This window comes from Thauera sp., from assembly GCF_035444905.1.
Classification (GTDB): Bacteria; Pseudomonadota; Gammaproteobacteria; order Burkholderiales; family Rhodocyclaceae; genus Thauera.
In genome coordinates this window covers 1-55,642 of record NZ_DAOMPS010000031.1, presented here as the reverse complement: position 1 = coordinate 55,642, position 55,642 = coordinate 1, and the positions used below count along the sequence as shown (strand labels likewise).

The 55,642-nt window shown below is 67.6% G+C and carries 49 protein-coding genes and 1 pseudogene; 25 read left to right on the top strand and 25 right to left on the bottom strand.

The window, feature by feature from the left end; all coding sequences use genetic code 11:
- Positions 1–182: 182 nt before the first annotated feature.
- The 5 genes from PLC66_RS14140 (at position 183) to rplS (ending at position 4,164) form a co-directional block, all read left to right on the top strand.
- Complete coding sequence (locus PLC66_RS14140) at positions 183–1,883, top strand: L-lactate permease (protein WP_324541493.1); 1,701 nt, start codon at positions 183–185, stop codon at positions 1,881–1,883.
- Between the two features lie 147 nt (positions 1,884–2,030).
- Positions 2,031–2,282: a 30S ribosomal protein S16 gene (rpsP, locus tag PLC66_RS14135; RefSeq protein WP_002923624.1), complete on the top strand. Its 252-nt coding sequence runs from the start codon at positions 2,031–2,033 to the stop codon at positions 2,280–2,282.
- A gap of 31 nt (positions 2,283–2,313) precedes the next feature.
- Entirely contained in the window at positions 2,314–2,832 is a 519-nt protein-coding gene (rimM, locus tag PLC66_RS14130; RefSeq protein WP_324541489.1) for a ribosome maturation factor RimM, read from the top strand.
- A 29-nt stretch (positions 2,833–2,861) separates the two neighbouring features.
- Entirely contained in the window at positions 2,862–3,665 is an 804-nt protein-coding gene (trmD, locus tag PLC66_RS14125; RefSeq protein ID WP_324541496.1) for a tRNA (guanosine(37)-N1)-methyltransferase TrmD, read from the top strand.
- A gap of 97 nt (positions 3,666–3,762) precedes the next feature.
- Complete coding sequence (gene rplS / locus PLC66_RS14120; protein WP_324541487.1) at positions 3,763–4,164, top strand: 50S ribosomal protein L19; 402 nt, start codon at positions 3,763–3,765, stop codon at positions 4,162–4,164.
- A gap of 76 nt (positions 4,165–4,240) precedes the next feature.
- Here the strand turns inward: rplS and lptG are convergent, their stop codons facing one another.
- Together lptG and lptF are read right to left on the bottom strand one after the other, a co-directional pair.
- Positions 4,241–5,317 carry an LPS export ABC transporter permease LptG gene (lptG, locus tag PLC66_RS14115; protein WP_324541485.1) on the bottom strand — a complete coding sequence of 359 codons (1,077 nt, stop codon included), beginning with the start codon at positions 5,315–5,317 and terminating at the stop codon, positions 4,241–4,243.
- Positions 5,314–6,396 (bottom strand): LPS export ABC transporter permease LptF, encoded by a 1,083-nt coding sequence (gene lptF / locus PLC66_RS14110; RefSeq protein ID WP_324541483.1) that lies wholly within the window; start codon positions 6,394–6,396, stop codon positions 5,314–5,316. The genes lptG and lptF overlap by 4 nt, the downstream gene beginning before the upstream one ends.
- 155 nt (positions 6,397–6,551) lie before the next feature.
- Here lptF and PLC66_RS14105 point away from each other — a divergent pair, with 155 nt between their 5' ends.
- From PLC66_RS14105 to PLC66_RS14095, 3 genes are read left to right on the top strand one after another with little or no spacing between them, the layout of a single operon-like run.
- Positions 6,552–8,057 carry a leucyl aminopeptidase gene (locus PLC66_RS14105; protein WP_324541481.1) on the top strand — a complete coding sequence of 502 codons (1,506 nt, stop codon included), beginning with the start codon at positions 6,552–6,554 and terminating at the stop codon, positions 8,055–8,057.
- A gap of 22 nt (positions 8,058–8,079) precedes the next feature.
- On the top strand, positions 8,080–8,520 hold the full coding sequence (locus PLC66_RS14100; RefSeq protein WP_324541479.1) for a DNA polymerase III subunit chi: 441 nt from the start codon (positions 8,080–8,082) through the stop codon (positions 8,518–8,520).
- 10 nt (positions 8,521–8,530) lie between these two features.
- The gene (locus PLC66_RS14095) at positions 8,531–9,121 is read left to right on the top strand and encodes a hypothetical protein (protein ID WP_324541477.1); all 591 of its coding nucleotides are present in this window, start codon (positions 8,531–8,533) and stop codon (positions 9,119–9,121) included.
- Between the two features lie 31 nt (positions 9,122–9,152).
- Here the strand turns inward: PLC66_RS14095 and PLC66_RS14090 are convergent, their stop codons facing one another.
- The 3 genes from PLC66_RS14090 to dctP all read right to left on the bottom strand — a co-directional run bounded on the left by PLC66_RS14090 (position 9,153) and on the right by dctP (position 12,484).
- The gene (locus PLC66_RS14090; protein ID WP_324541475.1) at positions 9,153–10,685 is read right to left on the bottom strand and encodes a TRAP transporter large permease; all 1,533 of its coding nucleotides are present in this window, start codon (positions 10,683–10,685) and stop codon (positions 9,153–9,155) included.
- A 1-nt stretch (position 10,686) separates the two neighbouring features.
- Positions 10,687–11,328 (bottom strand): TRAP transporter small permease subunit, encoded by a 642-nt coding sequence (locus PLC66_RS14085; protein ID WP_324541473.1) that lies wholly within the window; start codon positions 11,326–11,328, stop codon positions 10,687–10,689.
- Positions 11,329–11,389: 61 nt separating this feature from the next.
- Entirely contained in the window at positions 11,390–12,484 is a 1,095-nt protein-coding gene (gene dctP / locus PLC66_RS14080) for a TRAP transporter substrate-binding protein DctP (protein ID WP_324541470.1), read from the bottom strand.
- 311 nt (positions 12,485–12,795) lie between these two features.
- Here dctP and PLC66_RS14075 point away from each other — a divergent pair, with 311 nt between their 5' ends.
- Both PLC66_RS14075 and PLC66_RS14070 read left to right on the top strand, forming a co-directional pair.
- Positions 12,796–13,725 carry a LysR family transcriptional regulator gene (locus PLC66_RS14075; RefSeq protein WP_324541468.1) on the top strand — a complete coding sequence of 310 codons (930 nt, stop codon included), beginning with the start codon at positions 12,796–12,798 and terminating at the stop codon, positions 13,723–13,725.
- Positions 13,726–13,811: 86 nt separating this feature from the next.
- The gene (locus PLC66_RS14070; protein ID WP_324541466.1) at positions 13,812–16,901 is read left to right on the top strand and encodes a valine--tRNA ligase; all 3,090 of its coding nucleotides are present in this window, start codon (positions 13,812–13,814) and stop codon (positions 16,899–16,901) included.
- Between the two features lie 94 nt (positions 16,902–16,995).
- On the opposite strand, the gene PLC66_RS14065 is transcribed toward PLC66_RS14070, so the two are convergent.
- Positions 16,996–17,226, bottom strand: a complete 231-nt coding sequence (locus tag PLC66_RS14065; RefSeq protein WP_324541464.1) for a sulfurtransferase TusA family protein — start codon at positions 17,224–17,226, stop codon at positions 16,996–16,998.
- A 141-nt stretch (positions 17,227–17,367) separates the two neighbouring features.
- Positions 17,368–18,807, bottom strand: a complete 1,440-nt coding sequence (locus PLC66_RS14060) for a M48 family metalloprotease (RefSeq protein ID WP_324541462.1) — start codon at positions 18,805–18,807, stop codon at positions 17,368–17,370.
- A gap of 124 nt (positions 18,808–18,931) precedes the next feature.
- Between PLC66_RS14060 and moaC the strand changes: the two genes are divergently transcribed.
- Positions 18,932–19,420 (top strand): cyclic pyranopterin monophosphate synthase MoaC, encoded by a 489-nt coding sequence (gene moaC, locus PLC66_RS14055; RefSeq protein ID WP_324541460.1) that lies wholly within the window; start codon positions 18,932–18,934, stop codon positions 19,418–19,420.
- A 123-nt stretch (positions 19,421–19,543) separates the two neighbouring features.
- Here the strand turns inward: moaC and PLC66_RS14050 are convergent, their stop codons facing one another.
- Positions 19,544–20,440, bottom strand: coding sequence for a LysR family transcriptional regulator (locus PLC66_RS14050; RefSeq protein ID WP_324541458.1), 897 nt, complete (start codon positions 20,438–20,440; stop codon positions 19,544–19,546).
- 174 nt (positions 20,441–20,614) lie between these two features.
- Here PLC66_RS14050 and PLC66_RS14045 point away from each other — a divergent pair, with 174 nt between their 5' ends.
- The 3 genes and pseudogenes from PLC66_RS14045 to PLC66_RS14035 all read left to right on the top strand — a co-directional run.
- The gene (locus PLC66_RS14045; RefSeq protein WP_324541456.1) at positions 20,615–22,039 is read left to right on the top strand and encodes an MFS transporter; all 1,425 of its coding nucleotides are present in this window, start codon (positions 20,615–20,617) and stop codon (positions 22,037–22,039) included.
- A 117-nt stretch (positions 22,040–22,156) separates the two neighbouring features.
- A complete protein-coding gene (locus PLC66_RS14040) occupies positions 22,157–22,354 on the top strand; it encodes a hypothetical protein (protein WP_324541454.1) in 198 nt (65 codons plus the stop codon).
- Positions 22,351–22,680 (top strand): annotated as a pseudogene (locus tag PLC66_RS14035) (YnfA family protein); the annotation flags it as partial. The gene PLC66_RS14040 and the pseudogene PLC66_RS14035, both read left to right, overlap by 4 nt.
- Before the next feature lie 105 nt (positions 22,681–22,785).
- On the opposite strand, the gene putA reads toward PLC66_RS14035, so the two are convergent.
- Both putA and putP read right to left on the bottom strand, forming a co-directional pair.
- A complete protein-coding gene (putA, locus tag PLC66_RS14030; RefSeq protein ID WP_324541453.1) occupies positions 22,786–26,451 on the bottom strand; it encodes a bifunctional proline dehydrogenase/L-glutamate gamma-semialdehyde dehydrogenase PutA in 3,666 nt (1,221 codons plus the stop codon).
- A 134-nt stretch (positions 26,452–26,585) separates the two neighbouring features.
- Positions 26,586–28,076: a sodium/proline symporter PutP gene (putP, locus tag PLC66_RS14025; protein WP_324541451.1), complete on the bottom strand. Its 1,491-nt coding sequence runs from the start codon at positions 28,074–28,076 to the stop codon at positions 26,586–26,588.
- Positions 28,077–28,256: 180 nt separating this feature from the next.
- Here putP and PLC66_RS14020 point away from each other — a divergent pair, with 180 nt between their 5' ends.
- Positions 28,257–28,790 (top strand): chromate transporter, encoded by a 534-nt coding sequence (locus PLC66_RS14020; protein ID WP_503012215.1) that lies wholly within the window; start codon positions 28,257–28,259, stop codon positions 28,788–28,790.
- Positions 28,791–28,875: 85 nt separating this feature from the next.
- Here the strand turns inward: PLC66_RS14020 and PLC66_RS14015 are convergent, their stop codons facing one another.
- From PLC66_RS14015 to PLC66_RS13980, 8 genes are all read right to left on the bottom strand, one after another.
- Positions 28,876–29,610 (bottom strand): ABC transporter ATP-binding protein, encoded by a 735-nt coding sequence (locus tag PLC66_RS14015; protein ID WP_324541449.1) that lies wholly within the window; start codon positions 29,608–29,610, stop codon positions 28,876–28,878.
- 8 nt (positions 29,611–29,618) lie between these two features.
- Positions 29,619–30,323, bottom strand: a complete 705-nt coding sequence (locus PLC66_RS14010) for an ABC transporter permease (protein WP_324541447.1) — start codon at positions 30,321–30,323, stop codon at positions 29,619–29,621.
- 100 nt (positions 30,324–30,423) lie between these two features.
- A complete protein-coding gene (locus PLC66_RS14005; protein ID WP_324541445.1) occupies positions 30,424–30,732 on the bottom strand; it encodes a hypothetical protein in 309 nt (102 codons plus the stop codon).
- Between the two features lie 3 nt (positions 30,733–30,735).
- A complete protein-coding gene (gene thiS / locus PLC66_RS14000) occupies positions 30,736–30,993 on the bottom strand; it encodes a sulfur carrier protein ThiS (RefSeq protein ID WP_324541443.1) in 258 nt (85 codons plus the stop codon).
- A gap of 21 nt (positions 30,994–31,014) precedes the next feature.
- A complete protein-coding gene (locus tag PLC66_RS13995; protein WP_324541441.1) occupies positions 31,015–32,307 on the bottom strand; it encodes an NAD(P)/FAD-dependent oxidoreductase in 1,293 nt (430 codons plus the stop codon).
- Positions 32,308–32,366: 59 nt separating this feature from the next.
- The gene (locus PLC66_RS13990; RefSeq protein WP_324541439.1) at positions 32,367–34,214 is read right to left on the bottom strand and encodes an aldehyde ferredoxin oxidoreductase family protein; all 1,848 of its coding nucleotides are present in this window, start codon (positions 34,212–34,214) and stop codon (positions 32,367–32,369) included.
- Positions 34,215–34,226: 12 nt separating this feature from the next.
- Positions 34,227–34,706: a 4Fe-4S dicluster domain-containing protein gene (locus tag PLC66_RS13985; RefSeq protein WP_324541437.1), complete on the bottom strand. Its 480-nt coding sequence runs from the start codon at positions 34,704–34,706 to the stop codon at positions 34,227–34,229.
- Between the two features lie 67 nt (positions 34,707–34,773).
- Positions 34,774–36,864, bottom strand: a complete 2,091-nt coding sequence (locus tag PLC66_RS13980) for a sigma-54-dependent Fis family transcriptional regulator (protein ID WP_324541435.1) — start codon at positions 36,862–36,864, stop codon at positions 34,774–34,776.
- 299 nt (positions 36,865–37,163) lie between these two features.
- On the opposite strand from PLC66_RS13980, the gene pedF reads away from it, so the two are divergent.
- On the top strand, positions 37,164–37,613 hold the full coding sequence (gene pedF, locus PLC66_RS13975) for a cytochrome c-550 PedF (RefSeq protein ID WP_324541433.1): 450 nt from the start codon (positions 37,164–37,166) through the stop codon (positions 37,611–37,613).
- Positions 37,600–38,451, top strand: a complete 852-nt coding sequence (locus PLC66_RS13970; protein WP_324541431.1) for a substrate-binding periplasmic protein — start codon at positions 37,600–37,602, stop codon at positions 38,449–38,451. Before pedF ends, PLC66_RS13970 begins: the two co-directional genes overlap by 14 nt.
- A 75-nt stretch (positions 38,452–38,526) precedes the next feature.
- Here the strand turns inward: PLC66_RS13970 and PLC66_RS13965 are convergent, their stop codons facing one another.
- Both PLC66_RS13965 and PLC66_RS13960 read right to left on the bottom strand, forming a co-directional pair.
- Entirely contained in the window at positions 38,527–39,384 is an 858-nt protein-coding gene (locus tag PLC66_RS13965; RefSeq protein ID WP_503012214.1) for a cache domain-containing protein, read from the bottom strand.
- 172 nt (positions 39,385–39,556) lie between these two features.
- A complete protein-coding gene (locus PLC66_RS13960; RefSeq protein ID WP_324541429.1) occupies positions 39,557–41,353 on the bottom strand; it encodes a methanol/ethanol family PQQ-dependent dehydrogenase in 1,797 nt (598 codons plus the stop codon).
- A 358-nt stretch (positions 41,354–41,711) separates the two neighbouring features.
- On the opposite strand from PLC66_RS13960, the gene PLC66_RS13955 reads away from it, so the two are divergent.
- Complete coding sequence (locus PLC66_RS13955) at positions 41,712–42,509, top strand: quinoprotein dehydrogenase-associated SoxYZ-like carrier (protein ID WP_324541427.1); 798 nt, start codon at positions 41,712–41,714, stop codon at positions 42,507–42,509.
- Entirely contained in the window at positions 42,506–43,459 is a 954-nt protein-coding gene (locus tag PLC66_RS13950; protein ID WP_324541425.1) for a quinoprotein relay system zinc metallohydrolase 1, read from the top strand. Before PLC66_RS13955 ends, PLC66_RS13950 begins: the two co-directional genes overlap by 4 nt.
- A gap of 9 nt (positions 43,460–43,468) precedes the next feature.
- On the opposite strand, the gene PLC66_RS13945 is transcribed toward PLC66_RS13950, so the two are convergent.
- Positions 43,469–43,927, bottom strand: a complete 459-nt coding sequence (locus PLC66_RS13945) for a tetratricopeptide repeat protein (RefSeq protein ID WP_324541423.1) — start codon at positions 43,925–43,927, stop codon at positions 43,469–43,471.
- 67 nt (positions 43,928–43,994) lie between these two features.
- On the opposite strand from PLC66_RS13945, the gene PLC66_RS13940 reads away from it, so the two are divergent.
- Complete coding sequence (locus tag PLC66_RS13940; protein WP_324541421.1) at positions 43,995–44,519, top strand: DUF302 domain-containing protein; 525 nt, start codon at positions 43,995–43,997, stop codon at positions 44,517–44,519.
- A gap of 58 nt (positions 44,520–44,577) precedes the next feature.
- Here PLC66_RS13940 and PLC66_RS13935 read toward each other — a convergent pair whose 3' ends face one another.
- The 3 genes from PLC66_RS13935 to PLC66_RS13925 are packed head-to-tail and all read right to left on the bottom strand — an operon-like array spanning position 44,578 to position 48,123.
- A complete protein-coding gene (locus PLC66_RS13935) occupies positions 44,578–45,780 on the bottom strand; it encodes a 3-oxoadipyl-CoA thiolase (protein ID WP_324541419.1) in 1,203 nt (400 codons plus the stop codon).
- 50 nt (positions 45,781–45,830) lie between these two features.
- Complete coding sequence (locus PLC66_RS13930) at positions 45,831–47,351, bottom strand: 3-hydroxyacyl-CoA dehydrogenase (RefSeq protein ID WP_324541417.1); 1,521 nt, start codon at positions 47,349–47,351, stop codon at positions 45,831–45,833.
- A 1-nt stretch (position 47,352) separates the two neighbouring features.
- On the bottom strand, positions 47,353–48,123 hold the full coding sequence (locus PLC66_RS13925) for an enoyl-CoA hydratase (RefSeq protein ID WP_324541415.1): 771 nt from the start codon (positions 48,121–48,123) through the stop codon (positions 47,353–47,355).
- Positions 48,124–48,383: 260 nt separating this feature from the next.
- Here PLC66_RS13925 and PLC66_RS13920 point away from each other — a divergent pair, with 260 nt between their 5' ends.
- The 5 genes from PLC66_RS13920 to PLC66_RS13900 all read left to right on the top strand — a co-directional run bounded on the left by PLC66_RS13920 (position 48,384) and on the right by PLC66_RS13900 (position 54,531).
- On the top strand, positions 48,384–48,830 hold the full coding sequence (locus PLC66_RS13920; RefSeq protein ID WP_324541413.1) for an acyl-CoA thioesterase: 447 nt from the start codon (positions 48,384–48,386) through the stop codon (positions 48,828–48,830).
- 131 nt (positions 48,831–48,961) lie between these two features.
- Positions 48,962–49,432 carry a MarR family winged helix-turn-helix transcriptional regulator gene (locus PLC66_RS13915; protein WP_324541411.1) on the top strand — a complete coding sequence of 157 codons (471 nt, stop codon included), beginning with the start codon at positions 48,962–48,964 and terminating at the stop codon, positions 49,430–49,432.
- 339 nt (positions 49,433–49,771) lie between these two features.
- Positions 49,772–51,406 carry a cyclohexanecarboxylate-CoA ligase gene (gene aliA, locus PLC66_RS13910; RefSeq protein ID WP_324541409.1) on the top strand — a complete coding sequence of 545 codons (1,635 nt, stop codon included), beginning with the start codon at positions 49,772–49,774 and terminating at the stop codon, positions 51,404–51,406.
- 88 nt (positions 51,407–51,494) lie between these two features.
- Complete coding sequence (locus tag PLC66_RS13905) at positions 51,495–53,132, top strand: electron transfer flavoprotein-ubiquinone oxidoreductase (RefSeq protein ID WP_324541407.1); 1,638 nt, start codon at positions 51,495–51,497, stop codon at positions 53,130–53,132.
- 70 nt (positions 53,133–53,202) lie between these two features.
- Positions 53,203–54,531: an NAD(P)/FAD-dependent oxidoreductase gene (locus PLC66_RS13900; protein WP_324541405.1), complete on the top strand. Its 1,329-nt coding sequence runs from the start codon at positions 53,203–53,205 to the stop codon at positions 54,529–54,531.
- Positions 54,532–54,710: 179 nt separating this feature from the next.
- Here the strand turns inward: PLC66_RS13900 and PLC66_RS13895 are convergent, their stop codons facing one another.
- Entirely contained in the window at positions 54,711–55,640 is a 930-nt protein-coding gene (locus tag PLC66_RS13895) for an electron transfer flavoprotein subunit alpha/FixB family protein (RefSeq protein WP_324541403.1), read from the bottom strand.
- Positions 55,641–55,642: the final 2 nt, after the last annotated feature.

The window sequence follows — 55,642 nt, the reverse complement described above, 5'->3', positions numbered from 1 at the left end:
CGAGCCACTGCTGCACCGCTATCGCCAGCAGTTCAAGGCCCAGTTCGGCGGCTGAGGCCGTCGCACGGCGTGGCGGAAGGGGGACAGCCCTCCCGCACGCCTCCCCTTTTCATTCGCGTTCCTACGACCGCCCGTAACCCCCCGCCTCATCCAAAACGAAGAACACAAGGAGACTTTTCCCAATGAATCAAACCACGCTCTCACTGCTGGCATTCCTGCCACTGGTGCTCGCCGGCGTGCTGCTGATCGGCTTTCGCTGGCCGGCGCGGCACGCCATGCCCATGGTGTATGTGATCACCGCCTTGATCGGCCTCTTCGCCTGGGACATGAGTTTCAACCGGGTGCTGGCCTCGACCCTGCAGGGCCTGATCCTGACGGTGTCGATCCTGTGGATCATCTTCGGCGCCATCCTGCTGCTCAACACCCTCAAGCACTCGGGTGGCATCGCCGCCATTCGCCGCGGCTTCTCCAACATCAGCCCCGACCGCCGCGTGCAGGCGCTGATCGTGGCCTGGCTGTTCGGCTGCTTCATCGAGGGCGCATCGGGCTTCGGCACGCCGGCCGCGGTGGCCGCACCGCTGCTGGTCGCGCTCGGCTTTCCGGCGCTGGCCGCGGTCGTGCTGGGCATGATGGTGCAGTCAACCCCGGTGTCCTTCGGCGCGGTCGGCACGCCGATCATCGTCGGCGTCGGCGCCGGCCTGGATCGCAGCGGCATCACCGCCCAGCTGGCGGCGCTCGGCAGCGACTGGGACAGCTTCTTCATGCTGATCACCGGCCGCGTCGCCATCGTGCACGCCCTCGTCGGCATCTTCATGCCGCTGATCATGGTGATGGTCATGACGCGCTTCTTCGGCCGCAACAAGTCCTGGACCGAAGGCCTGGCGGTGGCACCGTTCGCGATCTTCACCGCGGTCAGCTTCGGCCTGCCCTACATGCTCGCCGGCGTCTTCCTCGGCCCCGAGTTCCCGTCGATGATCGGCGCCATGGTTGGCCTGGCCATCGTCGTGCCGGCGGCCAAGCGCGGTTTCCTGCTGCCCAAGGAGAACTGGGACTTCGCACCGCCCAAGGAATGGCCTTCCGAGTGGATGGGCAAGTTCGAGATGAAGCTCGACCAGATTGCGGGCAAGACCCCGATCTCCACACCGATGGCCTGGGCGCCCTACCTGCTGCTGGCCGCGGTGCTGGTGGCCACCCGCGTCATCCCCGAGCTCAAGGCCTTCCTGCTGAGCATCAAATTCGGCTGGGTCGACATCCTCGGCGAGAAGGGCATCAGCGGCAACATCGAGCCGCTCTACCTGCCCGGCGGCATCCTGGTGTTCGTCGTGCTGCTGACCTTCTTCCTGCATCGCATGCACGGCCGTGAGCTGGTGAAGGCGGTGGGCGAGTCGAGCAAGACCCTGCTCGGCGCCGGCTTCGTGCTCATCTTCACGATCCCGATGGTGCGTATCCTCATCAACTCGGGCGTCAATGCCTCTGGCCTGGCCTCGATGCCGGTGGCGATGGCGCAACTGGTGGCCGACAGCGTCGGCGGCGTGTATCCCTTCTTCGCCCCCTGGGTGGGTGCGCTCGGGGCCTATATCGCCGGCTCCAACACGGTGTCCAACCTGATGCTGTCGCAGTTCCAGTTCAACACCGCCGGCCTGCTCGGCGTGTCGGGGGCGATGATGGTGGCGCTGCAGTCGGTCGGCGCGGCCGCGGGCAACATGATCGCCATCCACAACGTGGTCGCCGCCTCGGCCACCGTGGGCCTGCTCGGCCGCGAAGGCACGACCTTGCGCAAGACCATCCTGCCCACGCTGTACTACCTGATCGCCGCCGGCACCCTGGGCACGATCGCGATCTACGTGCTGGGGGTCACCGACCCGATCCACGCCGCACGCTGATCCGCAGCGCCACAGCACGCCCGGCGTGGGGCAGGCAGCAGCCCGCCCCACGCCGGCACACCGATGAATCGCCGACGAGACCTTGCTCGCCAGCGGTCCATGCCTTATACTCCGACGTTTTTCGCATCTACCGATCAGGAAAATCAGATGGTCGTCATTCGCCTTGCCCGTGGTGGCGCCAAAAAGCGCCCGTTCTTCAACATGGTTGTCGCCGATTCCCGCAATCGTCGTGACGGTCGCTTCATCGAGCGCGTGGGCTACTACAACCCGATCGCCTCGGGCGCCGAAAAGGGCCTCGTGGTCAACACCGAGCGCCTGGCCTACTGGGAGCAGAACGGCGCCCAGTTGTCGCCGACGGTTGCCCGCCTGGTCAAGCAGGCCGCCAAGGCTGCAGCCTGATCAGCGTCTGTCTGCTGCGGCGGAAAGAGGCATGATCGTACTGGGGCGCATCGTCGCCCCTTTTGGCGTTCAGGGCTGGGTCAAGATTCACCCCTTCGGTGACGACCCGGCTTCCTGGCGCAAGATGTCGCACTGGTGGCTCAGCCGCGACGACACGGCGCCGGACGCGCAGTGGAAGCAATACACGCTCAACGCGTGCCGCGTGCACGGCAAGGGGCTGGTCGCCGCACTGGCGGAAGTCCCCGACCGCAGCGCGGCAGAAGCCATCGACGGCTACTACATTGCCGCGCCGCGCGAGGCCCTGCCCGCCACCGCGGAAGGCGAGTACTACTGGGGCGACCTGGTGGGCCTGGCTGTCGACAACGAAGCCGGCGAGGCGCTGGGAACGGTCAGAGGACTGCTGTCGACCGGCGCGCACGACGTGCTGCAGGTGCAGGACGGCGAAGGTGAGGACGCGACCGAGCGACTGATCCCCTTCGTCGCCGCCTACGTCCTCGATGTCGACCTCGCCGCCCGGCGCATCCGGGTGAGCTGGGAAAAAGATTGGTAGACGGCGGAGCGCAGCAGGCGATGCCGCCCATGGGGCTGTCGGCGGGACTGCGTCGCTATGACGTGATCACGCTGTTCCCGGAGATGTTCGCCGCCCTCACCGCGAGCGGCATCACGCGGCGGGCGAAGGAGCGCGGGCTGTACGAACTGGGGTTTCACAACCCCCGTGACTTCACCCACGATCCGCACCGCACGGTCGATGACCGCCCCTATGGGGGTGGACCGGGCATGGTGATGCTGGCCGAACCGCTGGCACAGGCGATCGCCACGGCACGCAGCGCGCAGCGGAGCGCGCACGGCAGCGCCGGCCGCGTGATCTACCTGTCGCCGCAAGGCCGCAGGCTGGATCAGACGGTGGTGATGGAACTTGCTGCCGAGCCCGGCCTGGTGCTGTTGTGCGGCCGCTACGAAGGCGTCGATCAGCGCCTGATCGACCGCGAGGTCGATGAAGAACTCTCGCTCGGCGACTTCGTGCTGTCGGGCGGGGAATTGCCGGCGATGGTGCTGCTCGACGCGATCGTGCGGCAACTGCCCGGCGCATTGAATACCGCCGGTTCGGCGCAGGAGGACTCCTTCGTCGACGGCCTGCTGGACTGTCCGCACTACACGCGGCCAGAGCTTTACGAGGACGAACGCGTGCCCGAGGTCCTATTGTCAGGCAACCATGCGGCGATCCGCCGCTGGCGGCTCAAGCAGTCGCTGGGCCGCACCTGGCTGCGCCGGCCAGACCTGCTGGCGGCGCGGACATTGAGCAAGACCGAATTGAAACTGCTTGAGGAATTCAGGCAGGAGCAAGCCGGGGCTGAGGACGTGCTGCACACGCAGCGCGCCTGAAGGCCCGATTACAAACGGCAGGCATCAGGTTGCGACCTGCTCTGCTGCCAGGCCGATGCACCCAGGCAGAGGCCGATAACATCGACGGAGTTTTGCAATGAACCTGCTTCAGCAACTCGAACAGGAAGAGATGGCCCGCGTTTCCGAGGGCAAGACCATCCCCGAATTCGGTCCCGGCGACACCGTGATCGTCCAGGTGAAGGTCAAGGAAGGCACTCGCGAGCGTCTTCAGGCCTACGAAGGCGTGGTCATCGCCAAGCGCAACCGGGGTCTGAACTCCTCCTTCATCGTCCGCAAGATCTCCTCCGGCGAAGGCGTCGAGCGTACGTTCCAGACCTACTCGCCGCTGGTGGCCGGCGTCGAAGTGAAGCGCCGCGGCGATGTCCGTCGCGCCAAGCTCTACTACCTGCGCCAGCGTTCGGGCAAGTCGGCACGTATCAAGGAAAAGCTGGACTACAAGGCCGCCGCTGCCAAGCGCGCTGCCCAGCAGCAAGGCTGATTGCCGGGTCCCGGCAAGACAGCAACAAAAAACGGGCTTCGGCCCGTTTTTTTGTGCCCGCCCCACCGCCGCCGCGTCAGCGGCGCTCGACGTAATGCAGCATCCACGCTGCCGCGCCCAGGAAGATCAGGCTGGGCGTCAGCGCCGCCATGATCGGCGGCCAGGCGTTGATCATGCCCAGGTTGGAAAACAGGCCGTTGAGCAGATGGAAGCCGACGCCCAGCATCACGCCCATGAAGATGCGCGCACTGGCCCCGCCCATGCGGTCATGGATGAAGCCGAAGGGCATCGCCAGCGCCATCATCACCAGCGCCGCGAACGGATAGACCACCTTCTTCCAGAGCGCGATCTCGAAGCGGTCGGCGTTCTGGTTATTGTCCCGCAGGTGGCTGATATAGGACCACAGCTTGCCGAAGGGCATGTGCTCGGGCGCCACCATCAGCACGCTCAGCACCTCCGGCGTGAGGTCGGAGCGCCAGCCGATCTCGGGCAGCTTCTCGACCTCGGTGCGCTCACCCAGGAAGTTCGTGCGCGACACCTCGAGCAGCTTCCATTCACCCGAGCCGTCGTACACCCCGCGCTTGGCCTCGCTGATCGACAGCAATTCGTAGTCCTCGCCGAAGGCATACACGCGTGCGTTGCGCATCGTGCGATCCGGCATCAGGGTGCGCACGTTGATGACGAGGCGGCCATCCTTCACCCACAGCCCCGAGCGCAACTGCTGCGACACGGTCGCCTTGGTGGCGGTGAGCTTCCATTCCTGCGCGGCGTTCTCGGCCGGTGGCGCGATGTACTCGCCGATGGCGAAGGTAAGCACGACGAAGACGGCACCGATGATGCCGAGCATGCGCACCAGCGTGAGGTTCGACATGCCGGCCGCCCGCATCACGGTGATCTCGGAATGGCGCGCCAGCGTCGCCAGCGCATACAGCGTGCCGATCAGCACCGCGATCGGCATCAGCTCATAGACCCGCGCCGGCAGCGTCAGCAACACGAACACCAGCGCCTGGTAGAGGGTATAGCCGCCCTTGCCCACGTCCTCGAGTTCGTTGATGAAGTCGAAGAAGGCGAACAGGCCGAGGAAAGCCACCAGCACGAGGGCCGTGGCGCCGAAGATCTCGCGCGCAAGGTAGCGCAGCAGCACGGCGCTCATGTCCGCCTCCGCCAGAACGGCGAGATCGCCAGACGCTTGTAGAACATCAACGCCAGCAGGCCCAGCACCACCAGGTGCGGCAGCAGCAGGCCGGTGGCAAAGCCGATGCGCCCTTGCGCCACCCAGGACTGGAAGACCGAGATCGCGTTGCTGTAGAACAGATACACCAGCAGCGCCACCAGCATGTTGTTGGCCCGTCCGGCGCGCGGATTGACGAAGGACAGCGGAATCGCCAGCAAGGCCAGCAACAGCGCCACCAGCGGTGCGCCGACGCGCCCGAGCAGTTCGCCCAGCGCCGGCTTCTCGGGCGCCGCCAGCAGCGCCGCCGTCGGCAGCGCGCGGATCCGCGACGGCGCGCCCACGGCCCTGGCCTGCTCGACCAGCACCTCGTAGCGCTCGAACTCCATCACCCGATACTGCGGCGTGCCGGGCTGGCCATCGTAGCGTCGCCCCTTCTCGAGCACGACGAAGCGGCGGCCTTCCTCGTCGCTGCGCAGGTAGCCCTCCGCCGACACGATGACCACCAGGCCGCCGTCGCGCGTCTGTTCGCTGACGAAGACGTTGCGCACGCGACCGTCCTCGCCCGCACCCACCTCGACGAAGAACACCCGCTGCGCGCCCGACGATTCGCGGAACACCCCGGGCGCCACCCGGTGGGTATCGTCGCGGCTGTCGAGCAACTGGCGATATTCTGCGCTCTTGAGCTGGGACCAGGGCGCCAGGTACAGCGAGCCGGCGCCGATCACCACCACCAGCGGCACGGCGAACATCAGTACCGGGGCAATCCAGGCCGTGAGCGGCACGCCCGAGGCAAACCACACCACCATCTCGCTGTCGCGGTAGCTGCGCGACAGCGATACCAGGATGGCGATGAAGAGGGTCAGCGTCAGCACCGTGGGCAACTGCGCGAGCGCGCCAAAGCCGATCAGCGCGGCGACCGCATCGGCCGGCACACGCCCGCCCGCCGCCTGCCCGAGCAGGCGGATGAGCACGGTGGAGATCAGGATCGCAAACAACGCCACGAACACCGCGGCCGCCGTCTGGGCGAATTCCCGTTGCAGGGCGCGCCGGAAGATCATCGGGCGAATCTTATGAAACCGAGTTATGAAGGCGAAGGAGAAGCCCGGAATGCATCCGCAGCCGATGTCGTCGGGAAGCGATTTTGACGCCCCGCTCGCGTACGGGCCATAATCGCTGGCAATCCGAACCAAGCGTTTCTTAAAGGAAAAAGCGGATGGAATTTACCATAAAGACCGGCAGCCCGGCGAAGCTCAAGACCGGCCTGCTGGTGCTCGGCGCCTTTGCCGGCGGCAAGCTGCCGGCGCTCACCGCCGCCGTCGATGGCGCCGCCGAAGGCCGCATCGCAGGCCTGATCAAGCGCGGCGATCTCGACGACAAGGCCGGCTCGACCCTGCTCATGCCCGAGCTCGCCGGCACCCAGGCCGAGCGCGTGCTGCTCGTCAGCCTGGGCAAGGAAGACGAGTTCGGCGACAAGGCCTATCGTGACGCGCTCGCCGCGGCGGCCAAGGCGCTCGCCGCCAGCGCCGCCAAGGACGCGGTGCTGACCCTGGCCGACGTCGAGCTCGCGCACCGCAGCCAGACCTGGCGCCTGCAGCAGGCCGCCCGCCTCCTCGCCGACGGCGCCTACCGCTTCGACGCCCTCAAGTCCGACAAGGACAAGAAGGACAAGAAACACCGCGGCGGGAAGAAGCTGGCCCTGCTCGTCAGCACCGAGCTCAGCGCCGAACTCGACACCGCCGTGCTGCGCGGCCACGCCATCGCCACCGGCATGGCGCTGGCCAAGGACCTCGGCAACCTGCCCGGCAACATCTGCACCCCCACCCACCTCGCCGACACCGCCCAGGCGCTGGGCAAGCAGTACAAGTTCGACGTCGAGGTGCTCGAGCGCGCCGACATGGAAAAGCTCGGCATGGGCTCCCTGCTGTCGGTGGCGCGCGGCTCGCACCAGCCGCCCAAGTTCATCGTCATGGAATACAAGGGCGGCAAGGCGAAGGCCAAGCCGATCGTGCTGGTCGGCAAGGGCATCACCTTCGACACCGGCGGCATCTCGCTCAAGCCCGCCGCCGAGATGGACGAGATGAAGTACGACATGTGCGGCGCCGCCAGCGTGCTCGGCACCTTCAAGGCGATCGCGCAGATGGGCCTGCCGATCAACGTCGTCGGCCTCATCCCCACCACCGAGAACATGCCCGGCGGCGCAGCCACCAAGCCCGGCGACGTGGTCACCTCGATGTCGGGCCAGACCATCGAGGTGCTCAACACCGACGCCGAGGGCCGTCTGATCCTGTGCGACGCGCTGACCTATGCCGAGCGCTTCAAGCCCGAGTGCGTGATCGACATCGCCACCCTGACCGGCGCCTGCGTGGTCGCGCTCGGCAAGATCCCCAGCGGCCTGCTCGCCAATGACGACGAGCTCGCCGCCGAGCTCCTCAGGCGCGGCACCGAATCCGGCGACCGCGCCTGGCAGTTGCCGCTGTGGGAGGAGTACCAGGAGCTGCTCAAGAGCAACTTCGCCGACATGGGCAACATCGGCGGCCGCTACGCCGGCACCATCACCGCGGCCTGCTTCCTGTCGCGCTTCACCAAGGCCTACAAGTGGGCGCACCTCGACATCGCCGGCACGGCCTGGGTGTCGGGCGACGCCAAGGGCGCCACCGGCCGCCCGGTGCCGCTGCTGTCCGAGTTCCTGATCGGCCGCACGCAAGCCAGCGCGAGCTGAGCGGCCCCTTGCCGCAGCCTGCATGAACACCCGCGTCCATTTCTATCACAACACGCCCGACCGCCTCGCCCTCGCCGGCGAGCTGGTCGGGCGGGCGCTCGAACGCGGGCGCAAGGCCGCGGTGCGGCTGCCGGACGCCGCCAGCCTGAAGCGCTTCGACCAGTTGTTGTGGACCGGGGAGGCCCTGTCCTTCCTGCCCCACGTGCCGATCGACTCCCCGCTCGCGGCCGAGACGCCGGTCGTGCTCGGCGCCGCTGGCGCCGACGAGGCCTGGCCGCATGCCGACATGCTGTTCAACCTCGCCGACGACGTCCCGCCGGGTTTCGATCGTTTTCGTCTGCTGGTCGAGATCGTCGGCCAGGCCGAGGCCGACAGGTTGCCCGCACGGGGGCGCTGGAGCACTTACAAGCAGCACGGTTGCGAGCTAAAGGCCTTCGACGCCGAGCTGAGGGTCGCCCTGTGAGGCCGCAGGCATGAGAGAGTGGCCCGCCTTGCCGCCCGACGACGAGCTCGCGCGCGCCGACGACCTGCTCAACCAGGCCGACGCATTGCTGCGCCGCCACCACATCAGCGACGAGCCCGCACCCGCCCGCACCGATGACTGGGCCCCGGGCACCGAGCTCGATGACGACGATCTGCCCATCCTCACCGAAGTGGTCGACGACTTCGAGCTGCCGCATCCGCTGCCGCCGACGCCAGCCCGTGCGCCGACCGGCTTCGAGCGCCCGCCGGTGCCGGAAGCGGCCGCCGCCGCCGCCGCGGCGGCGCTGTCCGTTTCGACCACACCCAGCCCCGCCGCGCTGCAGGATGCGCTGTCGGCGAAGCTGGCCGAGCGCCTCGTCGAACTCGACACCGAGATCGCGCGTGAAATCGGCAACTGGATCGCGATGGAGATGCCACAGATCCTGGCGCGCGAGCTCGACCAGCTCGCTGCCCGCGTGCAGGCCGAGATGCAGGCCCACCTGCGTGCCACCCTGCTGCCCGAGCTGTCGGCCCGCGTCGGCAGCCTGCTGGACCACAAGGCCGCCCCGCACGCCGGGCCGGACCGGCCTTCGGGGGGCTGACCGGCCGGCCTTCGGACAAACCTCGCGAGCCCTACTTGCCGTACATCAGCCCCGGCAGCCAGGTCGCGATCGCCGGGAACACCACCACCAGCCCCAGGGCCAGCACCTGAATGGCGAGGAACACCAGCGACGAGCGGAAGATCGTCGCCATGCTGATCGAGGCCGGCGCCACGCCGCGGATGTAGAACAGCGCATAGCCGAAGGGCGGGCTGAGGAAGCTCATCTGCATGTTCACCAGATACAGGACGCCGAACCACACCAGCACCTGGTCGGGGCTCGGCCCGGGCAGGCCGAACAGGCCGTCGAAGGTGAGCTGCTTGATGATGGGCACGAAGATCGGCACCGCCAGCAGCAGGATGCCCACCCAGTCGAGGAACATGCCCAGAATCACCAGCAGCACCATCATCAGCAGCAGGATGCCGTAGGGCGACAGGCCGGTGCCGAGCAGGGTGTCGGTGATGAAGGTCTGGCCGCCCTTGAGGATGTAGAGGCCGACGAAGATCGACGCCCCGAAGATGATCCACAGCACCATCGCGGTCGCCTTCACCGTCGACAGGCTGGCGCCGAACAAGCCCTCCAGCGTCAACCGCCGATGCAGCACGGCGACGATCATGGCGCCGAAGGAGCCCAGGCCGGCGGCCTCCACCGGCGTGGCAATGCCGGTGAACAGCAGCCCGAGCACGGTGACGACGAGCGCGATCGGCGCGATCAGCCCGCGCAGCAGCCTGATCTTGGCAGCCACGCCGATGCGCTCGGCCACCGGCACTGCCGGCCCCACCGCCGGGTTCAGGTAGGCGCGCAGCAGCACATAGGCGATGTACAGGCCCGACAGCATCAGGCCCGGCATCACGCTGCCGGCGTAGAGCTCGCCCACCGACTGCTGGGCCACCACCGCGTACAGGATGGCGAGGATCGACGGCGGGATCAGCACGCCGAGCGCGCCGCCCGCCATGATCGAACCGAGCGCGATCTGTTCGTCGTAGCGGCGCTTGAGCATTGCCGGCAGCGCGATGATGCCCATGGTGACGATCGCCGCGCCGACCACGCCGACCATCGCCGCCAGGATCGTCGACGCGAGGATGGTCGCCACCGCCAGCCCGCCGCGCAGGCCGCCCATCCACTGGTACACCGCGTCGAACATCTCCTCGATCAACCCCGCGCGCTCGAGCATGGTGGCCATGAAGATGAACAGCGGGACCGCCGCCAGGTCGGGGTTGGTCATCATCGGGAAGATGCGGCTCGGCACCATGTTGAGCATGGCCGCATCCCCCACCAGGTAGAGGAAGACCACGCCCAGGCCACCGGCGACGAAGGCCAGCGGCAGGCCCGCCATCAGCAGCACGAACAGCGAGCCGAACATGATCCAGGTCAGCGGGCCCATGTCGACGTTGCCGAGCACGCCCTGCAGGCGGAACAGGAAGTAGTCCTCGCCCCAGGGGTCGTAGAAGGCGATGTTGACCGCCTCCACCGCCATCACCACGGCGAGCAGCAGGGCGAGCCCGTAGACGATGTAGCGATAGGCGGGGCTCCCTCCCCTGGCCTGGTCAGCAACGGTGCTCTGCATCTCAGTGGTGCTCCTGACAGGCGCGCTCGAAGCGGCGGATGTCCTTGATCAGATGGGAAATGCCGGCCAGCAGGATGAGCACCGCGCCCAGCACCAGGGTCGCCTTGACCGGCCAGTACTGCACCTGCCAGGTCTCCAGCGAGCGCTCACCCATGTTGTAGCTGTCGCTGAAGAAGCGCCAGCCGGTGGAGATCATCACCAGCACGAAGGCAAAGAAGAACACCGAGGTGATCACATCGATCGCCCCGCGCGCGCGCTGGGACAGCTTGGTGTAGATCACGTCGACGCGGACGTGCGAGCCATGCAGCAGGCCGTAGGCGCCGGCGATCACGTACTGCATGCCGAACAGCAGATAGCTGCTCTCGTGCACCCAGATCGTGGGCTGGTTGAAGGCGTAGCGCATGACCACCTCATAGGTGTAGGCCAGCACCGCATTGACGCTCCACAGCGCCACGAACATGCCGGTGCGATCGCTCAGCCAGTCGACCGCGCGCTCGAAGGCGCTCGCCCCCTCCTCGTGCTTGACCGCCGGCAGCACGCCCTTTGCGCGCGCAGCGACGATCAGCAGCAGCGGCATCACCGCCAGCCAGCCCCAGTAAGCCCAGTGGGGCATGACGAAACCGAATCCCTTGAGCTCGTACATCCTGTCCCGCTCCGCAAATGAAGCGGGTCGGCCCCGCAGGCCGACCCGACACGCCGTCAGATCAGAGCGACTGCCCCTTGAGATCGTCGTCGGTCACATAGCCGAGCAGGTCGTTCTTCATGAACTCGAGCTGCATCCTGAACACGCGCCCGGCGTCCGCATCCTTCTTCGCCCAGTTGAACCAGATCGGGATCGCCGCCTTGCGGAATTTCTCGATGTCGTCCGGCCCCATGCGCGACACCTCGCAGCCCGCCTCGCGGAACTTGGTCATCGCCGCCATGTTCGCCTTCTGGATCTCCACGAAGTGCGTCACCGAGTAGGTGCGGACCTGGTCCTCGACCAGTTGCTGCATCTTCGGGTTCAGGCGACGCCAGGCGCCCATGTTGATGGTGAGATCCATCAGGTCGACCGGCTGATACACGCTCATCGTGCCCGGCGGCCCGAACAGGATGTACTTGGTCACCTGATGGAAGCCGAGGTCGTAGTTCACTGCCGGGCCGACGTAATCGGCGGCGTCGATCGTGCCCTTTTCCAGCGCCGGGAAGATGTCCGAACCGGGCAGCGCCACGGTCGAGCAGCCGAATGCCTGGAAGACTTCCGCCACCATGCCGCCCGGCAGGCGGATCTTCTTGCCCTTGAGGTCATCGACCGAGCGGATCGGCACCTTGGAGTGGATGATGTTGGCGTCGTGGTGGATGGGGCCGACGAAGTACAGGCCCTGCTTGGCGTAGATCTCGCGCGCCATCTCGAGCATGCCCAGGCCGTAGTACATCGTGTCCCACTGCGCCGGCTGGTCCGGCCCCATCGGATACGAGGACAGGAACACGGTGGCCGGAATCTTGCCCGCCCAGTAAAGGGTGAAGGGGTTCATGCCCTGCAGCACGCCGCTGCGCACCGCATCGAACAGCGAGTTGTTGTCGGCCGCGACGGCCTTTGCCGGGAAGGGCTGGATCGTAAGCTCGCCGCCCGACTTCTCCTTGAAGCCGTTGCACCAGGCCTCGAACAGGCGGTAGCCGGTGGTCCCCGCATCCCACACCGACTGCACCTTCCAGGTCGTGCCCGCCTGGGCCTGCGCGTTGCCGATGAAAGGGGCGCTCACCAGCGCGCCGGCCGCGGTGGTCTTGAGCATGTCGCGTCGCGTGAATGTCTTGCTCATGGTGTCTCCTTCCCTCTTCGTGGTGAATGTCGTGCAAGCGTCACTTATTCCTGCAGCGCAGCAATCAAGCTGCTGGACCTCCCCGCCACAAAGCCGCCGCCTGCGCTCGAAGTGACTCCGAAAGATGCCTAGGGAATTCCCCAACATCGCCAGGACGCGCCATGTACGGGAAAACCCGCAGGACTACAGCCCCTATCAGGCAGTGGCGTCAGCGCATCTTGCCCCCATTCAAATGGCCCGCAAACCCTGCATAAGGAATATCGCTTATGCTTCACCGGAATTAATAATCCGGCATCTGCCGCGCCCATGCCATGGACAAACTGACCGGCCTGCAACTGTTCATCCGCCTCGTCGAGAGCGGCAACTTCTCGCGCACCGCACGCGACATGAAACTGTCGCAACCGACGGTGACCAAGCACATCGCCGCGCTCGAATCGCGCCTCGGCGTGCGCCTGCTCAACCGCAACACGCGCGGCATGCGGCTGACCGAGGCCGGCGCGCTGTATTACGAGCGCTGCAAGATCATCGAGCGCGAGCTTGAGGCCGCCGACCGCCTGGTCACCAACCTGGGCGAGGACATCTCCGGCCCCTTGCGCATCGCCTGCCCGGCCGGCCTCGGCCGCCACGTCATCCTGCCGCTGGCGCGCGAGTTCATGGCGCGCAACCCGGGTGTGCGCTTCGACCTGCAGCTCGACGACCACACCCTCAACCTGCTCGAGCATGGCATCGACGTCGCCGTGCGCATGGGGCGCCTGGCCGACTCCGCGCTCGGCAGCCGCCAGCTCGGCCGCAACCCCTGGGTGACGGTGGCGAGCCCGAGCTATCTCGAGCGCCAGGGCATGCCCGTCAGCCCGGACGAGCTCGCCACCCATGACTGCCTGGTGTACAGCAGCGTTCAGGGCGACCAGCGCTGGCACTACCGCGCCGCCGACGACAGCGCGGTGGCGGTCGCGGTCAGCGGCCCGCTGCGCACCAACGACATCGACTCCATCCTTGCCGCCACGCTCGCCGGCATGGGCATCGCCGCCCTCCCCGCCTACCTCGCCCGGCCCGCCATCGTGCGCGAGGCGCTGGTCCCGCTGCTGCCCCACCACACGCTGCCCGGGCAGCAGATGCACGCCGTCTATCCCTCGCCGCGCCTGGTGCCGACCAAGGTGCTGGCCTGGATCGAGTTCCTGCAGAGCCAGTTCGGCGATCCGCACTGGGTCGCGCGCGACTGGGCGCTGGCGACTCCGCGCTGAGCGCCTCGCGCATCCCGCGAGCGCACACGGGCCGCGCCGACGCATCCGCTATAATCCGCCCTTTGCCTTCACGCGCTAAAGACACCATGGAACTGGCCAAGAGCTTCGAGCCCGCCGACATCGAACGTCGCTGGTACCCGGAATGGGAATCCCGCGGCAATTTCGACGCCGGACTCGACACGTCGAACCCCAACGCCTTCTGCATCCTGCTGCCGCCGCCCAACGTCACCGGCACGCTGCACATGGGGCACGGCTTCAACCAGACGATCATGGATGCGCTCACGCGCTACCACCGCATGCGCGGCGACAACACGCTGTGGCAGCCGGGCACCGACCACGCCGGCATCGCCACCCAGATCGTCGTCGAACGCCAGCTCGACGCCCAGGGCGTTTCGCGCCACGACCTCGGCCGCGAGAAGTTCCTGGAAAAGGTGTGGGAGTGGAAGGAGTACTCGGGCGGCACCATCACCCGCCAGATGCGTCGGCTCGGCACCAGCCCTGACTGGAAGCGCGAGCGCTTCACGATGGACGAGGGCCTGTCCAAGGTCGTCACCGAGACCTTCGTGCGCCTTTACAACGAGGGCCTGATCTACCGCGGCAAGCGCCTGGTGAACTGGGACCCGAAGCTCGGCACCGCGGTGTCCGACCTCGAGGTGGTGTCCGAGGAAGAGGACGGCAAGCTCTACCACATCCTCTACCCCTTCTCCGACGGCCCGGTCGGCGAGCTGCGCGGCCTGACGGTGGCCACCACCCGCCCCGAGACCCTGCTCGGCGACGTCGCGGTGATGGTGCACCCGGAGGACGAGCGCTACGCTCACCTCATCGGCAAGACGGTCGAGCTGCCGCTGACCGGCCGCCACATCCCGATCATCGCCGACGACTATGTCGATCGCGAGTTCGGCACCGGCTGCGTCAAGGTCACGCCGGCGCACGACTTCAACGACTACGCGGTGGGCGGACGGCACAACATGCCTTGCATACGCATCTTGGCGTTGGACGGGACCATCATTTCCCCCACCACCGTCAGATCTGCTAAGGAGATTTTCTGGAACTACGATGCGTACGACGAAGAGGAGCGTCCTATCCACGCAGTCCTCTACGACTTGATGGCGGAGTGCTCAAAGGCTTCTTCAATTGATGAGGCCGTATCTCTGGTAATTCCGCCTAATTACCAGGGGCTCGACCGTTTTGATGGACGCAACGCGATCGTTGCAGATCTGGAAACCGCCGGCCTGCTGGTGGAAGTCAAGGCGCACAAGCTACAGGTGCCGCGCGGCGACCGCACCGGCGTGGTGATCGAGCCGATGCTCACCGACCAGTGGTTCGTCGCGATGTCGAAGCCGGGCGCGGATGGCAAGTCGATCACGCAGAAGGCGCTCGAGGTCGTCGCCTCGGGCGAGATCAAGTTCTACCCCGAGAACTGGGTCAATACCTACAACCAGTGGCTCAACAACATCCAGGACTGGTGCATCTCGCGCCAGCTGTGGTGGGGCCACCGCATCCCGGCCTGGTATGACGACGAAGGCCGCATCTACGTCGCCCAGAGCGAGGAAGTGGCCATCGCCCACTGGAAGGCCGACCTCGAAGCCGAGATCGCCGGCCTGCAGGCCGAGGTCCAGGCCCGCCAGAGCCAGGGCCAGACCGCCGAGGACTACCCGGAGCTCGCCGAGCGCCTTTCCGTGCTGCACGCCCGCCACGACGCCGGCCACCTGCGCCAGGAAGACGACGTCCTCGACACCTGGTACTCGTCCGCGCTGTGGCCCTTCTCGACGCTGGACTGGACCGCCGAGTGGCCCGAGAAGAGCAACGACGCGCTCGACCTTTACCTGCCCTCGACCGTGCTCGTCACCGGCTTCGACATCATCTTCTTCTGGGTCGCGCGCATGGTCATGATGACCAAGCACATCACCGGCAAGATCCCGTTCAAGCACGTGTATGTGCACGGCCTGATCCGCGATGCGGAAGGCCAGAAGATGTCGAAATCCAAGGGCAACGTGCTTGACCCGATCGACCTCATCGACGGCATCGCCCTCGACAAGCTGGTCAAGAAGCGCACCTACGGCCTGATGAACCCGAAGCAGGCGCAGAGCATCGAGAAGAAGACACGCAAGGAATTCCCCGACGGCATCCCCGCCTTCGGCACCGACGCGCTGCGCTTCACCTTCGCCAGCCTGGCCAGCCCGGGCCGCGACATCAAGTTCGACCTCGCGCGCTGCGAGGGCTATCGCAACTTCTGCAACAAGCTGTGGAACGCCACCCGCTTCGTGCTGATGAACACCGAGGGCCAGGACTGCGGCCTGGGCGATCACGGCGCCGACCAGTGCGTGCCCGGCGGCTATCTCGACTTCTCCTTCGCCGACCGCTGGATCGTCTCCCGCCTGCAGCGCACCGAGGCCGAAGTCGCGACCCAGTTCGAGGCCTACCGCTTCGACCTCGTCGCGCGCGCGGTGTATGAGTTCGTGTGGGACGAGTACTGCGACTGGTACCTCGAGCTCGCCAAGGTCCAGATCCAGACCGGCACGCCTGAGCAACAACGCGCCACCCGCCGCACCCTGCTGCGCGTGCTGGAGACCGTGCTGCGCCTGGCCCACCCGCTGATCCCCTTCATCACCGAGGAGCTGTGGCAGACGGTGGCGCCGCTCGCCGGGCGCAAGGACGGCGACAGCATCATGCGCGTGCGCTACCCGCAGGCCGACCTGGGCCGCATCGACGAGGCCGCCGAGGCCAGGGTCGCCGAACTCAAGGCGATGATCTACGCCTGCCGCAACCTGCGCGGCGAGATGAACATCTCCCCTGCCCAGCGCCTGCCGCTGATGGCGGCGGGCGACAAGGCCGCGCTGGCGGTGTATGCGCCCTACCTCGCCGGCCTGGCCAAGTTGTCGGAGGTGCAGGTGGTCGACGAGATCGGCGCCAAGGAGCTCGCGCCGGTCGCAGTGGCCGGCGAAACCCGCCTGATGCTGAAGGTGGAGATCGACGTCGCCGCCGAGCGCGAGCGCCTGAAGAAGGAGATCGCCCGCCTCGAAGGCGAGATCGCCAAGGCCGAGGGCAAGCTCGGCAACGCCAGCTTCGTCGACCGCGCCCCGGCCGCGGTCGTGGCGCAGGAGCGCGAGCGCCTGGCAGGCTTCAAGGCCACGCTCGACAAGCTCAAGCCGCAGCTGACCAAGCTGGGCGGCTGAAGCCCGGCGCGCAAGACGCCGGCAAGACCAACAAAAAACGGGCCGCGGCCCGTTTTTTGTTGGTGGCGCGGCGATCGCGCCGGCTTGTCGCGTCTTACTTGCGCTTGAGGAAGAACTCGAACGCCTTGTCCGCGGTCTCGGCCTGGCCCACCAGCTCGTTGCCGGTCTGCCGCGCGAAAGCCTGGAAATCCTTGACCGAGCCAGGATCGGTGGCGAGCACGCGCACGACCTGACCGGACTGCATCTCGGCGAGCATCTTCTTCGCACGCAGGATCGGCAGGGGACAGTTCAGCCCACGAGCATCCACTTCCTTGTCGAAATTCATCCTTTGTCCTCTGTCCAGGGTTCTGTTCGGGCCCATGATTCTAATGGATGCCGCCATACGCCGAAAGGCGCGCACCGCCCTTGCCGGGCAGCGCTGGCGGCCAGGCACAGCACGGCAGACCCCTCAGGGCAGCCGCCACGCTCAGCGCTCGCGCCGCTCCTCGAGCAGGCGCTGCTGCAGCTCGCGCAGCCGCGCATCCACGGCCGACAGCTCGTAGAAATCGCCGTCGCCCGCCCGCCGCGCGATCTCGAGCTGCTCGATCGCCGCCGGCAGGCTGCCGCGCAACACGTAGACCTCGGCCTGGGCCCGATGCTGCGCGGTGCGCCGGCCCAGCTCGGCATTGGCGCGCGACAGCAGCTGCCACAGGCGCGGGTCGGCGCTGCGGGTGTCGATCATGCGCCGCACCCCCGTCGCCGCCTGCTCGGCCTGACCGCCCTGGATGCGCGCCTCGGCGAGCAGGTAGACCAGGCTACGATGAGCGGGAAACTGCTGCTGAGCGGCCTCGAGCGTGCGGATCGCAGCCGGCGCCTGCCTGCGCGCCAGGCTGATCTCGGCCGCGAGCGACGCCAGCCAGGGCGAAGGCGCCGCGCGCGCGCGCAAGGCCTCGATCTGCCGCGCCGCCTCGTCGGCCCGCCCCGCACGCAGCAAGGCCCGCGCCAGGCCGTAGGCGACGGCCTCGTCCTGCGGACTGCGGGCGAGCAGGTCCTCCATGTCGCGCACCGCATCCGCCGGCTGGCCGGCGTTGGCCCGCAGCTTGGCTCGCACGTAGCCGAAATCGGCCGAATCCAGCACCTGGCGATAAGGCATCGCGGCAACACGGTTCTCCATGTCGGCGATGCGCTCGGTGGTCAGCGGGTGCGTGCGCAGATAGGCCGGCGCGTTGTTCTCGTACATGCGCGTGGCCCGCTGCAGGCGCTCGAAGAAGCTCGGCATGCCGCGCACGTCCAGTCCGGCGCCATGCAGGGTATCGAGGCCCACACGGTCGGCCTCGCGCTCGAAGGCGCGGGTGTAGCCGAGCTGCGACTGGATCGCGCCCGCCTGGCCGGCGGCGATCGCCGCCTGGCTCACGTCCGAGTTGCTGCGCGCCGCCAGCACCGCCACCAGCAGCGAGGCCACCATCAGCATCGCCGACTGGCTCTGCTTGCCGACGATCTGCGCGATGTGTCGCTGGGTGACGTGCGCGATCTCGTGCCCCAGCACCGACGCGAATTCGGACTCGGTCTGTGCCGCCAGCAGCAGGCCGGTGTGCACGCCGATGTAGCCGCCCGGCAGCGCGAAGGCGTTGAGCGTGGGGTCGCGCACGACGAAGAAGTCGAAATCCTGCGTCGGGTTGTTGCTGGCCGCCGCCAGCCGGTGACCGAGGCGATTGACGTATTCCTCGACCTCGGGGTCGTCGAGATAGGCGGCATCGCGCCAGCGGATCTGGCTGATGATCTGCTCGCCGATACGGCGCTCGGCAGCGGGCGAAAGCTCGGACGCCGCGACGTCGCCCAGATCCGGCAGATCGTAGGCAAGAACAGGCAAGGGCGCTGGCAGGGCCAGCGCCAGGCTGAGCAGCAGGGCAAGAGGTCGGCGCGTCATCGGGTGCTATGATACCCGCCGATCCGAACCCGTTCCCCTGCCCGATGTATCGGTGTGTTGAGCAAGCCTGCTCGGGCCGTCGCGCGGCGCACATCGAGCTCGGCCGCTGCCTCGCAGAGGTCTCATGAATTCACAAGCCCCCTCCCCGCTGACCCACTTCGACGCCGACGGCCAGGCCCACATGGTCGACGTCGGCGCCAAGGCCGAAACCCGCCGCGTGGCGGTCGCCACCGGGCGCATCACGATGCGCCCCGAGACCTTCGCGATGGTGAGATCGGGCAGCGCAAAGAAGGGCGACGTGCTCGGCATCGCGCGCATCGCCGCCATCCAGGCCTCCAAGCGCACCAGCGAGCTGATTCCGCTCTGCCACCCGATTCCGCTCACCCGGGTGGCGGTCGAGTTCGAGCCCGACGAGGCCGCCTCCGCCATCCGGTGCACCGTGACCGCCGAAACCGTTGGCCGCACCGGCGTCGAGATGGAAGCGCTGACGGCGGTCAACGTGGGGCTGCTCACCATCTACGACATGTGCAAGGCAGTGGACCGCGGCATGCGCATGGAAGGCATCCAGCTGATGGAGAAGCTGGGCGGCAAGTCGGGGCACTGGAAGGCCTGAGCTGTCGACCGACCGAGCAGGTCGGAGCCTTGATCAACCCAGGGGGCAATTCCAGATGTCGTCAGGGGGCGCATTGAATCTTCGCATCGATTGACATCAACCCCCGTCGCTCGGCGTGCATGGTCAATGGCCCTTTCCGCAGACATCCCGTATGAGCTCACGAACCCAGCGGTGCACTGGATCAGCGTGAAGTCTCGGGTGCCAGAAAAGTGAGACGGTGATCTCGGGGGCGGGGAATGGCAGGGCAAACGAATACATGCCGTTGCGCAAGTTGCCGGTGTGGCGCTCGGGCACGCTGGCAATCAGATCCGAGGCCCTGGCCAGCGCCACGGCGGTGGCGAAACCGCCAACGGTCGTAACCACGTTCCGCTTCAGGCCCAGGACGCCCAGGGCCTCATCGATCGGTCCGTGCGGTACCCCGTGGCGCGAGAGGCCAATATGCCTTCCCGCCGCGTACAGGGCCGGTGTGATCTCAATGGCGCAGAGCGGGTGCCCGGCGCGCACCACACCGATGAAGCGGTCGCGGAACAGCGCCTGGACCCGGATCTCCGGCCCCATGCCACGGCCAAGCACGCCGGTTTCAAGATCGACCGTGCCGTCGCGGAGTGCGCCCGGTCCCCGGTCGAGCTTCGGCACAAAACTCAGGCGGACCCCCGGCGCCATCGCGGCCACACGCTCCAGCAGAAGCGGGCCGAAGTTCTCGACGAAACCCTCGCTCGTACGCAGGGTGAAACATCGCTCCAAGGCCGCGAGATCGGGTTTGGTCGCGGGACGCAGCACGGTCTCAACTGCGCTTACCAACTCGCCCACCGTTTCCCGCAACGCCAGCGCGCGGGGCGTGGGCACCAGGCCACGTCCTGCACGAACCAGCAGAGGATCGCCTGTCGTCGCCCGCAAGCGCGCCAGCGCGCGGCTCATCGCCGAGGGGCTCAATTGCAGTCGCTCGGCGGCGCGCGCCACGTTGCCCTCGGTGAGCAGTACGTCCAGGGTGAGGAGCAGATTGAAATCGGGCTTGGACATGGACGCACGCTAACACAGCACGCTCATGCATGGCGCTGCATGCACTAATACATTGCAATTGATGCGTCTTCCGCCCAGCGTCTCGAATTCCTACCATTGGGTAGCACGTTGAAGGAGTAAGGACGCAGGCCCCAGAGTGGCCATCCACTGCATCGTGCGAGCAAGGAGATTGTCATGAACAGACTGGATTCAACTGCGGTGGTGATGGCGCCGCAAAACGCAACCGCACGCTGGGCAATGGCCGGCCTGTCGCTGTCGATGCTGCTGTCCTCGCTGGGCACCAGCATTGCGAACGTGGCCTTGCCGACGCTGGCAGCGTCCTTCGACGCGTCCTTCCAGGCGGTGCAGTGGGTGGTGCTCGCCTACCTGATCGCCATCACCGGCACGATCGTGGCTGCAGGCCGCCTGGGTGATGTGCTCGGCCGGCGCCGTCTGCTGCTGGGCGGCATCACCGTATTCACCGTGGCCTCGGTCCTGTGCAGCCTGGCGCCCAGCCTGTGGTGGCTGATCGGTGCGCGCGGACTTCAGGGCGTGGGGGCGGCCATGATGATGTCGCTCACCATGGCGCTGGTGGGCGAGGCCGTCCCAAAGGAACAAACCGGTCGCGCCATGGGCCTTCTCGGCACCATGTCCGCCGTGGGCACGGCCCTGGGGCCAACGCTGGGCGGTCTGCTGATTGCCGCCGGCGGCTGGGAAGCGATCTTCCTCATCAAGCTCCCGCTTGGCATCGCAACACTGATTCTGGCGCAGCGCTGCCTGGCGGCCGATGCACGGCCGGTCGCGATCCCGCGGACGGCTTTCGACACGACGGGCGTCGTCGTACTCGCGCTGACGCTGGCCGCCTATGCGTTGGCGATGACGATCAACAAGGGCAGTTATGGGCTCATCAACGGCATGCTGCTCCTGACGGCCCTCGTCGGTGGCGGCCTGTTCGTGTGGCTCGAAGCGCGGACACAAGCACCGCTGCTGCAGCCGGCCCTGTTCCGGCAGAGGCCGCTCAGCGCCGGGTTTGCAATGAGCGCCCTCGTCACTGCGGTGGTGATGGCAACGCTGGTGGTCGGCCCGTTCTATCTCGCCAGCGCGTTCGAACTGGATGCGGCGCGGGTCGGTCTGGTGATGTCGTCCGGCCCCCTCGTGGCCGCGCTGTCGGGCGTGCCGGCCGGCCGCCTGGTGGATCGCTTTGGCCCCCAGCGCATGGCCGTTGCCGGCCTGGTGGCGATGCTGCTGGGTGCCTTCACATTGCCTCCCCTGTCCGCCAGCCTGGGGCTGCCAGGCTATGTCAGCGCGCTCGCCTTCATCACCGCCGGCTATGCACTTTTCCAGGCGGCGAACAACACCGCGGTCATGACCCATGGCAGCGCAGAGCAGCGCGGCCTCGTCTCGGGCCTGCTCAACCTGTCGCGCAATCTCGGGTTGATCACCGGCGCCTCCCTCATGGGCGCGGTATTCGTCCGCGGCGCGGCGACGTCCGACTTCACCGCCCTCGCCCCGCAGGCGGCCTACGCCGGGCTGACACTCGCCTTCTCCGTCGCCGGTGCTTTCGTCTTGACCGCACTGGTCATTGCCGTCCGCTCGAGCGCCGCGGCGCAGCGTCCTTAGCCCGTGCGCACCACGGACTCGAGGACGAGCAATGGCCGGGATCGTGAATGAGGATGCCAAGCACGCCCATCGCGACAGGGGCCGTCAGCCTACGGGCTGGGGTTAGAGTCGTCGCCCATGCACCGTTGGTTTGCCATCCTGTTCCTGCCGCTCGTGCCGCTTCAGTTCGCTTCGGCGGGCATGGATGCCCATCGGGATCGCACGCAGGTCAACAGGACGCTGATCTTCCTCGTCAATGGGCGCAGCCTGCCCAGCTTCGGTCCCGAGCAACTCGCACGCCTGGTGGCGGAGGAAGTGGGGAAGATGCTGTCGTGATTGCGCTGTTCAAGATCGCCGGCCTGTTCGCCTTGACGGCCGTGGCCGAGATCGTCGGCTGCTATCTGCCCCGGCTCGTGCTGAAGCAGGGCCGGAGTGCCTGGCTGCTCGTGCCCGCAGGGCTGTCGCTGGCCGCCTTCGCCTGGTTGCTGACGCTGCACCCGACGGCGGCCGGGCGTACCTATGCTGCTTACGGCGGAATGTACATCGCGGTCGCCTTGGTGTGGCTTCGCGTCGTGAATGGCATTGCACGGACGCGCTGGGATATCGCGGGCGCCGGCGTCGCGCCTGCCGGCATGGCCATCATTGCGCGGCAACCTGCTGCCCCCTCCAAACCAGGGCAACCAGCCCGTCTGGGTCCATTTAGGTTCGATGGCCTAGCCCCCGACCTGGCAAGCCGTCGAGCCTGAAGCCTGCGGGCAACGCGGCGTCTACCCCGCCGTCGCCAGCAGGCTCGCGTTGCCACCCGCCGCGGTGGTGTCGATGCACAGATGGCGTTCCACCACGTAGCGTTCCGGCGCGATGGTCTGGGTCTCGAGCGGCACGATGGCGCCGTCGCGCCTGGCGAGCGCGATGCGCAGCTCGCCAGTCCAGTCGCTGGCGCCAGCCGCGGCCACCGCCGCGATCCCCCGGACCGCGCCCAGCGTCTCGGCGGCGACGACGCCGTCGAGCGCGGCGACCGGCGCCCCGGCATCGATCAGCGGGCGCACGAACTGCTTCGCGTCCGGCGCGACGAGCACCGCGGCGCAGCCCGCACCGAGGGCCTGCACCGCCTGGGCAAGCGCGATCTCCGGGGTAGGCCCGAGGCAGAGCACGGGCCCCTTCGGATACAGCGACAGCCGGTTGCTCTCCCCCGTCGGCCCTGGAAGCGTCTGCGGCGTCATGTCGAAGGCCGCGGTCTCGTTGAGCGCCTTGCGGATCAGGCCGCTCTTGCCGCTCAGCGTCTTGCGCAGCACCGCGACGCGATCGGGTCGCGCCGCCCAGTTGCTTGCGTCCAGCCCGTCGAGGGCCGACTGGACCTCCCCGAGTGGCACGGCCCGCCCCTTCGGCGCGTCGTGCTGCTCGACGGCGGCCATGCGGCGGAAGCGGGCGACGTAGTGCGGGCCGCCGGCCTTGGGCCCGGTGCCTGATAGGCCCTCGCCGCCGAACGGCTGGGAGCCGACGATGGCGCCGATCTGGCTGCGGTTGACGTAGACGTTGCCGACATGAAGACGCTCGACGATCTGCTGCACGCGGTCGTCGATCCGGGTATGCAGCCCGAAGGTCAGCCCGTAGCCCCTGGCATTGATCGCGTCGACCACCTTGTCGATGTCTCGCGCCTTGAAGCTGGCCACGTGCAGGACGGGGCCGAAGATCTCGCGCTCGAGATCCTCGATGCCCCCGACCTGGACCACGGCGGGAGTGACGAAGGTCCCGACGTCGGGCGCTGACAGCTTCTTCAGCACCGTGCCGGCCTTTTCCTGCGCGTCCACATAGGTGCTGATGTCGTTCCGGGCGTCGGCATCGATCACCGGCGACACGTCGGTGGCGGTATCCCAGGGGTCGCCGATGGTGAGCGCGTCCATGGCGCCGTAGAGCATGTCGAGCAGCCGCTCGCGCGCCTCTTCCTGTACGTAAAGCATCCTGAGCGCCGAACACCGCTGGCCGGCCGACTGGAAGGACGAGATCAGGATGTCGCGCACCGCCTGCTCGGTCAGCGCCGTGGAGTCCACGATCATCGCATTCAGTCCGCCGGTCTCGGCGATCAGCACCGCATCCGGTCCCGCGTTCTGCGCCAGGGCCTTGTGGATGATCTGCGCCACCGGGGTCGAGCCGGTAAAGCACACGCCCGCGATCCGCGGATCGCTGGTCAGCGGCCCGCCTACCGTCGGCCCGTCGCCGGGCAGCAGCTGCAGTGCCGCCTCCGGCAGACCGGCCTCGCGCATCAGCTCGACGGCACGGGCGGCAATCAGGGGCGTCTGCTCCGCGGGCTTGGCGAGGACGGCATTGCCGGCCACCAGCGCCGCGGCGATCTGACCTGTGGTGATGGCCAGGGGAAAGTTCCACGGGCTGATGCAGACGAAGATGCCGCGGCCACGACCCGTCTCTTCCGCCTCCAGCCGTTCGCCCTCGTTGGCGTAGTAGCGCAGGAAGTCCACCGCCTCGCGCACCTCGGCGATGCTGTCGGACAGCGTCTTGCCGGCCTCGCGCGTGGTGATCGCGATCAGCTCGGCGACGTGTTCCTCATAGAGATCGGCGGTGCGGCGCAGCACCCCGGCCCGCTCCGCCGCCGGACGCGCCGACCAGTCGCGATAGCCTTCCTCGGCGGCGTCGAGGGCGGCCGCCACCTCGTCCGGCGTCGCCTCATGCACCTTGCCCACGACCCGCGAACCGTCGGCCGGAGACACGACATCGCGCGCCGGCCCCCGCGGCGCCGGGCGGCCTGCCAGCATCGGCCCGGCGGTCCAGGTCGTATCGGCGAAGGCCTCGCGCGCCTTCAGCAGCGGCAGGATCGAGGCGGGTTCGTTGATCCGATAGCCACGGGAGTTCTTGCGCTCGGGCGCGAACAGCTCGCCGGGCGGGCTGATCGAGGGGTTGGCGATGGCGTCGCCCAGGCGCTGCAGGTCGGTCACCGGGTCGCGCGCGATCTCGCTGGGAGGAATGGCGGGGTCCACCACCTGGTTCACGAACGAGGAGTTCGCTCCGTTCTCCAGCAGACGGCGCACCAGATAGGCCAGCAGGTCGCGGTGCGCGCCGACCGGCGCGTAGATGCGGCAACGCGTCCCCTCCGACTGCTTGACGATCTGATGCAGCGATTCGCCCATGCCGTGCAGGCGCTGGAACTCGAAGCTGTCCTTGTTATTGCCGGCCATGGCCAGCACCGCAGCGCAGGTATGGGCATTGTGGGTCGCGAACTGTGGATAGATGCGGTCACGGCGATCGAGCAGCATCTGCGCGCACGCCATGTAGCTGACATCGGTGCTGAGCTTGCGGGTAAACAGCGGGAAAGTCTCTACGCCCAGTTCCTGCGCCAGTTTGATCTCGCTGTCCCAGTAGGCGCCTTTGACCAGGCGCACCATGATCTTGCGATCGAGCCGCTCGGCAAGGGCGTAAAGCGCCTCGATCACCGCTGCGGCTCGGCGCCCGTAGGCCTGCACCACGATCCCGAATCCGTCCCAGCGGGCGAGAGCGGGGTCGGGCAGCAGCGCCTCGATCACGTCGAGTGAGAGCTCCAGCCGGTCCTGCTCCTCGGCGTCGATGTTGAAACCGATGTTGGCCTTGGCCGCCTGCTTCGCCAGGTCCAGCGCGCGCGGGACGAGTTCCGCGATCACCGTGTCGCGGTGGGTGTATTCATAGCGCGGATGCAGGGCCGACAGCTTCACCGAGATGCCGGGGCTGGATCGCACCTCACCCTTGGCCTGGCCGGCGATCGCGGTGATCGCCCTGGCGTAGGCCGCGTGGTAGCGGACGGCATCCTCATCGGTCCGCGCCGCCTCGCCCAGCATGTCATAGGAATAGGTGTAGCCGTCCTTCTCGAGCTCCCGGGCGTTCTTCATGCCCTCCTCGATGGTCTGGCCGAGCACGAACTGGCGGCCGAGGATCTTCATCGACTGGGCGACCGCGGTCCGCACCAGCGGCTCGCCCACACGGCGCACCAGGCCGCGCAGCGCCCGCACCGGCCCCTTGGGGTCGTCATCCAGCACCTTGCCGGTCAGCATCAGTGCCCAGGTCGAAGCGTTGACCAGCGACGACGAGGACTTGCCGAGGTGTGCGCCCCAGTCGGACGGTTCGATTTTGTCGTGGATGAGGTCGTCGATGGTTTCCGCATCGGGAACACGCAGCAGCGCCTCCGCCAGGCACATCAGGCCGACGCCCTCGGCAGTGGAGAGTCCGTACTCGGCGAGGAATGCCTCCATCATCGAAGGCGAGGTTTCCTTGCGCACGCGCTCCACGAATCCGGCGCCGACGGCGGCCACCTTTCGGCGGTCCTCCTCCGATAGCTTGATGCGGTCGACGAGCCTGCGCAGCACCGCTGCCTCGTCGGCGAAACAGTCGTCGCGGATGCGCGAGCGGAGCTCGCCGATTTCGCGCTGCGGATGAAGGTTCGCTTCGTTCATGCTCGATCTCTCCTGGCCACTCGACACAAGGCGTCGAAGCCCCGAGCCGGCATTGCCCTCCTACAAGCTCAGGGCGAACGTGAACACCCTGTCTGTTCGAAGCCGCTTGAACAAGTGCGGCAGGCGCGCTTCTTTCAGCGCTCGATGTGCTGATATTCGCCGGCATCGGCGGTAAGACTGCTCACCACCAGGATCGCAATGAAGGATGCGAGGAATCCGGGAATGATCTCGTACACCCCGGGCCCCCCCATGAACGATCCGTTCCAGCCCAGCGAAATCCAGATCATGACGGTGGCGGCACCCACGAGCATGCCCGCGATCGCGCCAGTGCCGTTGGTGCGCGGCCACATCAGCGACAGGATGATGAGCGGGCCAAACGCCGCACCGAAGCCTGCCCATGCGTTACCGACCAGCCCCAGGACCTGGGAGTTCGGATCGGACGCAATGACGGCGGCGACCAGACCGACCAGCACGACACAAATCCGGCCCACGGTCACGCGCTCCCTGTCCGTCGCCTGCTTACGCAGGAACAGCCGATAGAAGTCCTCGGTCAGGGACGATGACGACACCAGCAGTTGGCTGGAGACGGTACTCATGATCGCGGCGAGCAGTGCGGCGTAGAGGAAACCGGTGATCAGCGGATGGAACAGCAGATCCGCCAGAATGATGAAGATCGTTTCCGGATCCTGGACATCCATCCCATTGCGAATCGCATAGGCGCGGCCGAATATCCCCACCGAGATTGCGCCGACCAGGGAGACGAGCATCCAGCTCATGCCGATGTTGCGGGCGATTGGAACATCCTTCAGCGCCCGGATGGCCATGAAGCGCACGATGATGTGCGGCTGGCCGAAATAGCCCAGGCCCCAGGTCACTGCAGACAACCAGCCGATGAAGGTCAGCCCCTGCGTCCAGGAAAGCAGCGTGGGATCGACTCGATTCAAGTTCTGCGACGCCTGGGCAAAACCGCCGCCACCTTCGCCAAAGAGAACGACCGCCGGCATGATGACCAGTGCCAGCATCATGATGCAGCCTTGCACGAAGTCCGTCATGCTGACGGCCAGAAAGCCACCGACAACCGTGTAGGCCAGCACCACGCCCAGGGTGATCACGATACCCACGGCGTAGTCGCTCAAGCCGCCAAAGTTGAAGATCCCGGAAAATGCCGTCTCGAACAGTTTGCCGCCGGCAACCAGGCCTGACGCGGTGTACACCGCGAAGAAGACGACGATGACGATCGCGGAGACCGGCCTGATCGACATTGCCCGGGTCGGGAACCGGTTCGCCAGGAATTCCGGAATGGTGATCGCATTGCCATAGTGAACCGTCTGCTCGCGAAGGCGGGGTGCGACCAGCAGCCAGTTGAAGTACGCCCCCACCAGCAGACCGATACCGATCCAGGCCGAAGCCAGACCCGATACGAACAGCGCCCCGGGCAAACCCAGCAGCAGCCATCCACTCATGTCCGACGCGCCTGCCGACAGGGCCGCCACCTGCGGACTGAGGCCTCGGCCCGCCAGCATGTAGTCTTCGGACGAAGACGTCGATTTGCCCATCGCATAGAAGCCGATGACGATCATGAGCGCAAAGTACGCAAGAAGACTGATCCAGATACCGATGGCCATGAGAATTCTCCAGTCGCTCCAGGACGGAACCACCACTGACAGGTTCCCGCGACTTCTCTGAAGGATAGGCGGTGAAACGGCAGCCCTCAAGGTCGCATCCTTTTGTCGTATTCCGTATACGAATCTCGATCACTCTGCCCGCGTACTGCCTGACCTCAAGACACGTAGGCCGGATTCACGCTGCCGTCTGCGATTGCGCTGATCCAGTTTGCGCTGGGCATCGCCAGCTCCGGCGATACGATGCCCTCTGACGTGCTGCACGGCCTGAAGGTGGTGGCGGTGGTCGCGCAAGCGGTATGGGAGATGGCGCGCAATCTCTGTCCAGACGCACCGCGCATCACCCTGATGGCGGCGGCGACCTGCCTTGTGGTGCTGGTGCCGTCCGCATGGAGCCAGGTGGGCGTCATCGCCCTTGCCGCAATCCTTGGCCTGCTGCTGTTCAAGCCTCAGCAGGGGGCAGCGCACGAGCCCTTGCCGATTGCCACGCGGCCGCACGGCCGCCCGCAAGCGGCCCTGCTGGGCGTCAATGCGGCCGTGGTCGGCCTGCTGCTGGCGGCCCTCTATCAACCGGTATGGACGAGCGCGATCCACTCGCCGCAAGACTTCGGCCTGGCCCTCGTGGCGCTGGTTGCGCTGATGTTCTGGAAGCTGCCGCCGTGGCTGGTGGTGGTCGGCAGCGGCGTCGCGGGCGGCTTGTTGAGCACGGTGCTGTAAGACCCTGACGAAGCCCTCTTCGGCCTTGGCATCGCCGCGGCATTGCGACACCGCGCCCCGCGCACAGCGCGCATCGGGCTGCGCCTCAGGGACTCGGAAAACGCATGCGCCAGGGCAGTTCTCCCTGGATGAAGAGTCGCGCCTCGTCCGACTGCGGGCGCGAAAAGAAGCGCTGTACCGGCGTGTGTTCGCACACCCGGCCAGCGGACATGAAGACGATGTCGTCACCTAGGCGGGTCGCCTGACCGAGGTTGTGGGTCACCATCAGGATGCGCGTGCCGTCGGTGCGGATCTCGCGGATGATGCGCTCGACCTCGGCACTCGCGGACGGATCGAGGCTCGCGGTCGGCTCATCGAGCAGCAGCAGGCGCGGCCGAGTGAGCCAGGCGCGGGCAAGCGCGAGGCGTTGCTGCTCGCCGCCGGAGAGCTGGTGCGCGCTGTCGTCGGCGCGGTCGGCGAGGCCGACACGCTCGAGCATCGTCATCGCACATCGCGCGCGCTCGCGCCGCGACAGCCCGAAAGGCCTCAGGCCGAGCGCCGCGTTGTGCAGCACCGAGGCGCGCAGCATCATCGGCCGCTGAAACACCATCATCACGCCCTGCGCCGGCCGGCGCGCGCCCTCGTCGCCCCAGGCCATGCTGCCCGCACTGGGCTCGACGAGGCCGCAGATCACCCGCAGCAGCACGCTCTTGCCCGCCCCATTGGGCCCCAGCACCAGGGTGATGCCCTCGTCGCCCAGTTCGAGGTCGATGCCGGCCAGCACCGCGCGGCCATTGGGCTGGTAACGCAGGTCGCGGAGCCGCAGCGGAAAGATCGCCATCGTCCGCCTCAGCCGTAGCGCCGCATCGCCCAATGGCGCAGCCCAAAGGCCAGCGCATTGAGCGCGAGGATGAGGACGATGAGCACGAGTCCGAGCGCGATCGCGAGCGGCAGATCGCCCTTGCTGGTCTCGAGCGCGATCGCGGTGGTCATCACGCGGGTGGCGCGGTCGATGTTGCCGCCCACGATCATCACCGCGCCGACCTCGCTCATCGCCCGCCCCAGGCCTGCCAGCACCGCCACCAGCAGGGAATGGCGGCAGTCGTAGAGCAGCGTGGTGACGCTGTCCCACCACGAAAAGCGCATCAGCTGCAACTCCTCAGCATAGCGCTGCCACACGTCCTCCACCACCTGGCGCGTGATCGCCGCCATCAGCGGAATCACCAGCAGGGTCTGCGCGATGATCATCGCCAGCGGCGTGTACAGCAGGCCGAAGGCGCCGAACGGCCCCGAGCGCGACAGCAGCAGGTACACCACCACCCCGACGACCACCGAGGGCAGACCCATCAGGCCGTTGATGAGGACCGACAGCGTGGTCTTGCCCGGAAAGCGCCCCACCGCGATGCAGGCACCGAGCGGCAGCCCGATCAGTGTCCCCAGCAGCACCGCGCCACCGCTGACCTGCAGCGACAGCACCACGATCTCGGCCACCGTGTGGTCGAAGGTGGCAAGCAGGGCGACGGCTTCGGAAAAGGTGGCAGCGAAGGCGGACATCGGCGGGGAGCATACCGGAAACGCTGCGCGAGCCGCAGCGCGCAAGGCGAGGACGCAGCGCGCAAGGCGTTGGCGCAGCAGTGGGGCACTCGAGCGGCGCTCAGCCTCCGCCCTTCTGCATCGCGCGGTCCAGTCGTGCCAGCAGCGCGCGGCGCGCGGCTTCATCGCCGGGGCCGAAGCGGTAGTGCACATCCAGTTGCGGCAGCTCGAACAAGCCGAGCCGGCGCACCCCGGCCGCTTCGATGTCGATGACGAGATCTTGCGCGCCGTCCTGCAGGTCGAAGCGCCGTGCCTCGGCACTGCCCTGCACCGCCGGCCAGGCCTGGCGCAGGTCGCGCTCGAACTCGCGCGGCGTGGCAGTGACCCGGCGCACCAGGGACTCGGGCACCGGACCGTTGATGAAGGCCACCGTTCAGCCGCCGGCGATCGGCGGCCAGATGGCGAGCTCGTCGCCGTCCTTCAGGCGGCGCTTCGGCCGCTCCGAGGGTGGCACGAAGTGGCCGTTGACCAGCACCAGATGGGCGCTGCGTTCGGGCACGCGGTAGCGGTGAATCATGTCCGCCACCGTCGTGCCCTCGTCCACCTCGAGCTCCAGCCGGTTGCCGCGGTGGCCATCGGGCAGGTAGTCGGAAAGCGAGGCGAAGAGCTTGAAGGCGATACGGATCGTCACGCGGGTCTCCAATTCGCCCCCTCAGCGCGCCAGCGCCATCGGCTGCTGGCTGCGCGCGACGTAGGCATCGACGAAGGCCAGGGGCGTCTGCAGCAGACGATCCTTCCACTCGCCCAGCTTGACCCGGCCGTGGATGAGGCCGCGCAAGGCCCCGACATGCTGGGTCAGACCGATGGAGGTGGCGCCGATCAGCACGTCGTCCTTGAACTGCAGGCTGAGATAGCGATAGCGCGCCTCGTCGACCAGCTCGACGCCCGCGCCGCCCTGCTCCGGCTTCTCGCCCCACCACTGGCCGAAGGACGACGAGATCAGCCCCAGCGTGTCGAGCACGTTGATCGCCAGCACGCCGTTGAGCCGGGTGTCGCCACCGGCACCGCCGCGCGCCATGTTCATCGCCGCAATGCGCGCCTGGTCGGCGGCGTTGGGCTGGATGGCAGCAACCAGGTGGGCGCCGGTGAACAGATCCGGCGCCTCGGCCACGTCACCCGCGGCAAAGATGCCGGGCACGCTGGTCTCCATGCGGTCGTCCACCAGCACCCCTTTGGCGACATGGACCGGGGTTTCCTCCAGGAAGCCGATGTTCGGCGCCACCCCTGCGGCAACGATGACGAGGTCGCAGTCGAGCCGGTCGCCGGTCGACAGCGTCACCGCCAGCGGCGCGCTGCTGCCCGCCTCGCTGCCACGGTCGATGCGCTGCACGCCGGCCGAGGTCAGCACCCGAATGCCCTTCTCCTCGACCCAGCGCTTGATCATGCCGCCGGCCTTGGGCGTCATCATGCGCGGCACCATGCGGTCGCCCATCTCCACCACGGTGAGTTGCACACCGCGCTTGGCCAGCGCCTCCATGATGATGCAGCCGATGAAGCCGGCGCCCAATTGCAGCACGCGCGCACCGGGCTTTGCATGCGCAGCGATCGCGCGCGCATCGGCCAGGGTCCAGCAGGTCTGCACCTCGGGCAGGTCGACGCCGGGGATCGGCGGACGCACCGGGTGAGAGCCGGTGGCGATCAGCAGGCGGTCGTAGTCCTCGAAGTGGCCGTCGTCGAACAGCACGGTGCGCTTGTCGGTGTTGAGCGCGACCGCGCGACCGCGCATCTGGCGGATGCGCAGGCGCTCGAAGTGGTCGGCGCCCTTGCGCAGCCAGGTGCCCGACTCGTCGATGTTCTCCTCCAGCAGATAGGGAATGGCCATGCGCGAATAGGGCGGCGCATCCTCGTGGCCGACCATCAGGATGTCATCGGCCGGCGCGGCCTTGCGCAGCGTCTCGGCGGCAACGACACCCGCGGGGCCGTTGCCGAGAATCAGGTGTTTCATTGGAACGTCCTCGAACGGAAGGCGGGCGCCCCGCAGGGCGCCCGCTCAGGCTTATGCCACTACAGGCCCAGACGTGCCCGGGTGGCTTCGGTCGGCTGCCCCTCGGGCGTCCAGCCACGCACCTGGTAGTACTCCGGCAGCATCTTCGCCAGGCCATTGACCAGGCCCTTGGCCGGGCCGGTCTTGGCCGGTTCCTGGGTCAGGCGCGGCGGCAGGTTGTCGTCCTTGGCGGTGAAGCCGGCGGCGTTGTTGAACATGCGCTCCATGTTCCAGATGCGCTCGCCGACCTCGTTCAGCTTCTCCATGCTCCAGTCGCCCTCGCAGGCGGCGGCCACCTGCGGCTGCACGTCGGCCAGGGTCCACGCAAAGCTGGTGAATACGCAGATGCCGGCCGAGTCGAACACCGCGGTGGCGTCCTGGAAGGCCTTCACCAGCTCGGGCTTGCCGTCGGTGGTGAGCGGGTCGGTCTTGACCGGGATGCCCAGCACTTCGGACGCCACGGTGTAACCGCGCAGGTGGCAGGCGCCGCGGTTGGAGGTGGCGTAGGCCAGGCCCATGCCCTGGATGCCGCGCGAGTCGTAGGCCGGGAACTCCTGGCCCTTGACGCTCATCGACAGCTCGGGCCGGCCGTACTTCTCGCACAGGCGCTTGCTGCCCAGGCCGAGCTCCTTGCCGAAGCCCTCGCCCACCGCCGTCATCTCGACCATCTTCGCCAGCGCCTCGGCCGAGCCGAAAGGTGCCGCCATGCCGATCTTCTCGTCGTTGAGGATGCCCAGCTCGTAGAGCTCCATCGCCGCGCCGACGGTGGCGCCGAAGGAGATCGGGTCCATGCCCTGCTCGTTGCAGATCAGGTTGGCGTACTGCAGCGCCTCGAGGTCGCCCACGCCATTGGCCGCGCCGAGCGCCCAGGCGGCCTCGTACTCGAGTCCGCCGGAGGCGCCCCAGTACTTCGGGCTGTTCTTGACGGTGAAGTGGCCCTTGTCGATCTCCGAGATGCGGCCACAGGCGATGGTGCAGCCGAAGCAGGCGGCGTTGGTCACCAGGTGCGTCTTGCCGTCGGAGGCGCGCTTCTCGTGCATGGCCTCGGCGGAGATCTTGGACGCATCCTCGAACTGCACGTCGCGGTGGTTGCGGGTGGGCAGCGCGCCGATCTCGTTGATCACGTTCATCAGCACCTGGGTGCCGTACTTGGGCAGGCCCTGGCCGGTGACCGCGTTGTCGGCGAGCACCTTCTTGGCGTCATTGGTGGCCTTGAGGAAGGCACCGAAGTCCTTGATGCCGGACACGCCCTTGGTGCCACGGATGGCGACGGCCTTGAGGTTCTTCGAGCCCATCACCGCGCCCACGCCCGAACGCCCGGCGGCGCGATGCAGGTCATTGACCACGCAGGCGTACAGCACCTGCTTCTCGCCGGCGACGCCGATCGAGGAGATGCGCACCAGCGGGTCCTGCAGTTCGTCCTTGATGTGCTCCTCGGTCTCCCAGCAGCTCTTGCCCCACAGGCCGGCGGCATCGCGCAGCTCGGCCTTGTCGTTCTCGATGTAGAGCCACACTGGCTTTTCCGAGCGGCCCTCGAAGATCACCATGTCCCAGCCGGCGAACTTCATCTCGGCGCCAAAGAAGCCGCCCGAGTTCGAACAGGCGATGGCGCCGGTCAGCGGGCCCTTGGTGACCACGGTGTAGCGGCCGCCGGTCGAGGCCATGGTGCCGGTCAAGGGGCCCGTGGCCATGATCATCTTGTTGTCGGGCGACAGCGGATCGACCTTGGGGTCGATCTCGGACACCAGGTATTTGGTTGCCAGCCCGCGCGAGCCGAGATACTCGTCGGCCCACTGCATGTTGAGCGGCTCCACCGTGCAGGTACCGGCCGTGAGGTTCACCCTCAGGACTTTTCTATTCCAACCCATGACGTGTCCTCCTCAGGCAGCGGCCGAAGCCGGGGTATTGGCCTTCGCGGCCCAGGCGCGCATCTTGTCGATGCCGGTCCAGTCGGCGTCGACATAGGTGATGGCGCCGGTCGGACAGGCGCTCGCGCAGGCGGGGTTACCCTCGCACAGGTCGCACTTCTGAACCTTGCCGGATTCCTGGTTGTAATTGATGGTGCCGAAGGGGCAGGCGATCGTGCACACCTTGCAGCCGACGCAGGTGTCGTCGAACACCATCTTGGCGCCGGTCTTGAGATCGATGCGGATCGCGTCCACCGGGCAGGCGTTCAGACACCACGCCTCGGTGCACTGCGTACAGGTGTAGGGCACCTTGCGGCCCTCGTGCTCGAAATTGAACACCTTGATGCGCGACTTGCTCGGATTGATGACCCCGGTGTGCTCGTACGAACAGGCCATCTCGCATTGCAGACAGCCGGTGCACTTCGCGGGATCAATGTGCAGTGCTTTCCACATCGATCGTCTCCTCATTTTCCAGTTGTACTTGGGGAAAAGCAGGTTTCAACTAGCAAGAAGTGTTCCCTTACACCTCCTCTTTTCCGTCTTGCGCGGGCGGGACCCGCCCGAGCTTGCGGTAAAGCCGGTTGCGACTGACGCCGAGGTAACGCGCGGCCGCCGAAAGGTTGCCGCCCACCTCGCGCATCACGCGTTCGATCAATTCGACTTCGAGCTGATCCAGCCGACGCCCACCGGGCACGGCGGGCGCAAGCGCATCGGGCAGATCCAGCGCGCGCGGTGGCGTCCGCTCGAGCGGCGCAGCAGTGGGGGCCTCCTCACGGGTCCGCTCGTCGGCCTCATCGGCCATGAACAGGTCTTCCGGCAGGTGACAGGGACGGATCTCGTCCTCACCCTCGTCCAGCAGCGCCACCGCGACACGGATCACGTTGTGCAACTGGCGCACATTGCCCGGCCAGGCATGGCGCTCGATGAAGTGCATCACCTCATCGCCGATGCGCAGCCCGCCGAGCCCGGCATCCGCCGCCTCGAGCTTGAGAATGCGCTCGACAATGCAGCGGATGTCGCTGCGCTGTCGCAGCGGCGGCAGGCAGATCGTGAGGCTGTTGACGCGGTAGTACAGATCCTCGCGAAACTCGCCGCGGGCCACCGAGTCTCGCAGCACACGGTGCGTGGCACACACGAGCGAGATGTCGACCGGAATCGACTTGAGCGAGCCGACCGGCGTCACACAGCGCTCCTGCAGCACGCGCAGCAGTCTCGCCTGCATACCGAGCGGCATGTCACCGATCTCGTCGAGAAACAGCGTGCCGCCGTGGGCCTGCTGGATCTTGCCGATCGAGCCTTCCTTGCGCGCCCCGGTGAAGGCGCCGCCGACATAGCCGAAGAGTTCGGACTCGATCAGCGTCTCGGGCACTGCCGCGCAGTTGAGCGCCACGAAGGGCTTGTCGGCGCGCGGGCCGCTGTTGTGGAAGGCATTGGCGAACAGCTCCTTGCCGACGCCCGACTCGCCCTGGATCAGCAGCGGGATGTCCTTGCCGAGGATGCGCCGCGCCCGGTCGACCGCGCGCGCAATGCCGGCGTCGCCCGTGGCCAGCGTGTCGAGCACGATCCTGGCCCGCCCGCCGGCGGTGCCCGCCCCCTGCCCGGCCACGCGCGCCGGACGCGCGGGCTCGAGCACCGCGGGCGGCGCGTCGGCCCTGCTGTGGATCCGCGGGCGCAGCGAGCGCAGCTGCAGGTAGAGGTCCGATCCGTCGCGCAGATTGAGGCGGATCAACGCATCGCCCGAGCTGCGCATCCGGTCGGCAATCCGCCCCAGGCCCTGGCGGAAGAGCTCGGCGAAGGAGCAGCCGCCGCCCACCTCCTGGCGGCGCTGCATCCACTCGCGCGCGATCGTGTTCGCCCCGACCACGATGCCCTCCGGGGTGACCGCGATGAGCCCCTCCTGCAGGCTGCCGACGTACTCGGGGCGTTCATGGAAGGCGACGAGGATCTCGTTGGCGAACTCGGTCTCGAACAGGCGCTTCTCGATCAGCTGCACCGACAGGCGCACGAGGCCGAGCGAATGCCGCTGGTGGACGCGCTGGTCGCACGAAACGTCGAGCACGCCGGCGAGCTCGCCGCGCGAATCGAGAATCGGCGCCGCGGTACAGGACAGGAAACCGTTGTGCTCGAGGAAGTGCTCCTGCCCCAGCACCACGGTCGGCAAACGCGCGGCGATCGTGGTGCCGATGGCATTGGTGCCGCGCGCCTCCTCGCTCCAGCACGCTCCCGGCTGCAGGGCGACACGGTTGGCACGATCGACGAACTCCGCGTCACCCAGGCTATGGATGATCGTGCCCTTCGGGTCCGACAGGATCACCAGGCTGCCCGAGGCGCGAATCTGCTCGAACACATGCTCCATCACCCCGCTGGCGTGCTCGACCAGCCGTGCACTGCGTTCGCGCGCCTCGGACAGGCGCGCCCGCTCGGCGTGATCCCGCACTTCACGGCTCGAGCTGTCCAGCCCGAGCTCGCGGCAACGCATCCACGACGCCAGGATCTGGGCCGGAACGCCCTCCTCCGGATGAATGCCTTCGCCGAAGAACTGGCTGCGCGCCTGTCGAAGCCGATACTCGCGCGCCGCTGGCGCCGCCAGTGCATGCTCCATTGTCTCCATTGTCTCCATGTCTCCTCCGGGCTGCCTCGCGACCTGGGTCTGCGGGCTTGCCATCGATTCTTTTGCTTCGGTTCGAAACGTAGCACTTGATTCGGATCGAAACAAATGCGCTGCTCCGCAGACCGAAACGCAAGCAGGAAGCCTGCCAGTCGCTTGCGGTAAAGGGCGTCCACCCAAGCCCGCAGACAGCGGACCCTGCAGACAGCTCCTCAATCTCTGGCACGGCGATTGCAGTGACAAGCTTGTCCGGAATCGCCGGCATTCATGACCCGATGCAACCACACACGAGGATAGACAAGGTGAAGACGAGAACCTTGAAGGAGACACTGTTTGGCCGCTTTGCCCTGGGTACGGCCGGCCTGAGCCTGATCGCTGCCGCCACGCTGGTGCATGCCCACGGCGACGTCGTGCCGCAGGCAGTCGACACCAGCACCTTGCCGCAACTGGGCGAGCAATGGGTCGAGACGAACCCCTACCGTGGCAACGCCGACGCCATCCGCATCGGCGACTCGGCCTTCAACCAGAACTGTGCGCGCTGCCATGGCCTGGGCGCGGTCTCGGGCGGCATCGCCCCCGACCTGCGCTACCTGGAGCACGACGACTACATGGACGAGTTCTTCATCGGCAAGGTGCGCAACGGCGTGACGCGCAATGGCGCGGTGTACATGCCGCCGTTCGAGGGCATCCTGTCGCAGGAAGCCATGTGGGCCATCCGCGCCTGGCTGGAGACGGTTTATGAACAGCAATGAGCGACGCCGCTTTCTGCGCGCCGCGGGGGCCCTGGCCCTCGCGGGCCTGATCCCGTCCGCCACCGCGGCGGCCGCAGAACTCGAACTGCAGCAGCCCGGCACCCTGCGGGTGGCGGTGTATGCCAACTTTCCGCCCTACTCGGCAGCCGGCAAGGGCGTGGACGTGGCGCTCGGCCGCGCGCTGGCCGAACACCTCGGGCTGCAGCCGCAGATCGTCGAGTTCCCGGCCGACGAGGACATGAAGGACGACCTGCGCAACATGGTGTGGCGGGGCCACTACCTGGGCACCAAGCCCGGCGACGTGATGCTGCACGTGCCGGTGGATACGCACTTTGCCTCGGTCAACCCGCAGGTGCGCATCTTCGCCCCCTACCACCTCGAGACGCTGGCAATTGCGCGCCTGCCCGAGCGCGTCCCGCAGCCCTCGAACTCGGTGGCCGAGTCCTTCGAGGCCTTCACCACCGAGAAGATCGGCGTCGAACTCGACACCCATTCGAGCGACTTCCTGCTCCACATCCTGGACGGCCGGCTCAAGCCCAACATCGTGCACTTCCCCAGCCTGGCCGCCGCGGTGGAGGCCATGCGCCGCGGCGACATCGCAGCCGCCATGGGCACGCGGACCGAGCTCGAGGGCGCGATCGGGGGCGGCACCGACATTGCCCTCGACCCCCTGTCCATGCCCGAGCTGCGCATCCGGCCGTGGCCGCTGGGCATGGCGGTGAGAAAGGATAGCGACAGGCTCGCCGATGCCTTGTCGAACGCCCTCTCCGAGCTCCAGCGCTCCGGCGCATTGGCGAAGATCTTCGCCGACCACGGCCTCAGCCACCGTCTGCCTTAAGCCCTTTCCAGCGCCACCAACGGCCGGATGCTCCGCTGCGGAACAACTGTTCCGCAGCGGAGCATGTGCTTCCTGTTACTCCACGTAATGGCCGACGCCAATCAGCGAACGGCCTTCACGGCGCACGTAGGAGCGCTTGTTCTCGACGGCGTTGGTGACCGGGTTGCGCCACACGTAATCCACCGTGGCCTCGTCGGCGTGGTTGAGCTTGGCGATCATCTCGGCGACCAGCGCATTGCCGGCGGCGTCGTGCAGGCCGAGCGCATCGGTGTCGGACAGCGCCGGGTTCATGCCCATCGCCTCGAAGCGGCCGCTGTCCATGTTGATCATGAACACGTAGAGGTCGTCCTTGACGAAGTCGCCGCGACGATCGTTGAAGGCCGCGGCCGCGCGTGCGTGGCCCTGCTCGCGCGCCAGCGTCATCGCCCGGTCGAGCATGGCGCGCGCGTCGTCGGCGCCGGCACGCGGCGCAGAGTAGCCCACGCCCACCACATAGTTGCCGACCTTGCGCACATAGCTGACCTTGGGCTCGACCTTGTTCGTCACCCGGTTCAGCCACATGTAGCGCACCGTGCCCTCCGGGTTCACCCGGGTGGTGTCGATCATCTCGCGGAACAGCGCATTGCCGGCGGCATCGGTGGTGTTGAGCACGGTGAGGCCGACCAGGGCTTCGGGCGCCGCGCCACTGGCGTGATAGACCCCCTTGTCGTCGATCACGAAGACGTAAAGGTCCTTGCGCACGAACTTGCCCTTTCGGTCATTGAAGGCGGCAAAGGCGGACTCGGCGCCGTTCTGCTCCATATAGCCCACCGCCTGCTCGAACAGCGCGCGCGCCTCGCGCGGGGTGGCGCGCTCGCCGGCTTGGGCGGACAGCGCGGTGCCGGCGGCGAGCAGCAGGGCCACGGCGACACGGGACATTGAGGGATGCTTCATCTGTGCAACTCCTTGCATGTTGAAAAACGACTGGATCGGAACGGCTGCGGCGGGCAATCACGGCGGCCTCATCCGCCGCGCATCGCGACCAAAGCGACACGGCCCGGGCACTGACGCACCCGGGCCGCCCTGGCCGTCATGAGCGCCGCAGGCGGCGCCCCTCCTCCGGGTCTCAGTTCTTGTGCAGCTTGAACACCCAGACCATGCCACCCTGCTCGAGGAAGTTCACCCGCTTGGCGACGTCGCCCCCCCACAGCGGCACCGCACCGCCCCAGCCCGACACCACGGCCACGTACTGCTCGCCGTTGTCGTCCCAGGTCACTGGCGGCGCGATGACGCCCGAGCCGGTCTGGAATTGCCACACTTCCTCGCCGGTCTTGGCATTGACCGCCTTCAGGTAGCCCTCGGGCGTGCCATAGAACACCAGGTTGCCGCCGGTGGTGAGCACCCCGCCCCACAGCGGCGCGTTGTTCTTCACTTCCCACACGATCTTGCCGCTCACCGGATCGACCGCGCGCATCGCGCCGATGTAGTCCTCGTACAGCGGCTTGATGGTGAAGCCGGCACCCAGGTAGGCCGCGCCGCGCTTGTAGCTGACCGGCTCGTTCCAGATGTCCATGCCCCACTCGTTGGCGGGCACGTAGAAGTAGCCGGTGTCGGGGCTGAAGGCCATCGGCATCTGGTTCTTGCCGCCGAGGAAGGACGGCGCGTTGAACACGACCTCGCCCTTGGCGCCCTCGGCCGCCCCCTCGACGAAGGGGTTGCCCGGGCGCTTGCTGTCGTCCCAGATCGGGCGCCCGGTCTCCATGTCGATGCCCTTGGCCCAGTCGATCCGGGTCACGAAGGGGAAGGCATTGAGCAGCTTGCCGGTGGCGCGGTCATTGACGAAGAAGAAGCCGTTGCGGTCGGCCTTGCCGCCGGCCTTGACCAGGTTGCCGGTCTTCGGGTCCTTGTATTCGAACGAGATGAACTCGTTCACGCCGTCGTAATCCCAGCCGTCGTGCGGGGTGCTCTGGTAGTGCCAGACGATCTTGCCGGTATCCGGGCTGATGGCGACCGTGGCGGACGAATACAGGTTGTCGCCCGGACGCAGCCAGGAGTTCCACGGCGCCGGGTTGCCGGTGCCCATGAAGATCAGGTCGACGTCCGGATCGTAGTAGGCGGCCTGCCAGGTGGCGGCGCCGCCGGTCTTCCACAGGTCGCCCGGCCAGGTCGCGTTGACCGTGCCCGACACCCCGTTTTCGACCGCCTTGCCGTCCTTGTCGTAGGTGTAGCCCATGTGGCCCTCGACCACCGGGCGCATCCAGATCATCTTGCCGGTCAGCGGATCACGCGCCTCGACACGCCCCATCACACCGAACTCGCCACCCGACACGCCGGTGATCAGCTTGCCCTTGACGATCTGCGGCGCCGCCGTCATCGAGTAGCCGGCCTTGTAGTCGTCGATCTTCTCGCGCCACGCGACCTTGCCGGTGTCCTTGTTGAGCGCCACCAACTGCGCGTCGAGCGTGCCGAAGATGACCAGGTCGCCGTAGATCGCCGCGCCGCGGTTGATCACGTCACAGCAGGGCATGATGCCCTCGGGCAGGCGGTGCTCGTACTTCCACAGCTTCTTTCCGGTCTTGACGTCGAGGGCGTAGATCCGGCTGTAGGAGCCGGTGACGAACATCTTGCCGTCGTGGATCAGCGGCTGCGACTGCTGGCCGCGCTGCTTCTCGCCACCGAAGGAGAAGGCCCAGGCCGGCACCAGGTTGCGCACCGTCTCGGGGTTGATCTGCTTGAGCGGGCTGTAGCGCTGGCCCTTGGTGCCCAGCCCGTGGGTGACGATCTGGTGCGTCAGTTCCGCATCCTTGAGGATGTCCTCGTCGGTCACACCCTTGGCCTGTGCGCTACCGATGCCTGCCAGCGCCACGCTCAGCGCCGTCAGCACCACGGGCAGGGCACGCTGCCGCATGTTCTTGCTCATCATCGACTCCTCCTTCGTGTCTCTCGGACGTATGGTTTCTTGATCCGCTTCTTCTCCGGCACGGACTCGGACCGGACAGGCGAATAACTGCAATCGCCATGCCAGAATCCGGCAGGCACCATTCCGGGCGCCGCGCTGTTCCACATACCGCGCAAGCGTGCCCGCCGGATGTGGCGCTTGAGCACAATCGTTGCGCTTCGGAACAAGACTGCACGGCACCCGGTCGTGCGCGGCCGCATGCCCCCGGGCCACGGCACAAGCCTGGGCAGATCGGCGCAATGGCATAAGGCTTGCAAGCATCGCTGCCACAACAAAGGGCGCCCCCCATCGGGGAGTGGGCGCCGCGCATCGAGGAGACCGCATGAAGCGTCACACCCTCTTGCTCGCCGGCATGCTGTGGCTGTGCGCGCTCGCCGCCGCCACGCCGCCTGTCCTCGCCGCAGCCGCAGGCGAGACCGTCGCCAGGGACCCGCTCGACTCGCCGCGCTGGGGCGACATGCTGAAGACCTTCTTCGAAGGCCAGGAGGTCGTCTTCGACCCGCGCATCAAGGTCAGCGGCCCGGTGGTGGCCGAGGACTCGCTCAATGTGCCGATCACCGTCGACGCCAGCGCCCTGCCCGGGGTCGAGGAGCTGATCGTGTTCGCCGACTTCAACCCCATCCTCAAGGCGCTGCGCTTCGAGCCCGGCGCGGCCCAGGCGCGCCTGGGCTTTCGCCTCAAGCTGCAGCAGTCGTCTCCGGTGCGGGTCGCGGCACGCACGGCCGACGGGGTCTGGCGCGTGGGCGGGGCCTGGGTCACCGCCACCGGCGGCGGCTGCACCCTGCCCTCGGTGGGTTCAGGGTCGCCCGAATGGCAGGATCGGCTCAACGAGGTCAGCGGCCGGCTGTGGGCGCGCATCGACGGTGGCGAGCGCCTGCGCATGCGCATCATCCACCCCATGGACACCGGGCTCGCCGCCGGCATCCCCGCCTTCCACATCGAGGACATCGTGATCAGCGACGAGGACGGGCGCGTGCTCAGCCGCATCCAGCCGCTCGAGCCGGTGGCCGAGAACCCCAGCTTCACCCTCGACCTGGCCGGCGCGGCGCTCGGCGGGCGGCTGCATGTGAGCGGTCGCGACAACAACGGCAACCGCATCGACGCCTGGGTGACGCGATGAAGCTGCCCCTGTCGCTCGCCAGCCTGCTGTTTGCGCTATTGCTCGCGCTGCCGCTCGCGGCCCAGCAGCGCAGCCGCTTCGACTACGGCCTCGTCGCGCAGGAGATCGCCCCCGGCACCTACGTCATCGTCGGCCTGCGCGAGGATTTCTCGTTCGCCAACGGCGGCAACATCGTCAACACCGGCTTCCTCGTTGGCCGCAGCGGGGTCATCGTGATCGACACCGGCCCCTCGCGCCGCTACGGCGAACAGATGCTGGCCGCGATCCGCGCGGTCACGCCGTTGCCGGTCGTGCTCACGCTCAACACCCATCACCACCCGGACCACTTCCTCGGCAATCAGGCTTTCCCGCAGGACACCCTGGCCGCGCTGCCCGACACGATCGCCGGCATCCGCAGCGAAGGCGAAGGCTTCAACGACAACATGTATCGCCTCAATGGCGACTGGATGCGCGACACCGAAGTCGTCGTGCCTGCCCGGGCCGTGATGCCCGGCAGGCAGGACATCGCCGGGCGCGACGTCGAACTCCTCGCGCTGGGCGGCCACACCGCGGCCGACCTCGTCGTGGTCGACCACGACAGCGGCACCGTCTACGCCGCCGACCTGCTGTTCAACGGCCGCGCGCCGACCACCCCACACGCCGACATCGCGCGCTGGCTCGGCGCGCTCGAGGCGCTCGCGCGCCTGCCGGCCCGCCTCTGGGTGCCCGGCCACGGCGAGGTCAGCACCCGGCTCGATCCGCTGCACGAGACCCGCGACTACCTCGAGTGGCTGCAGGCCACCATCCGCGACGCTGCTGAGGCCGGCCTGGACATGACCGAGGTGTTCGCGCTCGACATCCCCGCCCGCTTCTCGCGACTCGCCCTGGTCGAGACCGAGTTCCGGCGCTCGGTGGTGCACCTGTTCCCGGCTGCCGAGCAGGCCGCCCTGGCCCGCGCTCAGCGCGACTGAGGCCCCGCTTCAGCGCAGATGCGTGACCTCCAGCGCCTCGAGCCTGCGCGCGGCCTCCGAATCGCCCGCCGCGGCCGCGGCAGCGAGCCAGTGCCGGGCCTGGACGGGATCCACCGCGGTGAGCCGACCGTCCAGGTGGAGCAGGCCGAGGCGATACTGCGCCTTGACCGAGCCCGCCTCGGCGCCGCGTCGGTAACGCGCCAGCGCGAGCGCGGCATCCTTCGGCTCGCCAAGGCCGTCCTCGGCCAGGATGCCGAGATTGAACCAGGCCTCGGCCACGTCGCGCTCGGCGAGCGCCTGCCAGATGCGGCGCGCGCTGTCGTAGTCGGCCATCTTGAACTCGGCATAGGCCTTGTACAGGCCGATGGACGGACGCTCGACGAGTGCGGCCAGCTCGGCCTCGTCGACCGCCTGGGCGAGGCCGAACTGGAACAGCAGTGCGAGGGCAACACAGGTTCTGCGACGCATGGGCTTCGTCTCCGGGCGAAGAAGGCAATACAGTGACGGAAGCAACAAACGCACCCGGAGCCCGAGCTTGCCAGACCTGCTGACCTCCCCGTTCATCATCGCCACCGCCCTGCGCCGGATGGTGCAGCGCGCGATCGGCGCCGCGCTGCTTGCCCTGGGCCTGGCCGCGCAGGCCGGCGCGCAGGCCGAGGACATCGTCACCCGCCACTTCGCCGCCACCGCCTTCGCCGACGTGCGCGAGGCACTGACCGAGGCCATCGCCGAGGAAGGCATCGCGCAGCCGGTGGTAAGTCATTTCGCCGACATGCTCGATCGCACCGCGGCCGACCTCGGCCACCCGCGCGGGCTCTACACCCAGGCCGAGATCCTCACCTTCTGCAGCGCAGGCGTCGCTGCCCGACTGGCCGTGGAAGCGCGCGAACACATCGCGCTCTGCCCGCTGTCGATCGCGGTGTATGCGCCCGCCGACGGCAGGCCGGGCGCGGTGATCGCCTATCGCCCGCCGCGGCTCGACAGTGCCGGCGGCGAAGCGGCACGCGCCCTCTTGCGCCGCATCGTCGCGCGCAGCGCCGCCCTGCTCGGCCTGGAGTGAATCGGGCCATCCCAGACAGCCGGCCTCTCGGCAGCAGCCGACGATCAGCTGATTTCGCTCAGCAGCGCTCGACCACGACGGCGATGCCGTGCCCCACCCCGATGCACAGGCTCACGACCGCGTAGCGGCCGCCGCGCCGCTGCAGCTGGCGCACGGCGGTCAGCAGGATGCGGGCACCGGAGGCGCCGAGCGGGTGGCCAAGCGCAATGGCGCCACCGTTGGGATTGACGCGCGCATCATCGAAGGTCAGCCCGAGCAGCTTCAGGCAGCCGAGCACCTGGGGTGCGAAGGCCTCGTTGATCTCGATCACGTCCATGTCGGCCAGGCTCAACCCGGCGCGCGCAAGGGCCTTGGGGATGGCGTAGGCCGGGCCGACCCCCATGATGCGCGGCTCGACCCCGGCGACCGCCCCGGCGAGGATGCGCGCCATCGGCTTCGCATCCGCGCGCTCGCCCGCGGCGGCGCTGCCGACCAGCAAGGCCGCCGCACCGTCATTGATGCCCGAGGCGTTGCCGGCGGTGACCACGCCGCCAGCGAACAGCGGCTTGAGCGCCGACAGCGATTCGAAGCTCGACTCCGGGCGCGGATGCTCGTCGTCGGCGACGCGCAGCGGCGGCGTGCGCCGGCCGGTCGGCACCTCGATCGGCAGGATCTCGTCGGCGAAAAAGCCGTCCGCCTTCGCCGCTGCGTAGCGCGCCTGCGAGGCTGCGGCAAAGCGGTCGGCGGCCTCACGGCTGATGCCGAACTCGGCGGCGACGTTGTCGCCGGTCTCGGGCATGCTGTCGTTGCCGAACTGCTCGATGATGCGCGGATTGGGGAAGCGGGCGCCGATCGTGGTGTCGAAGACCTTGAAGTCGCGGCTGTAGGCGGACTCCGCCTTGGCGACCACGAAGGGCGCACGGCTCATGCTCTCGACGCCCCCCACGACGTACAGCTCGCCTTCGCCGCAGCTCACCGCGCGCGCGCCGTCGAGCGTCGCCGCCAGGCCGCTGCCGCACAGGCGGTTGACCGTCTGCCCCGCCACCTGGGTCGGGAAGCCGGCGAGAAGCGCGGCGTGGCGGGCGATGTTGCGGCTGTCCTCGCCGGCCTGCGCCGAGCAGCCCAGGATGACGTCCTCGACGTCAGCGGCGTCGAAACCGCTGCGCGCGAGCAGCTCGCGCATCACGGTGGCGATGAGGTCGTCGGGGCGGACGGCGGCGAGCTTGCCGGCGTGGCGGCCGATCGGCGAGCGCAGGCCGCCGTAGAGGTAGGCGTCGAGCATGGGGTGTCTCCTTGAGCTTGTCGTGTGCCTGGGGTTCAGTTGCGTGGGGTTCAGTTCTCGGGGGTCAGCAGCGACACGCCGAGCCGTGCGCGGCGAATCAACCACGGGCTGGGGCGGTAGCGCGGGTCGCGGTAGAAGGCGTGCAGCGCATCGAGGATCTGCAGCACGGTCGCGGCGCCGAGCGCATCGGCCAGCGCCAGTGGCCCTTTCGGGTAACCCAGGCCGAGCGTCACCGCACGGTCGATGTCCTCGGCGGTGGCGACACGCTGCTGGGCGATATCGCAGGCGATGTTGACGATCATCGCCAGCACGCGCTGGGTGATGAAGCCGGGGCTGTCGTGGATCACGTCCACCGCCAGCCCGCTCGCAGCCAGCGCCGCCCAGGCCGCATCGCGCACCTTTGCCGTGGTGACCGGCGTCGTCATCAGCGTGGCGTGGGCCGACAGGAAGAGCGGATCGACGGCGACGGTGCGCGTCGCATCCAGCCCCAGCGCGAGCGCCGCGGTCGTGGTGTCCTCACCCAGCGGCAGCACGATGCACACCGAGCCCGCCGCTGGCCGTTCGCCGCCGTCCAGGGCCACGCCGGCCGCCTGCAGGCGGGCGAGCAGCGCGTCACGGGCGGGCAAGGCGCAGGGCGCGATCCACAGTGGCACAGGCTCGGCAGCGGGCACGGCCGGCTGTGCCGGCGCCAGGGCCTTGCCTTCCACATAGATGTAGAAGCCGCGCCCGCTCTTGCGCCCGAGCAGGCCGGCGGCCAGGCGCTGGCGTGCGATCGGCGAGGGGCGATAGCGCGGCTCCTGGTAGTACTGGTCGTAGATCGACTCCATCACCGGGTGGGACACGTCCAGCCCGGTCAGGTCGAGCAGTTCGAACGGCCCCAGGCGAAAGCCCACCGCGCTGCGCAGGATGCGATCGACAGCGGGAAAATCGGCGATGCCCTCGCCGACGATGCGCAGCGACTCGGTCAGGTATCCGCGCCCGGCATGGTTGACGATGAAGCCGGGGGTGTCCTTGGCCCGCACCGGGGTGTGGCCCATGCGCCGCGCGAGCGCCATCAGCGCGTCGCCCACCGCCGGCGCGGTGAGCACGCCGTCGATGACCTCGACGATCTTCATCAGCGGCACCGGGCTGAAGAAGTGGAAGCCGGCGACGCGCTCGGGCTGGCGGCAGGCGGCAGCGATGCTGGTCACCGCCAGCGAGGAGGTGTTGGTGACCAGCACGCAGTCGCCACCGACCACCGCCTCGAGGCGCTCGAACAGCTCGCGCTTGGCATCGAGCTTCTCGACGATGGCCTCGATGACGATGTCGCAGGCGGCGAGCTGGCGCAGGGTGTCGGCGACCGAAATGCGCGCCGCTGCCGCGCTGGCGGCCGCAGGGTCGATCTTGCCCTTGGCGGCCAGCGCCGACAGGGTCAGGCCGACCGATTCGCAGGCCTCGGTCGCCGCGTCCGCGCGCGCGTCGTGCATCAGCACCTTGAGCCCGGCCTGGGCGGCGATCTGGGCGATGCCGCGGCCCATCAGGCCGGCGCCGACGATGCCCAGCACGAGATCATTGCGATTGGCGTCGAACATCTCAGGCTCCGGTGAAGTGCGCTGCGCGCTTGTCGAGGAAGGCCTGCATGCCCTCCTTCTTGTCCTGGCTGGCGAACAGCAGCTGGAAGGCCTTGCGTTCGAGCATCAGCGCGCTCTCGAGCGAGGCGTCCTGGCCGGCGAGCAGCACTTCCTTGATCTGCGCCACCGCCAGCGGCGGCATGGCGGCGATCGTCGCCGCCAGCTCCAGCGCGCGCGCCTGCACCCGATCGTCGGCCACCACCTCGCTCACCAGCCCCATGTCCGCGGCCTCCTGCGCGCTCACCGGCTCGCCGGTCAGCAGCATCTTGAAGGCCTTGAACTTGCCCACCGCACGCGCCAGGCGCTGGGTGCCGCCGGCACCGGGGATGATGCCGACGCGGATCTCGGGCTGGCCGAACTTCGCGCCCTCGCCGGCGACGATGATCTCGGCGTGCATCGCCAGCTCACAGCCGCCACCGAGGGCGAAGCCATTGACCGCGGCGATCACCGGCTTGGGGCAGGAGGCAATGGTCTGCCACATGCGCTGGTTGTTGAGCAGCAGGATGTCGATCGGCGTCGCATCGACCATGGCGCGAATATCCGCACCGGCGGCGAAGACCTTGTCGCCGCCGGTCAGCACGATGCAGCGCACGTCCTCGTCGCGCCCGAGCGCCTGGAAGTGCTCGGCCAGGCGCTGGCGCACAGCCTGACTGAGCGCGTTGCGCGCTTCGGGACGGTTGAGGCGGACGACCGCTATGGCTGGCTGCGGACGCTCGACGATCACTTCTTCCATGACTTTCTCCTTGATTCAGCCCTTCCCGTCCGCGCGGACGGCGAGCCGGCCTGTTGTCGGAGAAAGATAACGAGGCGGTCTTTTTCAGTCAATATATTTACTTATTTAAGCATAAGGGGGAACATGAAAGGACGGCACCAAGCGGACATAACCTCACTTTTTACTGACAGAGAACGAGATCAAGAACGGACGCATGGACAGCCGTGACATCGATCCTTATCAACATATTTCCTCCTTTCCTCACAACAAGGCCTGCAAGCATGATCTTCCACAAGGACAAGCTCCTTCGCTTCGCGCACTGCGACCTGGCCGGCATCGGCTTCTACCCACGCTACGTCGAGCTCATCAACGAGGTCGTCGAGGACTGGTGCGCCCAGGGCCTCGGCGTGAGCTACCGCGAACTGCACGAAACCCACGGCCTGGGACTGCCGGCGGTGCGACTGGAGATCGACTACCTGGCACCGAGCCGATGTGGCGACGTACTGAACTTCGCCCTCGCTGTCGAGCGCATCGGCCGCAGTTCGATGACGCTGGACGTGCGCGCACGCGCAGACGGCAGCGAACGCCTGCGCGCGCGGCTCACCGTGGTGCTGGCCTCGCTGAAGGACCTGCGCGCGAGGCCCATCGAGGGCGACTGGCGGGCGCGGTTTGCGCGTTACCTGCCGGCGCCCGAGTCCTCAGTCGAAGCCGGCACGGTGTCGGCGTAGGGACGTCGCCGCGGTGTCCCGGCGCGCAGGCAGACGACGACAGGGCGCGCAGGTTCTGGTGCCCTGTCCCATTGCCGCCGATGGCGGCTGTGCGTTTCAATAGGGCTCGAACAAACATGACCCCCTCCGCGATGAAAGATCTGTCCACCGAGAAGAGCCTCGCCTCCATCGAGATCAACAACCGTCTGTTCTTCCGCTTCTTCCAGGCTGCCAACACCCTGCACACCAAGGGCACGCAGGCGCTTGACGAGTTCGGCGTCACCACCCAGCAGTGGTCGGTGCTCGGCGCTCTGTCGCGCCCCAAGGCCCAGGGCGGCATGAGCGTCGGCGAGCTGTCGCGCTACCTGCTCGTGAGCCGCCAGAACCTGTCCGGCCTGCTCAACCGGCTGGAACGCGACGGCTACCTCGAACGCGTGACCGGGGAGGAAGATCGCCGCTCGCGCAAGATCCGTCTGACGCCGAAGGGGGAGGAACTGTGGGCGGCGCTCGCCGACCCGATCCACCACTTCTACGATGAAGCCCTGAAGGGCCTGTCCTTCGACGACCGCCTCGCCTTCATCCACTACATCAGCCTGCTGCAGAAGAACATGTCGAAGCTCTGAGGCCGGCACGACCCGTCCCCGTCGCGCAGGCGCTGGCGCATACCGGCGGCGCGCGAAGCTCGCCACATTAATAGCAAGTATTTTACTTATCTATATTTCACGCACGCATGCGAATAAAAGGACGATACCAATAGTTTATTGATTCACATCAATTTATTGTCCATACCAGACTCCCATCACGGACCAAAGCTTACGGATCGATGAAATTTCACGTCAATCTATTGACGCAATAAATCTCACTGATTAACCTATCTCCAGAACGCATGTTGCACCCGACATGCCCGGCACAGACCGCTTCGTCAAGGCAACGCAGAAGCGGCACCCACCAGGAGATTGCACGTGAACTTCGATCCGGTACTGCTCGCCTCGCGCATGCAGCCCATGAAGGCCCAGGGCCTGTGGCGCGACGAAACCATCAACCTGTTCTTCCAGCGCGCACTTGAGCAGTGCCCGGACAAGCCGGCGATCGTGTCCTACCGCGCCGGCCGTGAGGAGCCGATCCGCCTCAGCTACCGCGAACTCGGCACGCAGGTCGAGCGCATCGCCCGCAGGCTGATCGCGCTCGGCGTGGGCCGCAGCGACGTCGTTACCTGGCAACTGCCGAACTGCTGGGAGTTCGTCGCGCTGGCCCTGGCCTGCGCCCGCATCGGCGCCACGGCCAACCCGGTGATGCCGATCTTCCGCCAGCACGAGCTGAACTTCATGCTCAACATGGGCGAGTCGAAGGTGTTCATCGTGCCCAAGGAGTTCCGCAAGTTCGACTACGAGGCGATGGCGCGCGGCATGCTGCCCAACTTGCCGCACCTGAAGCAGCTCGTGGTGGTCGATGGCGACGGCGACGACAGCTTCGCGAAGCTGCTGCTGAGCGACGACAACTCGCCGCTGCCCCCGCCGGCGCTCGAGCCCGACGACGTCATGCTGCTGATGTACACCTCGGGCACGACCGGCGAGCCCAAGGGCGTCATGCACACCTCGAACACCCTGTTCGCCAACCTGCACGGCTACATCGAGATCATGGAGCTGGGCGGCGGCGACATCGTGCTGGCCGCCTCGCCGATGGCCCACCTCACCGGCTACGGCTTCCTCGCGATGCTGCCGATCATTCTCAACTCGACCATCGCCATGCTCGACGTGTGGGAGCCGAAGCGCGCGCTCAGGATCATCCGCGACGAGGGCGTCACCTTCAGCATGTCCGCGGCGACCTTCGTCGCCGACATGTGCCAGGAAGTGGAGGCCGGCGAGCCGACCTCGCCCAAGTTCACCAAGTACAGCTGCGCGGGCGCCCCGATTCCGCCGGCCATCGTCGAGCGCGCCTACAAGCTGATGCGGCTGCCGATCAGCTCGGCCTGGGGCATGACCGAGATGGGCGCGGTGACCGTGACCGAACCCTCCCGTGCACTCGAGAAGACCCCCGTCTCGGACGGCCGCCCGCTGGCCGGCGTCGAGCTCAAGGTGGTCGATGCCAACGGCGCATCGCTGCCGACCGGCGAAGCGGGCGAACTGCTGGTGCGCGCGCCGTCGCTGTTCGCCGGCTACCTCAAACGCCCGCACCTGAACGGCGTGGACGCCGAGGGCTGGTTCGACACCGGCGACATCGCCTTCATCGACGCCGAGGGCTACATCCGCATCGCCGGACGCAGCAAGGACGTGGTGATCCGCGGCGGCGAGAACATCCCGGTGGTCGAGGTCGAGAACCTGCTCTACAAGCACCCGGCGATCTCGCTGGTGGCGGTGGTCGGCTATCCCGACCGCCGCTTCGGCGAGCGCGTGTGCGCGTTCGTGGCCCTGAACCCCGGCTGCACCTTCAGCTTCGAGGACATGACCGCCTACCTGACCGAGCAGCAGCTCACCAGGACCTACTTCCCCGAGCGCCTCGAGGTGCTCGAGCAGATGCCGCAGACCCCCAGCGGCAAGCTGCAGAAGTTCAAGCTGCGCGAGATGGCCAGGCAGTTCGGCGAGTCCGCAGCCGCCTAAGGGCGGGATCATCATCGACCGCAGCCAGGGCGACGGCCTTCACACGCGCGCCAAGTCCTGCAAGACGAAAAAGGAAACGGAGACAACGATGGAACGCGAATCGATGGAATTCGACGTGCTGATCGTCGGCGGCGGCCCCGCGGGGCTGTCGGCTGCGATCAGGCTCAAGCAGCTGGCCGCCGACAAGGGCCAGGAGATTTCGGTATGCCTGATCGAGAAGGCCGCCGAGATCGGCGCCCACATCCTGTCGGGCGCGGTGATGGACCCGAAGGCGCTCACCGAACTCTTCCCCGACTGGAAGGAGCGCGGCGCGCCGCTCAACACCGCGGTCACCGAGGACAAGGTGCTGTTCCTGTCCGAGACCGGCGCCCGCCAGACGCCCAACGCCTTGCTGCCCGACTGCTTCGTGAACCACGGCAACTACATCGTGCGCCTGGGCAATGTGGTGAAGTGGCTCGGCGAGCAGGCCGAGGCGCTGGGCGTGGAGGTCTATCCGGGCTTTGCCGGCGCGGAAGCTCTGTTCGATGAAAACGGTGCGGTGAAGGGCGTCGCCACCGGCGACATGGGCCTCGCCCGTGACGGCACGCCGGGACCGCACCACCAGCCGGGCATGGAGCTGCACGCCAAATACACGCTGTTCGCCGAAGGCTGCCGCGGCCATCTGGGCAAGCAGCTCGAGGCCCGCTTCAATCTGCGCGAGGGCGCCGACCCCCAGACCTACGGCATCGGCATCAAGGAGCTGTGGGAGGTGAAGCCCGAGCAGCATCAGCCCGGCCTGGTGGTGCACACCGCCGGCTGGCCGATGGACAAGGCCACCTATGGCGGCGGCTTCGTCTATCACCTCGAGGACAACCTGGTCGCGGTGGGCTTCGTGGTCGGGCTCAACTACGCCAACCCGCATCTGTCGCCCTTCGAGGAGATGCAGCGCTACAAGACCCACCCCGAGATCCGCAAGTATCTCGAGGGCGGCAAGCGCCTGCAGTACGGTGCGCGCGCGATCGCCGCCGGCGGCCTGCAGAGCCTGCCCAAGCTGGTGTTCCCGGGCGGCGGGCTGATCGGCGACGACGCGGGTTTTCTCAACGCCGCGCGCATCAAGGGCAGCCACGCCGCGATCAAGTCCGGCATGCTCGCCGCTGAAGCGGCGTTCGAGGCGCTCGCGCACGACCGCCAGCGCGACGCGCTCGATGCCTATCCGGCCGCCTTCCAGGCTTCCTGGCTGCATGCCGAGCTGCACAAGACGCGCAACTTCAAGCCCTACATGAAGAAGGGGCTGTACCTGGGCTCGCTGCTGTTCGGCATCGACCAGGTGCTGTTCAAGGGCAAGGTGCCGTGGACGCTGCACAACACGGCCGACCACGATCAGCTCAAGCCGGCGGCCGAGTGCGAAAGGATCAATTACCCCAAGCCCGACGGCGTACTCACCTTCGATCGCCTCTCGTCGGTGTTCCTGTCCAACACCAACCACGAGGAAGAGCAGCCCTGCCATCTGCAGTTGAAGGACGCCGCGGTGCCGATCGCGATCAACCTCGCCAAGTACGACGCCCCCGAGCAGCGCTACTGCCCGGCCGGGGTGTACGAGATCGTCCAGGAAGCGGCCGGCCCGCGCCTGCAGATCAACGCCCAGAACTGCGTGCACTGCAAGACCTGCGACATCAAGGATCCGACCCAGAACATCAACTGGGTGGTGCCGCAGGGCGGCGAAGGGCCGATCTACCAGGGGATGTGAGCCACGGGGGCCGGACGACGTGTCCGGCCTCACGTTTTCTCTCTGCGCATCACGACGAAACGGGACACAGATGAACCAGAGCATCGGCAAGACGCCGCACCGCATCGTCATCGTCGGCGGCGGCGCCGGCGGGCTCGAGCTCGCCACCCGGCTGGGCGACACGCTCGGTCGCCGCGGCAAGGCCGAGATCACCCTGATCGAACGCAAGCACAGCCACGTCTGGAAGCCCAAGCTGCACGAGATCGCCGCCGGCAGCATGGACTTCGGCGACCACGAGGTCGGTTACCTCGCCCATGCCCACCGCCACGGCTTTCGCTTTCGCATCGGCGAGATGACCGGCATCGACCGCATCACGCGCGAAGTGCACGTCGCCCCCTTCACCGACCGCAAGGGCGCCGAGCTGACGCCGGCGCGCTCCTTCCCCTACGACACCCTGGTCATCGCCGTCGGCAGCCAGAGCAACGACTTCGGCACCCCCGGGGTGCGGGAGCACGCGCTCAAGCTCGAGACGGCGGCCGACGCGCGCCGCTTTCACACGCGCATGGTGCATGCCTGCGTGCGCGCGCAGGCGCAGCAGACGCCGCTGCGCCCGGAACAGCTCAAGGTCGCGATCATCGGCGCCGGCGCCACCGGGGTCGAGCTGTCGGCCGAGCTGCACCACACCATGCGCCAGGTCGTGGCCTACGGGCTCGACCGCGTCGACGCGAAGCGCGACATCAAGGTGGTGCTGATCGAGGCCGGCCCGCGCGTACTACCCGCCCTGCCCGAGCGCCTGTCACGCTCGACCGAGCGCCTGCTGCGCAAGCTCGGCGTCGAAGTGCACACCGGCGCCAAGGTCGCCGAAGTGCTCGCCGACGGCGTGCGCCTGGCCGACGACACCGTGCTGCCCGCCGAGCTGACCGTGTGGGCGGCCGGCGTCAAGGCCGCGGAATTCCTCACCCGCCTCGATGGCCTGGAGACCAATCGCCTCAACCAGTTGCTGGTGCGCCAGACCTTGCAGACCACGCTCGATGCCGACATCTTCGCCATGGGCGACTGCGCCGCCTGCCCCTGGCCGGAGAAGAACGGCTTCGTCCCGCCACGCGCCCAGGCGGCCCACCAGCAAGCCTCGCACCTGTTCAAGCAGATCCGCCGCCGCCTCGACGGCAAGACGCTGCAGGACTACCACTACCGCGACCTCGGCTCGCTGGTGTCGCTCGGCAAGTTCAGCACCGTCGGCAACATGATGGGCGGCCTGGTGCGCGGCGACCTGTTCATCGAGGGCTGGTACGCGAAGCTGATGTACACCTCGCTGTACAAGATGCACGAGCTCGCCCTGCACGGCTGGACCAAGGTGATCCTGGACACCCTGGCGCGCACGCTGACGCGGCGCACGGAGCCGCAGGTGAAGCTGCACTGATGCGCAGGTCACAGCGAGGGTCCGGTCACTGACGGGGGTCGCCGGCAAAAAAAAAAAGCCGGTCTGGCGCGTGGCGTCAGACCGGCAGCAAGTCCAGCAAGCATCTATAGAGGAGAAGAGGGAGAGGATGCCTGCCGGGGGACACACTGCCCTGCCCCACCCGGGACAGGGCCGATGCTTCAGACGGCCGCGCTCAGCTCCGGCACCACCTGGAACAGATCGCCCACCAGGCCGTAGTCGGCGACCTGGAAGATCGGCGCCTCCGGGTCCTTGTTGATCGCCACGATCACCTTGGAGTCCTTCATGCCCGCCAGGTGCTGGATCGCGCCCGAGATGCCGATCGCGATGTAGAGCTGCGGGGCGACGATCTTGCCGGTCTGGCCGACCTGGTAGTCGTTGGGCACGTAGCCCGCATCGACCGCCGCACGGCTGGCACCGAGCGCGGCGCCGAGCTTGTCGGCGAGCGGTTCGAGCAGCTGGTGGTAGGCGTCGCCGCTGCCCAGGCCGCGGCCGCCGGAGACGATGATCTTGGCCGCGCCGAGTTCGGGACGGGCGCTCTTGACGATCTCGCGACCGACCAGCGCGGTGGCACCCAGGTCGGCGCCTGCGGCGACCGCCTCGATGGCGGCCGCATTGCCCTCGCCCGCAGCGTCGAAGGCCGTGGTGCGCACGGTGATGACCTTGATCGCATCGGCGCTCTTGACCGTGGCCAGCGCGTTGCCGGCATAGATCGGACGCACGAAGGTGTCGGCCGATTCCACGGCGACGATGTCGCTGATCTGCGCCACGTCGAGCAGCGCGGCCACGCGCGGCAGCATGTTCTTGCCCGCCGGGGTCGCCGGTGCCAGCACATGGCTGTACTCGCCCGCCAGGCCCTTCACCAGCTCGGCGACGTTTTCCGCGGTCTGGGCTTCGTAGTGCGCGGCGTCGCACACCCGCACCTTGGCCACACCGGCCACCTTGGCGGCGGCTTCGGCGACCGCGCCGCAACCGGCACCGGCGACCAGCACGTGGATGTCGCCACCGAGCGTGCTGGCCGCGGTGACGGTGTTGAGCGTCGAGGCCTTGAGCGCCTGGTTGTCGTGTTCAGCAATGACGAGAATGGCCATGG

Coding starts and splice junctions, on each gene's coding strand:
- trmD (WP_324541496.1), top strand. CDS start 2,862: ATGGGGCTGTCGGCGGGACTGCGTCGCTATGACGTGATCACGCTGTTC.
- putA (WP_324541453.1), bottom strand. CDS start 26,451: ATGAACGAAGCGAACCTTCATCCGCAGCGCGAAATCGGCGAGCTCCGC.
- PLC66_RS14105 (WP_324541481.1), top strand. CDS start 6,552: ATGGAATTTACCATAAAGACCGGCAGCCCGGCGAAGCTCAAGACCGGC.
- PLC66_RS13935 (WP_324541419.1), bottom strand. CDS start 45,780: ATGCTCGACGCCTACCTCTACGGCGGCCTGCGCTCGCCGATCGGCCGC.
- PLC66_RS14045 (WP_324541456.1), top strand. CDS start 20,615: ATGAACAGACTGGATTCAACTGCGGTGGTGATGGCGCCGCAAAACGCA.
- PLC66_RS14040 (WP_324541454.1), top strand. CDS start 22,157: ATGCACCGTTGGTTTGCCATCCTGTTCCTGCCGCTCGTGCCGCTTCAG.
- PLC66_RS14075 (WP_324541468.1), top strand. CDS start 12,796: ATGGACAAACTGACCGGCCTGCAACTGTTCATCCGCCTCGTCGAGAGC.
- lptG (WP_324541485.1), bottom strand. CDS start 5,317: ATGAGCGCCGTGCTGCTGCGCTACCTTGCGCGCGAGATCTTCGGCGCC.
- PLC66_RS14050 (WP_324541458.1), bottom strand. CDS start 20,440: ATGTCCAAGCCCGATTTCAATCTGCTCCTCACCCTGGACGTACTGCTC.
- lptF (WP_324541483.1), bottom strand. CDS start 6,396: ATGATCTTCCGGCGCGCCCTGCAACGGGAATTCGCCCAGACGGCGGCC.
- PLC66_RS14100 (WP_324541479.1), top strand. CDS start 8,080: ATGAACACCCGCGTCCATTTCTATCACAACACGCCCGACCGCCTCGCC.
- PLC66_RS13950 (WP_324541425.1), top strand. CDS start 42,506: ATGAAGCTGCCCCTGTCGCTCGCCAGCCTGCTGTTTGCGCTATTGCTC.
- rpsP (WP_002923624.1), top strand. CDS start 2,031: ATGGTCGTCATTCGCCTTGCCCGTGGTGGCGCCAAAAAGCGCCCGTTC.
- rplS (WP_324541487.1), top strand. CDS start 3,763: ATGAACCTGCTTCAGCAACTCGAACAGGAAGAGATGGCCCGCGTTTCC.
- PLC66_RS13915 (WP_324541411.1), top strand. CDS start 48,962: ATGAAAGATCTGTCCACCGAGAAGAGCCTCGCCTCCATCGAGATCAAC.
- PLC66_RS13925 (WP_324541415.1), bottom strand. CDS start 48,123: ATGGAAGAAGTGATCGTCGAGCGTCCGCAGCCAGCCATAGCGGTCGTC.
- PLC66_RS13930 (WP_324541417.1), bottom strand. CDS start 47,351: ATGTTCGACGCCAATCGCAATGATCTCGTGCTGGGCATCGTCGGCGCC.
- PLC66_RS13995 (WP_324541441.1), bottom strand. CDS start 32,307: ATGAAACACCTGATTCTCGGCAACGGCCCCGCGGGTGTCGTTGCCGCC.
- PLC66_RS13895 (WP_324541403.1), bottom strand. CDS start 55,640: ATGGCCATTCTCGTCATTGCTGAACACGACAACCAGGCGCTCAAGGCC.
- PLC66_RS14070 (WP_324541466.1), top strand. CDS start 13,812: ATGGAACTGGCCAAGAGCTTCGAGCCCGCCGACATCGAACGTCGCTGG.
- PLC66_RS13955 (WP_324541427.1), top strand. CDS start 41,712: ATGAAGCGTCACACCCTCTTGCTCGCCGGCATGCTGTGGCTGTGCGCG.
- PLC66_RS13985 (WP_324541437.1), bottom strand. CDS start 34,706: ATGTGGAAAGCACTGCACATTGATCCCGCGAAGTGCACCGGCTGTCTG.
- PLC66_RS14015 (WP_324541449.1), bottom strand. CDS start 29,610: ATGGCGATCTTTCCGCTGCGGCTCCGCGACCTGCGTTACCAGCCCAAT.
- PLC66_RS14065 (WP_324541464.1), bottom strand. CDS start 17,226: ATGAATTTCGACAAGGAAGTGGATGCTCGTGGGCTGAACTGTCCCCTG.
- PLC66_RS13945 (WP_324541423.1), bottom strand. CDS start 43,927: ATGCGTCGCAGAACCTGTGTTGCCCTCGCACTGCTGTTCCAGTTCGGC.
- PLC66_RS14060 (WP_324541462.1), bottom strand. CDS start 18,807: ATGACGCGCCGACCTCTTGCCCTGCTGCTCAGCCTGGCGCTGGCCCTG.
- PLC66_RS13920 (WP_324541413.1), top strand. CDS start 48,384: ATGATCTTCCACAAGGACAAGCTCCTTCGCTTCGCGCACTGCGACCTG.
- PLC66_RS13905 (WP_324541407.1), top strand. CDS start 51,495: ATGGAACGCGAATCGATGGAATTCGACGTGCTGATCGTCGGCGGCGGC.
- moaC (WP_324541460.1), top strand. CDS start 18,932: ATGAATTCACAAGCCCCCTCCCCGCTGACCCACTTCGACGCCGACGGC.
- PLC66_RS14095 (WP_324541477.1), top strand. CDS start 8,531: ATGAGAGAGTGGCCCGCCTTGCCGCCCGACGACGAGCTCGCGCGCGCC.
- PLC66_RS13990 (WP_324541439.1), bottom strand. CDS start 34,214: ATGGGTTGGAATAGAAAAGTCCTGAGGGTGAACCTCACGGCCGGTACC.
- PLC66_RS14085 (WP_324541473.1), bottom strand. CDS start 11,328: ATGTACGAGCTCAAGGGATTCGGTTTCGTCATGCCCCACTGGGCTTAC.
- PLC66_RS13900 (WP_324541405.1), top strand. CDS start 53,203: ATGAACCAGAGCATCGGCAAGACGCCGCACCGCATCGTCATCGTCGGC.
- PLC66_RS14090 (WP_324541475.1), bottom strand. CDS start 10,685: ATGCAGAGCACCGTTGCTGACCAGGCCAGGGGAGGGAGCCCCGCCTAT.
- putP (WP_324541451.1), bottom strand. CDS start 28,076: ATGGCCATCGGTATCTGGATCAGTCTTCTTGCGTACTTTGCGCTCATG.
- PLC66_RS13965 (WP_503012214.1), bottom strand. CDS start 39,384: ATGAAGCATCCCTCAATGTCCCGTGTCGCCGTGGCCCTGCTGCTCGCC.
- dctP (WP_324541470.1), bottom strand. CDS start 12,484: ATGAGCAAGACATTCACGCGACGCGACATGCTCAAGACCACCGCGGCC.
- PLC66_RS13980 (WP_324541435.1), bottom strand. CDS start 36,864: ATGGAGACAATGGAGCATGCACTGGCGGCGCCAGCGGCGCGCGAGTAT.
- PLC66_RS14140 (WP_324541493.1), top strand. CDS start 183: ATGAATCAAACCACGCTCTCACTGCTGGCATTCCTGCCACTGGTGCTC.
- PLC66_RS13970 (WP_324541431.1), top strand. CDS start 37,600: ATGAACAGCAATGAGCGACGCCGCTTTCTGCGCGCCGCGGGGGCCCTG.
- rimM (WP_324541489.1), top strand. CDS start 2,314: ATGATCGTACTGGGGCGCATCGTCGCCCCTTTTGGCGTTCAGGGCTGG.
- PLC66_RS14010 (WP_324541447.1), bottom strand. CDS start 30,323: ATGTCCGCCTTCGCTGCCACCTTTTCCGAAGCCGTCGCCCTGCTTGCC.
- PLC66_RS13960 (WP_324541429.1), bottom strand. CDS start 41,353: ATGATGAGCAAGAACATGCGGCAGCGTGCCCTGCCCGTGGTGCTGACG.